Raw genomic sequence first — 54,815 nt, forward strand, 5'->3', positions numbered from 1 at the left:
CCGGACAGCCCGATCTCGCGGGGTCGGCTCTGTCCGAAGGGTTCGGCGAGCAAGAGCCTGGTGACCAGTCCGCTGCGGCAGACCACTGTCCGCTACCGCCGGCCGTACTCGACGCAGTGGGAGGATCTGGAGCTCGACACCGCGCTCGACATGATCGCCGATCGGATCCTGGCCGCCCGCGAGCAGACCTGGGAGGACGTCGACACGCAGGGCCGGCCGCTCAACCGGACGATGGGTATCTCCAGTCTGGGTGGGGCGACGCTGGACAACGAGGAGAACTACCTCATCAAGAAGTTGTTCACCGCGATGGGGGCGCTCCAGATCGAGAACCAGGCCCGTATTTGACACTCCGCCACCGTCCCCGGTCTGGGGGCCAGCTTCGGTCGTGGCGGTGCGACGGATTTCCAGCAGGACATCGCCAACGCTGACGTGATCGTCATTCAGGGTTCGAACATGGCCGAGGCACACCCGGTGGGTTTCCAGTGGGTGATGGAGGCCAAGCGTCGGGGAGCGAAGATCTTCCACGTCGACCCTCGGTTCACGCGGACGAGTGCGGTCGCGGACGAGTACCTGCCGATCCGGGCGGGCACCGACATCGCGCTGCTCGGTGGGGTGGTGCGCTACATCCTGGACAACGAGTTGGACTTCCGGGAGTACGTCGTCGCCTACACCAACGCGGCGACGATCGTCAGCGAGGAGTTCAGCGACACCGAGGACGGCGACGGCTTCTTCTCCGGCTTCGACCCGGAGACCGGCACCTATGTGCAGGACAGCTGGCAGTACGAGGGGCACGAGGGTTCCTCGGGCAGTGGGCACACCGCCCAGGAGCGGGACAGCGCCGCGGGGTTGACGCACGAGTCGCACGGCGCGCCGGTGGGCGGGCAGACCCGGCGCGATGAGACGTTGCAGCACCCGCGGTGCGTCTACCAGATCCTCAAGCGGCACTTCGCCCGTTACACCCCGGAGATGGTGGAGCGGGTCTGCGGGATTTCGCAGGCGCAGTTCCTGGAGTTGGCGCGGGCGTGGACGGCGAACTCGGGTCGGGACCGCACCGGCATGTTGATCTACTCGGTCGGGTGGACGCAGCACAGTGTGGGTGTGCAGTACATCCGCACCGGCGCGATCATCCAGCTGTTGCTGGGCAACATGGGTCGCCCAGGTGGCGGGGTGATGGCGCTTCGTGGCCACGCCAGCATCCAGGGCTCGACCGACATCCCGACGCTGTTCAACCTGTTGCCCGGTTATCTGCCGATGCCGCACCACGCCGAGCACCCGAGCTTCGACGAGTGGGTGGACAGCATCCGCCACCCGGGGCAGAAAGGGTTCTGGGGCAACGCGGGGTCGTTCGCCGCCAGCCTGCTCAAGGCGTACTGGGGTGACGCGGCGACGCCGGAGAACGACTTCTGCTACGGCTACCTGCCTCGGCTGACCGGTGATCACGGCACGTACCAGCAGGTGCTCAACATGATCGATGGGAAGATCAAGGGGTACTTCCTGCTGGGGCAGAACCCGGCGGTCGGTTCGGCGCACGGTCGGGCGCAGCGGCTCGGCATGGCCAACCTCGACTGGTTGGTGGTCCGGGACCTGTTCATGATCGAGAGCGCGACGTTCTGGCAGAACGGCCCCGAGGTCGCCACCGGGGAGATCGTGCCGGAGGAGTGCCGAACGGAGGTGTTCTTCCTACCCGCCGCGTCGCATGTGGAGAAGGAGGGCACGTTCACCCAGACGCAGCGGTTGTTGCAGTGGCGGGAGAAGGCCGTCGAGCCGCCGGGCGACGCCCGCTCCGAGCTGTGGTTCTTCTATCACCTGGGCCGCAGACTGCGGGAGAAGCTGGCCGACTCGCCGCTGCCGCGCGACCGGGCGCTGCTCGACCTCACCTGGGACTATCCCACGCACGGTCCGCACGCGGAGCCGAGCGCCGAGGCGGTGCTGCGCGAAATCAACGGGTACGACGTGGCGACCGGCCGCCCGCTGTCCGGTTTCGCCGAGGCCCGCGCGGACGGCTCCACCGCGATCGGTTGTTGGATCTACAGCGGCGTGTACGCGGACGGGGTGAACCAGGCGGCCCGGCGCAAGTCCCGGCACGAGCAGGACTGGGTGGCCGCCGAGTGGGGTTGGGCGTGGCCGGCGAACCGGCGCATCCTCTACAACCGTGCCTCCGCCGACCCGGACGGCAACCCGTGGAGTGAGCGCAAGCGTTACGTGTGGTGGGACGCGGAGAAGGCCGAGTGGACCGGTTACGACGTGCCGGACTTCGAGAAGACCAAACCACCGTCGTACCGGCCGCCAGCCGGCGCGTCCGGGCCGGAGGGCATCGCGGGCGACGACCCGTTCGTCATGCAGGGCGACGGGAAGGGCTGGCTGTACGCGCCCAGCGGTGTCCTGGACGGGCCGCTGCCGACGCACTACGAGCCGGTGGAGTCGCCGGTGCGTAACCCGCTCTACGGTCAGCAGGCCAACCCGACCCGCAAGATGTACGCACACCCGGTGAACTCGGTGAACCCGAGCCCGCCGCAGGAGCACGCCCAGGTGTTCCCGTACGTGTTCACTGTCAGCCGGCTCACCGAGCACCACACCGCCGGCGCGATGAGCCGGACCGTGTCACCGCTGGCGGAGCTGCAACCGGAGATGTTCGTCGAGGTGTCCCCGGCCCTGGCCGGCGAGGTCGGGCTGACGCACCTGGGCTGGGCACACCTGGTCAGCGGCCGCGCGGTGATCGAGGCGAAGGTGCTGGTGACCGACCGGCTCACCCCGTTGCGGGTGGACGGTCGGATCATCCATCAGGTGTGGTTGCCGTACCACTTCGGTTTCGAGGGTCTTGTCACCGGTGACTCGGCCAACGACCTGTTCGGCATCAGCCTGGACCCGAACGTGCTGATCCAGGAGAGCAAGGTCGGCACCTGCGACGTGCGGCCGGGCCGCCGTCCCACCGGCCCGGCGTTGCTCGACCTGGTGGCCGACTACCAGCGGCGCGCAGGGATCATCCCGGGCCAGCACGCCCCGGCCGTCACCACAGACAATGAGGGGAAGGAGCACGGTGCTTCCTGACCCGAACAGCCTGTACGGTCCGCTGGACCCGGCACCCGACGCCGGCTACGAGAACGCGCCACCCCGGATGGGGTTCTTCACCGACACCAGCGTCTGCATCGGCTGCAAGGCCTGTGAGGTGGCCTGCAAGGAGTGGAACGGCGTCCCGGAGAGCGGCCTGGACCTGCTCGGCATGTCGTACGACAACACCGGCGCGTTGACAGCGAACTCGTGGCGGCACGTCGCGTTCATCGAGCAGCCCCGCCCGAGCGGGCATGGTGCCGCACTGGCCGACGTCCTCGGCGCGCCGGTCGACGCCAACCCGGTCCGGCCGGTCGACGCGGGGCCGCAGTTCCTGGGGATGCCGGGGGCCCGGCCACCGGGCCGGGGCACGGGTGTCGAGGAGCGCACGGATTTCCGGTGGCTGATGATGTCGGACGTCTGCAAGCACTGCACCCATGCGGCCTGCCTGGACGTCTGCCCGACGGGTTCGTTGTTCCGCACCGAGTTCGGCACGGTGGTGGTGCAGGAGGACATCTGCAACGGGTGTGGGGTACTGCATCTCGGCGTGTCCGTACGGCGTGATCGATCAGCGCAAGGACGACGGCCGGGCGTGGAAGTGCACGCTGTGCTACGACCGGTTGGGTGCGGGGATGACTCCGGCGTGTGCGCAGGCGTGTCCGACCGAGTCGATCCAGTACGGGCCCCTCGACGAGTTGCGGGAGCGCGCCGCCGCCCGGGTGGCGACGCTGCACGACCGGGGGGTCCCCGAGGCCCGCCTGTACGGGCACGACCCGAACGACGGCGTGGGCGGTGACGGGGCGTTCTTCCTGCTTTTGGACGAGCCCGAGGTGTACGGGCTGCCACCCGACCCGGTCGTGACCACTCGTGACCTGCCGAAGATGTGGAAGCGCGCCGGCCTCGCCGCTCTCGCCATGGCGGCGGCGACCGTCGCCGCGTTCGTCGGAGGTTCCTCATGACCCCACCGGGCCCCGTGGGCGACCGGTTCCGTCGCTTCCGGGAGCGGCTCGCCGCCGAGGGCGGCGACCAGTCCCAGGTGAGCGACGAGCGGCCCAGTGCCGCGAGTGGTGCAGAGGCCACGAGCGGCGCGGAGGTCGCACGCGGTGGCGACCTCGCGACTGGAAGGGGTACCGGCAGCGGCAGCAGCCGCCGGGGCGACACGGCGGAGCGGCGGAGCGCCGGAGCCGCCGGCCGGCGGGGCAGGCGGCGCGGCGGCGGCGGCGAGGAACTGCGGGTGCCGGAGGCCGAGTTCACGTCCTACTACGGTCGGCCCGTTCTGAAGGGGCCGGTCTGGAAGTGGGACATCGCCGCGTACCTGTTCACCGGCGGGTTGGCCGCCGGCTCGTCGCTGCTCGCCGCGGGCGGGCAGCTCACCGGGCGGCCCGCGCTACGGCGTGCCGGTCGGGTCGCCGCGTTGGCCGCCGTCAGCGCCAGCGCCGTCTTCCTGGTGAAGGACCTGGGCCGGCCGGCGCGGTTCCACCACATGCTGCGGGTGGCCAAGCCGACCTCGCCGATGTCGATGGGCACCTGGATCCTCACCGCGTACGGGCCGGCGGCGGGCATCGCCGCGATCGCCGAGGCGGCCGGTGTGCTGCCCCGGCACGGTCTGCTCGGGCTGGCCGGCCGGGCGTTGCCGCCGATCGGGCACGCCGCGGGGCTGCTCGCCGCCGGCACCGCGCCGGCGCTGGCCACGTACACCGGGGTGTTGCTGGCCGACACGGCGGTGCCGTCGTGGCACGAGGCGTACCCCGAGCTGCCGGTGATCTTCGCGGGCAGCGCGCTGGCCAGCGGCGCCGGCGTGGGTCTGCTCGCCGCGCCGCCGGCCCAGACCGGACCGGCCCGCCGGATGGCGGTGGCCGGCGCGGCCCTGGAGCTGTACGGCGCGCACCGGGTGGAGACCCGCCTCGGCCTGCTCAGCGAGCCCTACCGGTTGGGCCGGCCGGGTCGGTTGCTGCGCGCCGGGCGACTGCTGACCATCGGCGGGGTGGCGGGTGCGCTGCTGGGCCGGCGCAGCCGGGTCCTCGGGGCGCTCTCGGGGACCGCGCTGCTGGCCGCGTCGGTGCTGACCCGGTTCGGCATCTTCTACGGCGGCGTCGCCTCGGCCCGCGACCCCCGCTACACCGTGGTGCCGCAGCGCGAACGGGTCGAGGCGCGGCGAACCGCCATGGATCTTCCATCTGATCGGGCGGTCCCGCCCGCGGTGTGATCGAATGTCCGGTGGAGGCGTTCAGGCGGCTGGTGCCCCTCCCGGTCTTCAAAACCGGAGTGGTCCGGGACCCGGGCCAGGCGGGTTCGATTCCCGTCCGTCTCCGCCACACCGCTTGCAGGAGATGACGTGATGGGCGACGGCCCGGTGGACCCGCGACGTCGGGTGCCCCGTACGGACACGCTGCTCGCCGACCCGGTGCTGGCCGCCGCCACCGCGAGCCTCGGCCGGGAGCAGGTCAAGGCGATCGTCTCCCACGCGCAGGGCCGCGCCCGCCGCGGTGAGCTCAACCCCGACGAGGTACGCGACGCGGCGGTCGCCGCGCTGCCCACCGCCGGCCCCCGGGTCGTCCTCAACGCCACCGGTGTCGTGCTGCACACCAACCTGGGTCGGGCGCCGTTGTCGTCCGCCGCCGTCGCCGCTGTGGTGGCCGCCGCCGGGCACACCGACGTCGAGTTGGACCTGGCCACCGGCCGGCGGGCCCGACGCGGCCGGGGCGCGCTCGACGCGCTGACCGCCGCCGTGCCCGACGCGGACGCCGTGCACGTGGTCAACAACGGGGCCGCCGCGCTGGTGCTGGCCGCCACCGCGTTGGCCGCCGGCCGGGAGATCGTGGTCAGCCGGGGCGAACTCGTCGAGATCGGCGACGGTTTCCGCCTGCCCGACCTGCTGGAGAGCACCGGCGCGCGGCTGCGCGAGGTAGGCACCACCAACCGCACCACAGTCGCTGACTACGCCGCCGCGCTCGGCCCGCAGACCGGCTTCGTGCTCAAGGTGCACCCGTCGAACTTCCGGGTCACCGGTTTCACCTCCGCCGTCGGCGTACGGCAACTGGCCACGCTCGGGGTGCCGGTGGTCGCGGACATCGGCTCCGGGCTGCTCGGCGCGGACCCGTTGCTGCCCGACGAACCGGACGCGGCCAGCACCCTGCGCGCCGGGGCCGCGTTGGTCACCGCCAGCGGCGACAAGCTGCTCGGTGGGCCGCAGGCGGGGCTGCTGCTGGGTGACGTCGAAGTGATCGACCGGTTGCGTCGCCACCCGCTGGCCCGGGCGCTGCGGGTGGACAAGCTGACCCTGGCCGCGCTGGCCGCCACCCTGCACCAACCGGACACCCCGACCCGGACGGCGCTGCACGCCGACCCGGGTGCCCTGCGCGAACGGGTGGAGCGGCTGCGCGACCGCCTCGGCGTGGACGGCCGCAAGGCGGAGGTGGTGCCGGCCGTCGCTGTGGTCGGCGGGGGCGGCGCCCCCGGGGTGGAGCTGGGCTCGTGGGCGTTGAGCCTGCCCGAGCGGTACGCGGCGCCGCTGCGCGTCGGAGACCCGCCGGTCCTGGGCCGGGTGGTGCGCGGGCGGCTCCTGCTCGACCTGCGCTGTGTGCCCGCCGACGCCGACGAGGCCGTCCGCGCGGCTGTGCTGCGCGTACCCGGGGACGACTGAGCGTGTTCGTCGTCGCGACCGCCGGGCACGTCGACCACGGCAAGTCGACACTGGTCCGGGCGTTGACCGGAATGGAGCCTGACCGGTGGGCCGAGGAACGCCGCCGGGGGATGACCATCGACCTGGGTTTCGCGTGGACGACGTTGCCGTCCGGCGGCACCGTCGCCTTCGTCGACGTACCCGGGCACGAGCGGTTCGTGCCGAACATGCTCGCCGGCGTCGGCCCGGTTCCGGCGGCGCTGATCGTGGTGGCCGCCGACGAGGGCTGGATGCCGCATTCCGCCGAGCACCTGGCCGCGCTCGACGCGCTCGGTGTCGCGTACGGCCTGCTGGCGGTGACCCGCGCGGACCTGGCCGACCCGGGGCCGGCGACGGCCCGTGCCCGCGCCGAGATCGCCGCGACCAGCCTCGGCGCGGTGCCGGCGGTGGCGGTCAGTGGCCTGACCGGCGCCGGCCTGCCCCAGTTGCGGGCGGCCCTGGACCGGCTCGCCGCCCACCTGCCCGCGCCGGTGCTGGACGACCCGGTCCGGCTGTGGGTGGACCGCAGCTTCACCGTGCGGGGCAGTGGCACCGTCGTCACGGGCACTCTCGGCGCCGGGCGGCTGCGGGTGGGCGACGAACTGGAGCTGGCCGGCGCCGACGAACCGGTCCGGGTCCGTGGGCTGCACTGTCTGGGCGAGGCCCGCCCGGAGGCGGCGGCTGTCGCCCGGGTGGCGGTCAACCTGCGCGGTACGCCCCGCGACCGGCTCGGCCGGGGCGACGCGTTGCTCACTCCGGGCCGTTTTCACCACACCGACCTGGTCGACGTCCGGCTCGCCGGCGACCCGGCCGCCGACCTGCCGGCCACCCTCACCCTGCACGTCGGGTCGGCGGCGGTGCCGGTACGGGTGCGCCCGCTCGGCCCGGACACCGTCCGGCTGCGGCTGGCCCGCCCGCTGCCGTTGCTGGTGGGTGACCGGGCGCTGCTGCGGGACCCGGGCCGCCACCACGTCAGCGGCGGGGTGCGGGTGTTGGACGTCGCACCCCCACCGCTGGGCCGACGGGGTGCGGCCGCCGCCCGCGCCCAGGTCCTCGACGAGTTGGACGGTCGACCCGACCTGGCGGGGGAGCTGCGCCGTCGCCGGCTCATCCGGGCCGGCGCGTTGATCCGGATGGGTGTGCCGGTGCACGCCGAGCCGGTGGCGGGTGACTGGCTGGCCGACCCCGCGCACTGGCGGCGGCTCGGTGAGCGGCTGACCGAGGAGGTCGCCCGGCACGCGCGGGAGCACCCGTTGGAGCCCGGGATGCCGGTGGACGCGTTGCGTCAGCGCCTCGACCTGCCCGACCGGGTGCTGGTCGAGGCGCTGGTCCGGCCGCCGCTGCGGATCCACGCCGGTCGCGTCGGGGCGGCGAGCGCCAACGCGCTGCCCGAACCGGTGGCCCGGGCCGTGCAGCGGGTCCGCGCCGAGTACGGCGACCGGCCGTTCCGAGCACCCGAGGCGGACCATCTCGTCGACCTCGGCCTGGGTCCCCGGGAGATCGGCGCCGCGGTGCGGGCCGGCGCTCTGCTGCGGCTGGCCGACAACGTGGTGTTGCTGCCCGACGCGCTCGACGACGCGGTCCGCGTGTTGGCCGGGTTGCCGCAGCCGTTCACCCTCTCCGCGGCCCGGCAGGCGTTGGACACCACCCGCCGGGTGGCGGTGCCCCTGCTGGAGCTGCTGGACCGGCGGGGCGCGACCCGTCGGCTGCCCGACGACGCCCGCATCGTCGTCACCTGAGCGCACGCCAGTGCGGGGCTGACAGGGTTGCGCTGAGGTGCGACCGTGGCGGGATGCTCGAGGTGTCCCCGTCCCCGTCGCGTCGTCTCGGTGGTGGGTGGCGTGCTGTCGTCCCGGTGGTGCTGCGCTGGGCGCTGCCGGTGCTGTGGGTGCTGTGGGCGCCTCTGGCGTGGTGGGTCGAGCCGCGCGAGTCGACGGAGGCCCAGCTCGACCGGGATCTCGCGGCCGGCCGGGTGGTGACCTTCCAACGGGCGCAGGGCTGGGCCGACGACGACGCGTACTGGGGCAGTCGAGCGGATCTGCGGTACGCGGCCGACGGCGCGATCCTGGCGTGGACCGTGCCGAACGGCCAGACCCGGTACGCCTTCGTCGACCCGCCCGCGTCGGCCTCGTACCCGGGTGAGCCGGACCTGTCGACAAACGCCGGGCAGGACGCGCGGCTCGCTGCCGTGGCCGACCCGTGGCAGGCCGGCGGCGCCCTCGCGCACCGGATCATGGGCACCGCCGGTCTGCTCGCCGGTGTGCTGACCCTGCTCTGGCTGGGCCGGTTGATCGGTGGCGCGCCGCCGCTGGCGGGCACCCGGTGGTTCTGGTTCTGGGTCGGGCTGATCCCGTTCGGGGTGGGTGTGCTGGCCTGGACCTACCGGGAGCTGTGGAGGCCGCCGTTCCCGCCGGTGCTCGACCGTGCCTCCGGGTGGCGTGGCGTCGGCTGGCTGGTGCTCGCCGGGTTCGGGATCGCCCTGCTGGTGTCGGTGGCTCGTGGCGTGCTCGGAACGACTGTGGTGCCGGGCTGAGCCGGTGGTGCCCGGCCAACCGGCCCCGAGCTCGGCGACGGTCACCTACGGTGACGCCATGGACCCTTCGGCGGTCTGGCGGGACCGGCAGCACCGGTGGCGGATCGAGGCGTACCGCGCGCCGGACCTGCGCTTCGCCATCTACGCCACCAACGGCCCCACCGAGTCGGTGCCGCTGTGGCTGTTCGGGATGTCGGCGCTGGCCCGTTGGCTGATGACCCACGCCATCTCGCTGGACGACCTGGAGGTCGACTGAGCGGGGGCGCGGTCGCAAACCGGGCCCGCGGCGCGCCCCGCTGCGGTTGAGTGACCTCAGGCGGCGGACGGGGGTGCGCGATGGGCGGTCAGCTCGGGCAGTTGGCGTTGGTGGCCGTGCTGGTGCTGGTCAACGCCGCGCTCTCCGGCAGCGAGATGGCTCTGGTGACCCTGCGGGAGGGGCAGTTGCGGCGGCTGGGCCGGCGCAGCCGCGCCGGCGACCGGTTGGTGCAGCTGTCCCGCGACCCGAACCGCTACCTGGCCACGATCCAGCTCGGCATCACCCTGGCGGGGTTCCTGGCCTCGGCGGCGGCGGCGGTGTCGCTGGCCGGTCCGCTGGTCGGGCCGTTGGGTTTCCTCGGCGGGGCGGCGCGTCCCGCCGCGGTGCTGCTGGTGACCGTGCTGCTGACGTTCGTCACGCTGGTGCTCGGGGAGTTGGCCCCGAAGCGGCTGGCCATGCAGCGGGCCGAGCGTTGGGCGCTGCTGAGCGCCGGCCCGTTGGATCTGCTCGCCCGGGTGTCGCGGCCGGCGGTGTGGCTGCTCAGCCGGGCCACCGACGCGGTCGTGCGGCTCGCCGGTGGTGACCCGCGCGCCAACCGGGAGGAGATGACCGAGGAGGAGTTGCGGGAGATGCTGGCCAGCCAGCGCGGCCTGTCGGCCCAGCAGCGGGAGATCCTGACCGGCGCGTTCGACATCGCCGGCCGGACGCTGCGGGAGATCCTGGTGGCCCGGCGGGAGGTGACCACGCTGCCGGCCGGCCTGGCCGCCGACGAGGGGGTACGGCGGCTCGCCGCCGCCGGGCGGTCCCGCGCTCCCGTCACCGGCACCGGCGGCCTGGACGAGGTGCTCGGGGTGGTGCACATCCGCGACCTGGTGCGGGCCGGCACCGCCCCGGTGGGCGAGCGGGTCCGGGTGCCGCTGCTGCTGCCGGTGACCCTGCCGGTCGCCGACGCCATGCGTCAGCTGCGCCAGGAGCATCAGCAACTGGCCCTGGTCGTCGACGAGCACGGGGGCATCGACGGCATGGTCACCATGGAGGATCTGCTGGCCGAGGTGGTCGGCGAGTTGTACGACGAGACCGACCGCGACGTGCGCGGGGTCATCCGGGAATCGGACGGGTCGCTGCTGGTGCCCGGTGACTTTCCGCTGCACGACCTGCCCGACCTGGGAGTGCGGCTGAGCTTCCCGTTGTCCCGGGACTACACGACGGTGGCTGGTCTGGTGCTGGCCCGACTGCGGCACCTGCCGGACTCCCCGGGTGAGACGGTGCGGCTGCCCGGGCTGACCCTGGAGGTGGTGGAGGTCGCCGACCGGGCGGTGCGCCGGGTGCGGCTGTGCGGGTTCGTCACCGAGCGCTGACCGTTCACCCAGAAGGCTGACAAAAGGTCCAAATCGACAGAGCGGGGAACGCGGCCCGCCTACCGTGCCAGACGTGAAGGACCGAGGGTTGCGTACGTTCGTCACGGTGCTGGCCGGCCTCGCGGTGATCTACTTCGGCAGCGCCGGCCGCAGCCCCGAGGAGGGCCGTGGCATCTCCGGCGGAGTGGTGGTCCTGGCCCTGTTGGCCGCGCTGCTGGTGTGGCACCTGACCCGCCCCGGGGACAAGACGGTCAAGTGAGCGCCTCAGCGGGCGGCGACGCGGGTGACCTCACCGGCGGACTCCTCACCCAGCGCCACCCGTACCAGCGCTGACGCGAGCCGGCCGAAGTCCGGTTCGTCGACGAGACCGGCGAGCCGCTCCGGGGACCCCGGCAGGCCCAGCCGCTTCGCCCCGGCCAGGGCCCGACGGTCGGCGTACGGGCGCACGTCCGACCAGACCGTCTGCGCCTCACGCAGGTAGATGTCCGCGCCGGTGGGGCCGATGCCGGGGAACTCGGTGAGCCGCCGCCGCAGCCCGGCCGGGTCGCCCTGGGCCTCCCGGTGCAGGCGTCGCAGGTCACCGTGCCAGCGGTCCAGGCACAGCCGGGCGCCGGTGCCGAGCATGGTGGCGGTCCGCTCGTCGTAGCGGCGGTAGTGGCCCCGGCCCAGCGCGTCGACGCGCTCCTGCCAGCTGGCCGCCTCCATGGCCTGGGGTGTGCGGTAGCCGGCGGCGAACAGCTCCCGCGCGGCGTCCACCGCCACGCACGCGCGGATCCGGGTGCTCAGCAGGGTGGTCAGCACCAACAGCTGATACAGCGGCCCCGGCCGGTCGGACAGCCGGATGCCGGCCTCCTCCGCATACGTGCGGCCACGCCGGTCCAGCAGCACCCGCACCACACTTCGGTCATTGCCCACCCCGTCGGGTTACCCACTTGGCGACCCGCTAGCCGTCGCACCGCTGACCGTGGCCGGAATGCCACCGGGGCGGGCGGGTATGCGAGCGGTGGAGGCGGTCGATGCCGCCTGCCGTACCCGGAGGGGAGACACCCGTGGTCAATCCGCAGCAGGAAGAGCTCCGGCGTAACGCCAAGGGAGCCACCAGCCAGGACAGCAAGGGGCCCAAGCCGACCGGGCACCCGCTCAACCGTGGCTCGTCGCGCGGGGACGCCGGTCGACCGGTGCCCAAGGGGCAGGTGTCGCCGTACGGCCCGACCGGTGAGCCGGTGGCCGAGGACGACAGCGACACCCGCTGACCGGTGAGCTAGCGACCGCGGACTGGCGGCCGCCGCAACCTGTTCCAGGTGGCGGCGGCTGCCAGTCCGTACGCGAGGTGCGGGATGATGTCGGAGATCCAGTCGGAGCGCCGCCACGTACGCGGGTCGCTGATCCCGAGCACGGTGATCGACCCGTCGGTCATGGTCATCACGCCCGCGCCGAGCAGACCGGTGGCCACCGGCAACGGTTGACGTCGACCACCGGCGTAGAGCGCGAACCCGACGCCCGCGGCGACGCCCAGCCCGTAGCCGATCAGCGGGCCGAGGCCCGAGCGGCGGTTGGCCGCCCGGGCCCCGTTCCCCAGGTCCACGTGCGCGATCCCGGCCAGCCGGTCGACGGTCTCCTGGGGGACGTCGCTCTCCGGTCGTCCCCGCAGCGCCATGTCGAGGTAACTGACCACGTTCAGCGCGGTGCTGCCGACGGCGCCCGCGATCGCGCCGTCGGCCACGTCGACAGTCCTCACTTCGGGTCGCCCGGTTCGCGCTCGCTCTTCGGGCCGTACGTCCGCTCACCGCGCACCACGCCTCGTTGACCGCGATCCTCCTGGAGGATCCGGTTCGCGACCTGGTTGGCCTTGCCGTCGGGTACTCGGCGCCCGGAGTCGTCGATCGCGTTACGCAACCGCGCGCGCTGCTTGTCGTACGCGTTACTGCCCGGCCGTGGTCCTGGCATCTGTGCCTCCTTCGTCGGTCTGGGCACCTGGTGCTGCCCACCGTCCGCTCGGCGTACCGCGGCCGTCTACCCGTCTGGCGGCGGGCCAACCCCGGCGCGCTACCGGGGCGCGCGGACCACGACGACCGGGCACTGCGCGTGGTGCAGCATCGACTGGCTCACCGACCCCAGCAGCAACCCGGTCACCTCGCCGCGCCCGCGCCCACCGACGACCGCCAGTTGGGCGGAGCGGGACGCCTCGGCGAGCACACTGCCGGGTCGGCCATGTGCCACCTGGCAGGTCAACCGCAGACCCCGGTGGTCCTCGGTGAGCCCGGTCAGCCACCCGGCGAGCATCCGCTCCTGCTCGCCGCGAAGCTTCGCCTCGTCGTACACCAGGGGTTGCATGTCGCCCGGGCCGCTGCTGCCGGGGTGTCGGTAGGCGTGCACCGCCACCAGCGGCACGCCGAGCGACACGGCCGTCTCGGCGGCGAAGTCCGCCGCCCGCCGGGAGGCGTCCGAGCCGTCCACAGCGACCAGCACCGGCTCGTCGGGTCGTTGCGTGCCGCGCGCGACCAGCACCGGGCAGTCGGCGTACGCGGCGACCTGCACCGCGACCGAGCCGACCAGCAGCGCGGAGAACCCACCCAGCCCGCGGTCGCCGAGCACGATGAGCGCGGCGGTGGGGGACTCGCCCACCAGCACCGCGGCGGCCTCACCGTCGATGATCTCGCCGGAGATCGACAAGCCGGGCACTGTCGCCTCGGCCTCGCGCACCGCGGCCTCGACGAGTTCCTCGGCCCGGTGGCGCAGCCCACCGCCGGGCGGCGCGTCCGGGGCGGGGGAGACCGGCACGTGCAGCAGCGGCCAGATGAAGCCGTGCACGACCCGCAGCGGTCGGTGCCGGCGCGCCGCCTCGGTCGCGGCGAGACGCACGGCGCGCAGCGCCGACTCCGAGCCGTCGACGCCGACCACCACCGCCGCGTTGTTCGCCGAGTTCACCGCCCACCTCCGCTCGCGGCCAGTATCGCGGGCCCGGACGCCCTCGCGCCGCGATACCGCTGAGCCCTCCCCGGTCGGTACGCTGGCAACGACCGGGGAGGGAGCGCCGCCGATGGGTGAACCAGACCAGCCGAGCACCGCTCGCATGATCGATTTCTGGCTCGGCGGGCAGCACCACTTCCCCGTGGACGTGGCCGCCGCCACCGCGTTCGAGCAGGCGTACGGGCCGTGCGCGCCGGTGTTCCGTGAGTTGCGGGCGTTCCTGGGCCGGGCGGTGCGGGCGATGGCCGAGCAGGGCGTGGACGGGTTCCTGGTGTTCGGCGCCGGGGTGCCGACGATGGGCAACGTGCACGAGGTCGCCACCGACGCGACAGTGCTCTACACCGACGTCGACCCGGTCACCATCCGACTGGGACAGAGCATCCTCGCCGGCAGCGACCGGGCCGGCTACGGCTTCGGCGACGCGACCGACATCGGCACTGTCGACCCGGCTCAGCTGCACCGTTTCGTGCCGGGCTGGGGTCGGCGGCCGGTCGGGGTGGTCTTCCTCGGCCTGGCCGCGTTCCTCGACGACGCCACGCTGACCCGCACCCTCGACGAGCTGTACGCTGCCGCGGCGCCGGGCAGCCTGCTCGCTGTGGACTTCGACACCGAGGAACTGGCCAGCCACCCGCAGGCGCTGGCCATGATGGGACCGCAGTTCCGAATGCGTCCACCGGCGGCGTTCGCGCCCCTGCTCGGTCGGTGGGCGCCGACGGCGGACGGGATCGTCCCGATCGCCGAGTGGCGGCCGGACGGCCCGCCGGCGCGGGTGCCCGACGCGTTTCACGGTGTGCTCGCGACCCGCGCGGGTGACTGACCGCGCCGATCGTCGGTCCGGGAGCGTCCGTATGATGCTTGCCCTATAGCAAGCTTCTGGGGAGGACGACGATGGTAGACGCGCCGGACGTGGTGTCGCGCGCGTTGCGCGAGGCCCCGCCCGACCAGTTGGCGGAGGCGGCGGACCGGGCGATCCGGTCGGCGATGGGAGCGCTGCGCACCGACGTCTTCGTCGCCGACTACCGGATCAGCGGCCTCTGGCCGGTGCTGGACCCGGACCTGCCGGCGGGCGGGTTCCTGGCCTGCCACTCCATGGCGCAGCGCTGCTTCAGCAGCCAGCAGCCGGTACGCGACGGCGAGGGCCCCTGCCGGCTCTACCTGCCGTTGACGGTGTGGGGGGAGCGGCTGGGCGTGCTGCTGATCGAGCTTCCGACCGTGCCGAACGCTGCGGTCACCGGTCGGGCGACGGACATTGCCGGCGCCCTGGCGGTGGCGATGCGCGCGGCGGACCGGGAGACCGACCGTTACCGGCGGGCCCGCCGTCGGGAGCGACTGACGATGGCCGCCGAGATGCAGTGGGATCTGCTGCCCGGTCGTGGTGTGTCCCACCACGCGTTCGATCTGGCCGGTCAGCTCGAACCGGCGTACACGGTGGGCGGCGACCACTTCGACTGGTCGTTGGACGGCGACCGTCTCACGGTGACGGTGCTCAACGGCGAGGGCACCGGGCTGGCGGCGTCGCTGTTGACCGCCGTCACTGTCAACGCGATGCGCAACGCGCGTCGATCCGGTGGCGGCCTGGTGGAACAGGCCGAGCTGGCCTCGGACACTGTCTTCTACCAACACCGGGGCGCCCGGCACGTGGCCACCCTGCTGTTGGAGGTGGACACTCGCCTCGGCCGGGTGCGGGCGGTCGACGCGGGCTCCCCCCATCTGTTGCGGATGCGCGGGTCCACGGTCGAGCCGATGAAGCTGGATCAGCAGCTGCCCCTGGGCATGTTCGCCGAGACCCGTTACGAGCTTCAGGAGGTGCAACTCACCCCCGGTGACCGGCTCTTCGTGGTCAGCGACGGGGTGTGGGCCGCCGAGCCGCCGGGTCAGGAGCCGTACGGGCAGCGGGTGATGGCTCGGTCCCTGCGCGCCACGCGGCTGCAGCCACCGGCCGAGGCGGTTGGTACGGTGATGCGCGAACTGCACGCCTATCACGCGGATTCCGATCTGCGCGACGACGCCGTCGTGGTCTGTCTGGACTGGCACGGTCCGCGCGAACGGGGCACGGGGTGAGATTCGCCGCCGCGTTGCCGGGCGGGCACCAGCGCGACGACGGCAGGGGACATCAGGTGGAGCGACCTGCAGATCTCGCCGCGGCGATCGACGCGGCTGCCCAGACGCTGATCGCCGTACTCGACTCGGCCGCGTCGCGGCACCAGCTGCCGCCCACCCAGCTGAGGGTGCTCACGTTGATCAGCGGTCGACCGGAGACCAACGTCAACGGGTTGGCGGAGCTGCTGGACGTGGTGCCCTCGTCGGCGAGCCGTCTGTGTGACCGGCTGGAGGCGACCGGGCTGTTGCGCCGGATGCCCGACCCGCGTGACCGGCGGGAGGTGCGACTGGTGCCGACCGCCGCGGCGCTGACCCTGTTGGGGGAGCTGGCCGAGCGGCGGCAGCGCGCGGTGCAGGCGGTTCTGGACCGGATGCCGGCGCGGATGCAGCACGAGTTGTTGCTGGCGCTGGCCGGGTTCGCGCGGGCGGCGACCTCGGTGCCCGAGCAGCAGGCCGATCCCGCCGTGCAGACGGCCTGAGCGTCGTCCCCCTTCTTCCACTAGTATCCTAGGACGCTCTACGCGTGGTGATCCACGCCACAGTGCGGCGCAGCCGCACCAACGGCCCGGCGGCGGCACCCGGCCAGCGAGAGGAAGCCCGATATAGTGGCAGCGCACCTACCCGGCCCGCGATCATCAAGATCGCGGGCCGCATCAGGGGAAGGGGCCCCGCCCGGGGCCGCAGGGGAGAGCCGGCACTGGTCGGCCCGACAGCGCGTACGACCCTCAGCCGCGCCCGCCGTCGGCCGGGGGCCCGCGTGCCGTACAGGAGGATCGGTGTCGCGTCGGCCAGCTCGGGCAGAGCAACCGCGGGACACCGGTGACGAGACTCCCGGCAACCAGGTGCTCACCCTGCCCAACCTGATCAGCTTCGGGCGGCTGCTGGGCGTGCCGCTCTTCCTCTACCTGTTCCTGGTGGCGCGTGCCGACGTGGCGGCGTTCGTGGTGCTGGCCATCGGCGGCACCACCGACTGGGTCGACGGCTGGATAGCCCGCCGCCTGCACCAGGTGAGCCGCCTGGGCGAGCTGCTCGACCCGCTCGCCGACCGGCTCTACATCCTCGCCACCCTGGTCGCCTTCACCGCGCGGGAGGTGGTGCCGTGGCAGTTCACCGCGGCGCTGCTGGCCCGTGAGGTGCTCCTGCTCGCCTCGCTGGCGGTGCTACGTCGCCACGGGTACGGGCCGCCGCCGGTGCACTACGTGGGCAAGACCGCCACGTTCCTGCTGCTCGCTGCGTTCCCGGTATTGCTGCTGGCCAGCGCGGCGACCGACGTGGCGACGGCGGCGAGCGCCATCGGTTGGGCGTTGGCCTGGTGGGGGCTGGTGCTCTACTGGGTGGCCGGCGGGATGTACGTCGTGCAGGCGGCCCGGCTGGTGCGCGCGGCGCGCGGCCCGGGAGCGGCGGCGTGAGCGCGCCGCGGCCGGGAAAACCCGGCCAGGACCGGGTGTACGCGCCGGACTTCCTCACCGAGCTGTTCCGCAATCCGCTGGATCCGGGGTACGCGGACGCGGCCGCCGCCCGTCGGCGCTCGGCGGAGTCCGCTCCGGCGCGCGGGTGGCGGGCCTTGCCGGCGCGGTCGGTGAGCCTGGTCGTGGTGGTGATGCTCGGTTTCCTGTTCGCGGTCGCGTACCGGCAGACGATGGCGGACGAGCCGGGCCGGAGCCAGGCCCGCTCGGGTCTGGTGGCGCAGATCAAGGAGCGGGAGAGCCAGACCGACCGGTTGTCCACGCGGGCGGATCAGCTGCGCGAGGAGGTCAGTCGGCAGCGGGACGCGGCGTTGAGCGGGTCGGCCGCCGCCCGGCTGCGCAACCTGGAGGCGAGCACCGGGTTGGGTCGGGTGCGCGGTGATGGTGTGGTGGTGCGGTTGGCCGACGCGCCGGACAAGGCGGACGCGGTCACCGGCGCCGGCGCTGGGCCGCCGCGAGTGCTCTACAGCGACCTGCAGGGGGTGGCGAACGCGTTGTGGAGTGCTGGCGCGGAGGCGATCGCCATCAACGGGCAGCGGTTGACGTCGACGTCGACGATCCGGTCGGCGGGTGAGGCGATGCTCGTGGATTTCCGGCCGGTGACCGGGCCGTACGAGGTGTCGGCGATTGGGCCGGGTTCGATGCGGCGCAATTTCGAGGACAGCCGGAACGCGGCGCTGATGCGGAAGGTCGCGCAGGGGACGGGGTTGTCGTTCGGTGTGCGGGAGGCGGATGACCTCACTCTGCCGGCGGCGCCGGAGCCGCAGCTACGCTACGCCAAGCCGTCGGTCAGTCCGAGCCCTTCCGCGTCGGGTGTCCGGTCCGGCAGTCCCGGGTCGTCCGGTCCGACGACCACTGTTAGCCCCTCCGGAGGTGGCCGATGATCGCGGTGTTGGCGTTGCTCGCCGGTGTGGTGCTGGGCGTGTGGCTTGATCCCACGGTGCCGGCGGCATTGCAGCCGTACCTGCCGATCGCGGTGGTGGCCGCGTTGGACGCGGTGTTCGGTGGGGTGCGGGCCCGGTTGGACCGCATCTTCGACGACAAGCAGTTCGTGGTGTCGTTCATTTCGAACGTGCTGGTCGCTGGTCTGATCGTGTATCTGGGTGACCAGTTGGGGGTGGGTGGGCAGTTGTCCACCGGTGTGGTCGTTGTGCTGGGTGTGCGTATCTTCGGCAACGTGGCGGCAATCCGTCGGCACCTGTTCCGGGCGTAGGTTGGGTTGCGATGAGTGACGAGCAGACCGACACGGGGACCGGGTGGCCGCAGCCGGCGGGTCCGGTGCGGCCGGGTGGGCCGGCGGGTGAGCCGGATCCGCGGCCTGATGCGCCGGATCCGGATGAGTTGAGTCCGTTGGCGCCGCAGGGGCCCGCGCAGCCGTCGGATGACGAGCCTGCTGTGGAGCCGGGTGTGGAGCCGGTCGACGATGGTGCGACTGTGGACCTGAGCGCGGTGTCGCGGTCGGGGGAGCCGGTCGCGGGTTCCGACGGGTTGGCGGAGCCGGTGGGGGAGTCGGCGGCGCCGGTGGTGGCTGGTCGGTCCCGGTGGAGTACGGCCGGGGTGATGATCGCCGCGTTGTTGGCGTTGCTGGGGTTCACGTTGGTCGTGCAGTTGAAGACGACGTCGACGGACCCGACGCTGGGGGCCACCCGGCAGGAGGACCTGGTCCGGATCCTGTCGGACCTGGATGCGCGGGAGAATCGTCTCCAGCAGGACATCCGGGCTCTGGAGGACAGTCAGCGGCAGTTGCGCTCGGGTGAGCAGGGTCGTCAGGCGGCGTTGGACGAGGCGACGCGGCGGGCGGACGAGTTGGGCATCCTGGCGGGGACGTTGCCGGCGGTGGGCCCGGGGTTGACTGTGCAGTTCGATGCCGGGGTGAAGCCGATCTCGGCGAACCGGGTGTTGGACGCGGTGCAGGAGCTGCGTGGTGCGGGCGCTGAGGCGATGCAGATCTCGGGTGGGGATCGGGCGACGGTGCGGATCATCGCGTCGACGTACTTCCTCGACGGGGACAACGGGTCGTTGATGGTGGAGGGGCGTCGGTTGTCGGGGCCGTACACGATCACGGTGATCGGTGATCCGGCGACGATGCGTACGGCGTTGAACATTCCTGGTGGGGTGGTGGCGTCGGTCCGGGGTGACGGCGGTAACGTGACGTTTGGGGAGCGTGAGGTTGCCGAGGTTTCGGCGCTGCACGTGCCGATCAAGTTGGAACACGCCCGTCCGGTCTCCTGACCGGCGCGGCCGCGCCGGACCCGGGCGGTCCGGGGCACCGATGGATGAAGGACGCGTCTGGTGATTCCCGAGGATCTGCGATACACCGCCGAGCATGAGTGGGTGGCGGGTGACGGCACGGCTTCGGTCCGGGTCGGCATCACCCACTTCGCGCAGGACGCGCTCGGTGACATCGTGTACGTGCAGTTGCCCGAGGCGGGTGCGGTGGTCGCGGCCGGTGACTCGTTGGGTGAGATCGAGTCGACCAAGAGCGTGTCGGAGATCTACGCGCCGGTGGCCGGTACGGTGGCGGCGCGTAACGACGCGTTGGCTGACACGCCTGAGCTGATCAACACTGATCCGTACGGTGAGGGTTGGTTGGTGGAGATCACGCCGAATGATCCGACTGCGACGGATGGGTTGCTGACGGCGGCCGCGTATCAGAAGATCACCGAAGGCTGAGTGTGCTTGATCCGGTGCGTGGGATGTCTGCGCGCGTCCGGTTGCCCTGCATTTCGGCGCTGGCTAGGCTCGCCCAGTCGACCGAGAACCCAATAGTTGAGCGTTGCGGAACTGCCTTCCCGGGCACGGGGAGCCAGCCGCCGGGTGTTTACGTGCCCGGCGGCCAGACCCGCCATTACCCGACGCCGACCGAACAGATCCGTGAGGTGGTCCCATGACGCGGCCAGACGACGAGTTCCCCCCACTCGACGTCACTTCGACGCTCAATCTCGGTTCGCTCGACGAAGTGCTGGAGGGGCCGGATACCGATGTGGTGCCGAGCCGGATGTCCGGTTCGTTGCCGCCGGGTATGGCGCTGCTGGTGGTTCGTCGAGGCCCGAATGCGGGTGCCCGGTTCCTGTTGGACCACGATGTGACGACCAGTGGCCGGCACCCGGACAGTGACATCTTCCTGGATGACGTGACGGTGTCGCGTCGGCACGCGGAGTTCCACCGTGATGGTGGGACGTTCACGGTGCGGGACGTGGGCAGCCTGAATGGCACGTACGTCAATCGTGAGCGGGTTGAGGCGGCCACGTTGAGCAATGGTGACGAGGTCCAGATCGGTAAGTTCCGGGTGGTGTTCATCGCCGGTCCGCGCCCGGAGGAGGAGGCCGGCCGGGGGTGAACGAGCCTGCGGCCTCCATGTCACCCGGGGCGGCTCGGTCTGAGCCGCTGATGAGCATCGGTGAGGTGCTTGGGCAGTTGCGGGTGGATTTTCCGGATACCACGATTTCGAAGCTGCGGTTTCTTGAGGCCGAGGGTCTGGTCGAGCCGCAGCGGACGGCGGCGGGTTACCGGAAGTACAGCTGGGACGATGTGGCGCGGTTGCGGTTCGTGTTGACCGCGCAGCGGGACAAGTACCTGCCGTTGCGGGTGATCCGGGAGCAGTTGGCCCAGTGGGATTCGTCCGGTGAGCAGCCGGGGCGCTCGCGACCGGCGTTGGTGGCGGTTGGTCCCGATGGTGCGGTGCCGGGTCGTGAGTTGGCGGAGCCGGCCGAGTCGTCGCAGGTGCGGCTCGGCCGGGCGGATCTGGTGGCGCGCAGTGGCGTCGACGAGTCGACGTTGGTGGAGTTGGAGCGGCTCGGTGTGCTGGTGTCGGATCCGCCGGGGTGGTATGACGCGGATGCGTTGATCATCGCGTCGGCGGTGGCGGGGTTGGCGGCGTACGGGTTGGAGCCGCGGCACCTGCGGGGTTATCGGACGGCTGCGGACCGGGAGGTCGGTTTGTTCGCGCAGTTGGTGGCGCCGTTGGCGCGGCAGAGTGATCCGGCGGCGCGGGCGCGGGCGGCGGAGACGGCGCGGGAGTTGGTGGCGTTGTCGGAGCAGTTGCACGCGGCGTTGGTGCGGGTGGGTCTGCGGTCGACGTTGGGTCGGTGAGGGTGCCCGGTGGGTGGCGGCTGAGCGGAAAGATCTCTTCCGGGAAGCGTGCCGTAGGCTTGCCGGGGTAACCCCTTTTCGGCGCGGGCGTGGTGCTGTAGCGCATGGGACGGCCGTGTTGCGGTCCGTGTACCGTGCAGGGAAGGGCGCGGTGCGGCGTAGGTGACAACGACACGGAGGCGGCGGTGCGCGAGCTGAGCGTGGTCGGAGTTCGGGTGGAGCTGCCCAGCAACCAGCCGATCGTCCTGCTCAGGGAGGTCGAGGGGGACCGCTATCTGCCGATCTGGATCGGCGCGGTCGAGGCCACGGCTATCGCTTATGAGCAGCAGGGGGTCAAGCCGGCCCGGCCGTTGACGCATGATCTTCTGCGGGACGTGTTGACGGCGTTGAAGGCACCCTTGCAGGCGGTGGAGATCACCGAGTTGAAGGACAACGTCTTCTACGCGGATCTGTTGATCGGCGACGGGGTGCGGGTGTCGGCGCGGCCGAGCGATTCGATCGCGTTGGCGTTGCGGGTCGGTGCGCCGATTCGTTGTGCGGAGCAGGTCCTCAGCGAGGCGGGGATCGTTATCCCTGACGAGCAGGAGGACGAGGTGGAGAAGTTCCGCGAGTTCCTGGAGCAGGTGCGTCCGGAGGATTTCGCGGGCTGAGGTGTGCCCGGGCTCGGTTGGTGATCTTTCTCGGTGGCTGCGCGGCGTGTCGCGTCGGTTCCTCCGTGGTAACCCCTGACGGTGGCGATAGGGTTTCCATGTCGAGGGGTGCGCGTCCCGGAAACGATGCGTCGCCACACTGACGGGGAGGTTGTCCGGATGCACGAGCCGCGGGATTCCGATCCGGGTGCAGGGTTCGACGAGTCGGGTGCCTCGTCGCCAGGTGTGGCAACTGAGGGTGACGGTTCGGTTGGCTACCGGGGTGTGACGGCCTGTCACGCGGTGGGCATCAGTTACCGGCAGTTGGATTATTGGGCGCGGACGACGCTGGTGGTGCCGAGCGTTCGGGACGCCTCGGGTTCGGGGACGCAGCGGTTGTATTCGTTCCGGGACCTGGTGGTGTTGAAGGTCGTGAAGCGGTTGTTGGATGCGGGGGTGTCCCTGCAGAACATCCGTAAGGCGATCGAGGCGTTGCGGTCGCGTGGTGTGGAGGATCTGGCGGGGATCACGCTGATCTCTGATGGGACGACGGTGTACGAGTGCCGGTCTCCGGAGGAGGTGGTCGACCTGTTGCAGGGTGGCCAGGGGGTCTTCGGCATCGCGATCGGTGGGGCTTTCAAGGAGATCCAGGGGTCGTTGTCGCATCTGCCGGCGGAGCCGGCGATGAGCGGCCCGGCGGAGCCGGCGGTGGCGTCGGGGCCAGACCCGGTGGGTGACGAGTTGGCGGCGCGGCGGGCGCGGCGGCGCGCCGGCTGACCGTTGGGCCTTTCGGATTTTTTTCCGGTTGTTTTCTCGCGACCGTCGGTGACGGTGGTAGGGCTTTCTCGGCCGTGTCGGTCCACTGTGGATACCGTGGGTGTCGTGTCGGTGGCCCATTGTGGAGATACCCATCGGTAGTGGTGACGCACGGTGGCGGCGTGTTGTCGGGAATCCGATACGGGGGCGCTGACCGGGGGCGGTTGACACGCTATGGTCCCTCACGGTTCTGGACCCTTCACCCCCGGAAGGAACGACCGTGACGGTTACGGAAGAGACTGCTCCCGCCTCGCATTACGACCGTATTGGCGGTGCCAGTTCGGTCAAGGCGGCGGTCGAGCTGTTCTACGACAAGGTGCTCGCGGACCCGGAGTTGGCGGACTATTTCGCTGACGTGGACATGGCCGGCCAGCGGCGGCATCTGGCGTTGATGTTGACAGTGGTGCTGGGTGGCCCGAACGAGTACACGGGTCGCGGGTTGGCCGAGGCGCACCAGCCGTTGAACATCACGGTGGGGCACTACGCGAAGGTGGGCGAGCACCTGACGGCGACGCTGACCGAGTTAGGGGTGCCGGCGGACGTCCTCGCCGATGTGCAGGCAGTGCTGGGGCAGGTGCAGGGCCAGGTGGTGGCTGCCGGGAACAGGTCGGGCGCCTGAGCGTGGACGCGGCTCGCCTCAAGCAGAGCTGGTCGGTGGTCGCCGGTCACGGCGACCAGGTGCCGCTCTACTTCTACTCGACGTTGTTCCTCGCCCATCCCGAGACGCGGCAGATGTTCCCCACGAACATGGCCGGTCAGCGGGACCGCCTCGTTACCGCGTTGGGTCACATCGTGTCCAACGTGGACCAGGTGGATCGGCTGGTGGGTTTCCTGCAGGATCTCGGCGCGGATCACCGCAAGTTCGCGGTACGTGCGGAGCACTACCCGGCGGTCGGTGAGGCGCTGGTGGCGACGTTGCAGCATTTCCTCGCCGAGCAGTGGACCGACGAGTTGGCAGCGGACTGGACGGCCGCGTACGGGTTGGTCGCCCAGGTGATGATGGAGGCCGCGCAGGCCGCTGAGTCGGTCAATCCGCCGTGGTGGGTGGCGGAGATCGTGGCGCATGAGCGGCGGGCGTTCGACGTGGCGGTGTTGACGGTGCGTCCGCAGTATCTGTTGCCGTTCACGCCGGGTCAGTCGATCGGGGTGTCGCACCCGTCGGTGCGGTCGTGGCGGTACTACTCGCCGGCGAACGCGCCGCGCGCGGACGGCACGTTGGAGTTGCATGTGCGGGCCGCGCCGGGTGGCGCGGTGTCGTCGCGGCTGGTGTACGGGTCGGCGGTGGGGGATCGGGTCCACCTGGCGGCGCCGGTGGGGGACCGGCTGGGGTTGTGGTCGGCGGGCTCCAGTGACCTGTTGCTGTTGGTCGCGGGTACCGGTTGGGCGCCGGTGAAGGCGTTGGTGGAGCAGGTGGCCGCGGAGGGTTCCCGCCGACGGGTGGACCTGTACGTGGGTGCGCGGTCCCGTAGCGAGTTCTACGACAGCGACGCGATCGACAAGTTGGCGTCGTCGCATCCGTGGTTGACGGTGACGTACGTGGTGGGTGCCGACGTGCACCGGCCGGGAGAGTTCGTGCAGGCGGTGGACCGGGCGTTGGCCGACGGTGACTGGCGGTCCCGGCACGTGTTCGTGTGTGGGTCGGACGAGATGGTGTCGCACGCGGTGCGGACGTTGGTCCAGGCGGGTTTCCACGCGGGTCAGGTGCATCACGAGGGCCTGGGTGCGCAGTGGTACGGCCCGGCGTGGCGGACGGCGGTGCAGCAGCCGGCTGCGGGTGACACTTCGGGAGGTGGGCACAGGTGAGCGAGAGCAGTGAGCGTGCGAGCTCCGCAGTCGCGAACGGAGGTCTGCACAGGTGAGCGCGACGCCGATCAGTCGGTATGACGGGGTGCAGGTTTCCGGCGGTGTGCAGGTGCGGATGACCGCCGATCGGGTGCGGCGGTGGGAGTTCGGTGCGGCGTCGTTCGCTCGGCGTGGTTACGACAACGCTGACGTGGACCGGTTCCGGGTGCAGGTCGCTGACGAGTTGGACCTGTTGGCGACGCAGATCGCGACGTTGCGGGCGGAGAACGAGCGGCTGACCGACCGGGTGGAGTTGCACCGGCACGGGGTGATTCCGAGTACGGGGGCGGCGGCGAAGGTCCCGGCGGCGCGGGAGGTGAATCTGCTGTCGGCGGCGCAGCGGGAGGCCGAGCAGATCATCGCGCAGGCGCATGACTACGCGCGTCGGGTCGCCGAGTACGCCCGGGTGCAGTACGAGAGTTACCTGCACGCCGCGGAGGCGGAGGCGAAGCAGGAGGCGGAGCGGGCGGTGGCGGAGTACCGCAGCGCGGCGGGGTCGAGCTTCGACGACACGGTGGCGACCCGGGAGGCGTTGCGGATCTTCGGCGAGATGATGGTGTCGCACATGCAGGCGGCGGCGCGGCATCTCGACGACGGCAGTGAGCAGTTGGCGCGCACGATGGACCGGATCGCGGCGGAGACGCCGGGGGCGCCGTTCGTGGGTGGTGTGGTGGGCCAGTCGGCGTTGCCGCGGCACCAGCAGCGCTGAGCGGTCGCCGGGGTGGGGTTCGCTGACGTGGACCCCACCCGGCGCGCTGGCGGCGGTGGCATAGTCGGAGGGGTCAGGCGGGGCTGATCGGTGGCCCGCCCCTGGGAGAGGCGCCGTCGTGTCCGTATCACCGTCCCCGTCCGGCGGGTCTGCGGACCCCCTCGCGGCGTTGGAGGCGTCGGCGTGGGCGCTGGCGGCCGCGGTCGGCACCATGAGTGACGCCCTGTCGGCCCCGCTGGCCGAGGTCCTCGCGGCGTCGCCGCACCGCAGCGCGGTGCTGGAGGCCGCCGGTCTGCTGTCCTGGGACGGTGGGGCGCCGGTCGCGCACCCGTCGTTGGTGCCTGCCGACGGGCCGACCGGGCGCAGCGCGGTGCAGGCGCGGTTGAGTTCGCTGCGGCAGGCGGTCGCCGCGGCGGCGCAGGAGCCTTCCGGCGGGGGTGGGGCCGGCTGGGCGCAGGTGGACGACGAGGTGTTGCTGCACCAGGGTCGGGCGTCGGCGGCGACCGGCCGGGCGTTGGCGGCGCGGGTGGTTCCGGAGTTGCCGGGGCTGGCGGAGCGGTTGGACTCGGCGGACGCCCGGGTGTTGGACGTGGGCACCGGTGTCGCGGCGTTGGCTGTCGCCCTGGCCCGCGCGTTGCCCCGGGTGTCGGTGGTGGGTATCGACGTGCTGCAACGGGCGTTGGATCTGGCCCGCGGGGAGTTGGCGGAGGCGGGCGATGTCGCGGATCGGATCAGTCTGCGCCGTCAGGACGTCGCTGAGGTGGCCGAGCCGGGCGGGTACGACCTGGTCTGGGTGCCGGCGCCGTTTCTTCCCCAGCAGACGTTGGCCCTCGCGCTGCCCCGGCTGGTGCAGGCGCTGCGAGGCGGTGGCTGGCTGGTGGCGGGCACCAATCCGCCGGCGGGGGACCCGTTGCGGGCGGCCGTCGACCGGTGGAACGCCGTGCGCAACGGCGGCAACGCCTTCGACGCGGACCGGATGGCGCAGGTCCTGGCGGGGGCGGGGTTGGATGATGTCCGGCGTTTCCCGACAGTTCCCGGCGGGCCGGTGCTGGTCGCCGCGCACCGCTCGGGCGGCTGAGGGCGACCGTCGGCGGGGCAGGTGAGTTGCGGGTCCGTGGGGTCTCCTCGGCGCGGCGGGTCGGTCAGCTGGCGGCGGCGCGGAGGGCCTCGGCGATCGGGGTGGGCCCGTCGACGAGTTCGAGGGTCGCGCCGGTGGTGCGCGGTTCGTCGAGCAGGGCGGCGAGGACGTGGGCGACGTCGGTGCGGCTGATCGCGCCAGGGCCGGCGTGTGGGGTGAGGGTGACCCGCCCGGTGGGTGGGTCGTCGGTGAGCCGGCCGGGTCGCAGCACCGTCCAGGCCAGGTCGCGCCCGCGCAGGTCGTCCTCGGCGGCGCGTTTGGCGCGCAGGTACGCCGCCCACACGTCGTCGGTGCCGGGGGCGGGTGGTGTGTCCACGCCCATGGAGGAGACGAGCAGGTAGCGGTGGACGCCGGCGCGGGTGGCGGCGTCGGCGAGCAGCGCGGCGGCGGCCCGGTCGACGGTGTCCTTGCGGGCGGCGCCGCTGCCGGGGCCGGCGCCCGCGGCGAACACCACCGCGTCGGCGCCGTCGAGGTGGTCGGCCAGCTGCGCGAGCGGGGTGTGTTCCAGGTCGCAGACGACGGGGGTGGCGCCGGCGGCGCGTAGCGTCGCGGCCTGTTCGGGGTTGCGAATGAGGCCGACGGCGGTGTCGCCGCGCCCGACGAGGTGGCGTTGCAACAGTAGGGCGATCTTGCCGTGGCCTCCGGCGATGACGACGCGCATGCGCCCAACCTACCGGCGCTGCGGGTGCGGGCGGGACCACCGGCTTGACCTTGACCTTCGGGTAACCCTGAGCCTGGTGGGTGCCGGTCGCCGTGACCGGCGCGTGGAGGATGGTGACGTGGGGCTGATGACCATCGGGGCGTTCGCCCGGGCGGCGAGGCTGACGCCGAAGGCGTTGCGCCTGTACGACCAGGTGGGGCTGCTGGTGCCGGCCGCTGTCGATCCGGAGTCCGGTTACCGCCTGTATGACCCGGCTCAGGTGCCGGTGGCTCGGCTGGTCGCCCAGTTGCGGCGGCTCGGCATGCCGCTGGCGACGATCCGGGTGGTGTGTGGCCTGGAGCCCGCGGCGGCGGCTGAGGCGGTCACCGCGTACTGGCGGCAGGTCAGCGCCGACACCGCGGCCCGTGCGCGGCTCGCCGCCCTCCTCGTGGACCACCTGTCTGAAGGGGGCGCCACCATGTCTGACCCGAATCCCAGTGTTGCCGTTCGCTGCGCCGCCGGTGGTGACACCGGGCTGGTGCGCGACAGCAACGAGGACACCGCGTATGCCAGCGAACGGTTGTGGGCGGTGGCCGATGGTATGCGGGGGCCCGGCGGCGCGGCCGCCAGCGCCGCCGCCGTCGACGCCCTGAAGCCGTTGGCGCTCACCGACGTGCCGGCCGCCGACCTGCTGACGATGCTGGCCGGCGCGGTGAGTGACGCCGACCGCGCCGTGCACGGCTTGGCCACCGACACCGACCAGCCGGTCACCACGCTGACCGCGCTGCTGCTCAGCGGTTCCCGGCTGGCGCTGGTGCACGTCGGTGACACCCGGGCCTACCTGCTGCGCGGCGGTGAGCTGTCGCTGCTCACGCAGGATCACACCTGGGTGCAGGCCCAGGTCGATCAGGGCCGGCTCGACCCGGACCAGGCCGCGACGCATCCGCAGCGGGCGGTGCTGGTGCGTGCCCTCGGCGGCGGCCGGCAGGTCGAGGCGGATCTGGCGCTGCGGACCGCGCTGCCCGGTGACCGGTATCTGTTGTGCTCCGACGGGCTGTCCGCTGTCGTCGACCGGGCCGAGGTGGGGGTGGCGTTGGCGGCGACGGACGATCCCGAGGACACGGTGCGGGAGCTGATCGACCTGGCGCGGGCGCAGGGGGCGCCGGACAACATCGCCTGCGTCGTCGCCGACGTCGTCGCGGTGTAGCCGCCGACGCCATCCGCGCCGGGTGGGGCCGCCCACCCGGCGCGGGGCTCGGCATCAGCGGATTGGTTGAGGCAGCATGGAGAGGTGATGGAGAGCTTCGACGCGTTGACCTCACTGGTGGCCGGTGGTGGGGTGGTGGTGCTCAGCGGCGCCGGCCTGTCCACCGAGTCGGGAATTCCGGACTACCGAGGGCCCAGCGGGGTGGCGCGGCGGCACACGCCGATGACCTACCAGGCGTTCACCCGCGATCCCCTGGCCCGGCGACGTTACTGGGCGCGCAGCCACCTGGGCTGGCGGTTGATCGCGGGCGCGGCGCCCAACGCCGGGCACCGGGCGGTGGCCGGGCTGCAACACGCCGGTCTGGTCGACACGGTGATCACTCAGAATGTCGACGGTCTGCACGGTGCGGCTGGCAGCCCGTCGGTGATCGAACTGCACGGCCGCCTCGACGAGGTGACCTGCCTGGACTGCGGCAACCTGACCTCCCGGGAGGAGCTTCACCGGCGGCTGCGCGAGACCAACCCGGACTTCGTGGCCCACGTCGCCGAGGTCAACCCGGACGGTGATGTTGATCTCCCCGATGAGCAGGTGGCGGCGTTCCGGCCGGTGGACTGCGGGATCTGCGGCACCGGGATGCTGAAACCGGACGTGGTGTTCTTCGGTGAGACGGTGCCGCCGCAGCGGGTGACGCGGTGTTTCGCGGCCGTGGAGCAGGCCCGGTCGTTGCTGGTGCTCGGGTCGTCGTTGACGGTGATGTCCGGGCGCCGATTCGTGATTCGGGCCGCGAAACGGGGCATCCCGGTCGCGATCGTCAACCAGGGGCCGACCCGGGGTGACGGCCACGCCACCGTGTGCGTCGACGCGCCGTTGGGCGTGGTGCTGCCGCAGGTGGCCGCCCGGGTCGCTCCTGGAGCCCCGCTCACTGTGTGACGGCAGGGCGCTGGAGGCCCGGGGGGTAGGACATCCGCTGGGAAACACCAACGCTGGTAGCGTTGAGCACGCCGGTAACACCCACGTGGGAGAGACCGCCCGACAGCATTCGAGGGCGGCGCCGAAGGGGCAAATCCTCCCCGGAACCTCTCAGGCAAAAGGACCTCGTGGGCAGGCACTGTGGAGTGCCCCTGTGGGTGCGACAGAGGGGGAGGCCGACACGTCGACCTCGCCCCGGGAGTGCCCCTATGACCGTAGAGCAGTTCGCCACCCGTCACATCGGTCCCGGCCCCGACGATGAGCGTCGGATGTTGGAGGTCGTCGGGCACGACTCGATCGCCGAGCTGATGGACGCCGCGATTCCCGAGGTGATCCGCTGGCACGGCACCCTCGACCTGCCCGACCCGGCCGCCGAGGCCGAGACGATCGCCGAGCTGCGGGCCCTCGCGGCGCGTAACACCGTCGCCGTCTCCATGATCGGGTTGGGGTACCACGGCACGCACACCCCGGCGGTGATCCGCCGCAATGTGCTGGAGGACCCGGCCTGGTACACGGCGTACACGCCGTACCAGCCGGAGATCAGCCAGGGCCGGCTGGAGGCGCTGCTGAACTTCCAGACCATGGTCACCGACCTGACCGGCCTGGCCACCGCGAACGCCTCGATGCTCGACGAGGGCACCGCGGCGGCGGAGGCGATGACCCTGGCGCGGCGAGCCTCCAAGAGCAAGAGCGGCGTGTACGTCGTCGACGCCGACGCCCTGCCGCAGACCATCGCGGTGATCATCAGCCGGGCCGAGCCGCTCGGCATCGACGTGCGGGTCCTCGACGTGCAGCGCGACGAGTTGCCGGCGGAGTTCTTCGGTCTGCACCTTCAGTATCCGGGGGCGTCCGGGGCGGTACGCGACCACGCGAGCCTCGTGGAGGCGGCGCACGCCGTCGGCGCCCTGGTCACCGTCGCGGCGGACCTGCTGGCGTTGACGCTGCTGCGCGCACCGGGGGAGATCGGCGCGGACATCGCCGCCGGCACCACCCAGCGTTTCGGCGTACCGATGGGCTTCGGTGGGCCGCACGCCGGTTACCTGGCGGTGCGCTCGGGCCTGGAGCGGATGCTGCCCGGGCGTCTGGTCGGGGTGTCCCGCGACGCGGACGGCAACCCGGCCTACCGGTTGGCGTTGCAGACCCGTGAGCAGCACATCCGGCGGGAGAAGGCGACCAGCAACATCTGCACCGCGCAGGTGCTGCTCGCGGTGATGGCCGGCATGTACGCCGTCTACCACGGCCCGGACGGGCTGCGGGACATCGCGACGCGTACCCATGCGATGGCGGCGCGGCTCGCGGCCGGGTTGCGCGCCGGTTCGGTGGACGTCGCGGACGTCGCGTTCTTCGACACCGTGACCGCGACCGTGCCGGGCGCGGCTGCCGAGGTGGTGGCCGCCGCCGCGGACCGTGGTGTCAACCTGCGGCTGGTCGACGCCGACCGGGTGGGGGTGTCCTGCGACGAGACCACTACCGACGCGCACCTGGCGCGGGTGTGGGAGGCGTTCGGGGTGCCCGCGTTCGACGGCCCTGTGGACGCGGCCCTGCCGGTCGACCTGGCGCGCGGCAGCGACTTCCTCACCCACCCGGTGTTCCGCAGCCACCACTCGGAGACGGCGATGCTGCGCTACCTGCGGCGGCTGTCGGACTTCGACTACGCCCTGGACCGGGGCATGATCCCGCTCGGGTCGTGCACGATGAAGCTGAACGCGACCACCGAGATGGAGCCGGTCAGCTGGGCGGAGTTCGCGAACATCCACCCGTTCGCGCCGGACGCGCAGACCGTCGGGTACCGGGAGATGATCGGTCAGCTGGAGTCGTGGCTGGCCGAGGTGACCGGCTACGACGCGGTGAGCGTGCAGCCCAACGCCGGTTCGCAGGGGGAGCTGGCCGGGTTGCTGGCGATCCGCTCGTACCACGCGTCGCGCGGTGAGACGCACCGCGACGTGTGCCTGATCCCGTCGTCGGCGCACGGCACGAACGCGGCGTCGGCGGTGATGGCCGGCATGCGGGTCGTGGTGGTGGCCTGCGACGACGACGGCAACGTCGACCTCGTCGACCTGGACGCGAAGATCGGCAAGCACCGTGACGCGCTCGCCGCGATCATGGTGACGTACCCGTCGACGCACGGTGTGTACGAGACGGGTATCGCGTCGCTGTGCGCGAAGGTCCACGACGCCGGCGGGCAGGTGTACGTCGACGGGGCGAACCTCAACGCCCTGGTCGGGTTCGCCAAGCCCGGCAAGTTCGGCGCGGACGTGTCGCACCTGAACCTGCACAAGACGTTCTGCATCCCGCACGGCGGCGGTGGCCCCGGGGTGGGCCCGGTGGCGGTCCGCGCGCACCTGGCGCCGTTCCTGCCCGGCGACCCGCTGGGCGCGCACGTGGACGCCTCGCCGGCGATCTCGGCGGCGAAGTACGGGTCGGCGGGGATCCTGCCCATCCCGTGGGCGTACCTGCGGATGATGGGCGCCGAGGGGCTGACCCGGGCCACCGGTGTGGCGGTGCTCGCGGCGAACTACGTGGCGGCGCGGCTGCGGGGGCACTTCGGAGTGCTGTACGCCGGCAACAAGGGCCTGGTGGCGCACGAGTGCATCCTCGACCTGCGGCCGTTGACGAAGGCGACCGGCGTGACGGTGGACGACGTGGCGAAGCGGCTGGTCGACTACGGCTTCCACGCGCCCACCATGTCGTTCCCGGTGGCGGGGACGCTGATGGTGGAGCCGACCGAGAGCGAGGACCTGGCCGAGCTGGACCGGTTCTGCGACGCGATGATCGCGATCCGCGCGGAGATCGAGCAGGTGGGTTCCGGGGCGTGGCCGGCGGGGGACAACCCCCTGGCCAACGCGCCGCACACCGCGGCGATGGTCAGCGGCGACGAGTGGTCGCACGCGTACCCGCGTTCGGTGGGCGCGTACCCGGCAGGGGTGGACCGGGCCGGGAAGTACTGGCCGCCGGTGCGGCGCATCGACGGCGCGTACGGCGACCGGAACCTGGTCTGCTCGTGCCCGTCGCCGGAGGCGTTCGAGGACTGACAACGCCGCAGCCGGTCGAGAATGGCGACGGCGCGCCGGGGCGGGCGGTACGGCCTGCCCCGGCAGCCGCTGCGACCTGGGCGGAGACGTCCCTTACCGGGGGACTAGCCTGGGTCGACGGCGGCTAAACGGTGACGCTGAGTGGTCGGTCAGGCCACGAGGGCGTGGCGGGCGGGGCCGCGGTGCGGTGCGATGCTGCTGCCGTCGGGGAGCAGCTCGCCGGTGTCCTCGAAGACGATGACGCCGTTGCAGAGCAGGCTCCAGCCCTGCTCACGGAAGCAGGCGAGGACTCGTGCGGCTTCCCGGTCGGTGGCTTCAGCGGAGGGGCAGGTCGGTTGGTGCTGGCACATCGGGTTCTCCGGACTGTGGGGGCACTGTGTCATGGTTCACATGACCAGTGACGCACAGTACCAAGCGAAAGTGTCCAGCATCGAGCAGGTGCCCGCCTGGTGCACGGGAAATCCACTGAACGGATGAGGAAGGTTGGACCGTACGGCGTGGAAACGCTCCCAACGGTGTGCGCCGCGGACAGCGGCCTGGCCGCACTGGTCGATGTGCCCGGCGCGCCGGCCGCGTGCCGGGGTGCGCTGACCGAACGCGCCCGCCTGCACTGGTCTCGCGGCGACGGCGGTGACCCCGCGGCCCTCGCCGAGGAGTTCCTCGCCGCGCACGGCCTGCCCCTGCGCGACCTGACCCGACCCGCCACCCCCGGGCACGGCACCGGGGTCTGCGGCGCGGCGCTGTACCTGTCCGCCGGCGCCGGGGCGCTGCTGGCCGGCGCCCCCACCGGGGCGCCCGAACCCGCGCCGGTCCTGCCCGACCTCGCCGTCGTCGTCTACCAGCACGGCCCCACCCGGGTCACCCGGCCCGACGCAGGGCCGCCGTGGTGGCTCGGCGAGTGGGTCGAAAGCTGGACCCCCGGCCAGCACGCCGCCGCCGTCGACGCGGTCCGCGCCGCCATCGGCCGCGGCGACGTCTACCAGGCCAGCATCGTCGGCCACGCCGCCGCCCCCTACACCGGCGACCCGTTGCCCGCCCTGAGCCGCCTCGGCGCGCTCCCCGGCGCCCGCTACGGCGGCGTCCTCACCGGCGACGGCTGGGCCATCGGCTGCGCCTCCCCGGAAACCCTCGTCGAGGTCACCGACGGTCAGGTGATCACCCGACCGATCAAGGGCACCCGCCCGGCCACCGCCACCGGCCGCGCCGAGCTGCTCGCCAGCGCGAAGGAACGCGCCGAACACATCATGATCGTCGACCTGGAACGCAACGACCTCGCCCGCATCGCCCGCACCGGCACCGTCACCGTCGACGAGCTATTCGCCGTGCGCCGCTGGTGCGACCTGTGGCAGGCCGAGTCGACAGTGCGCGCCGCTGCCGCCGACGGCCTCGGCCTCGCCGACCTGCTGCGCGCCACCTGCCCCGGCGGCTCGGTCACCGGCGCCCCGAAACTCGCCGCCCTGACCCAGATCAGCGCCCTCGAACCGGTCGGGCGGGGCGCCAGCATGGGAGCGCTGGGCTGGGTCGCCCCCGGCCACGTCGACCTGGGCCTGACCATCCGCACCGCCGCCGCCGACGGCCAGCGGCTGCACACCTGGGCCGGCGGCGGCATCACCTGGGACAGCGACGCACGCGCCGAGGTCGCCGAGGCCGCCGCGAAGACCACCCCGATCCGCGCCACCCTGGCCGGGCGCTGAGGGCAGCACCGGACGGCGATACGCTGAACCTCATGACCATGCGGCCCATCCGGATCATCGGCGACCCTGTCCTGCGCACCGGATGCGAACCGGTCACCACCTTCGACGCCGAGCTGCGCGCCCTCGTCACCGACCTGATGGACACCCTGCTCGGCGCCCCCGGGCGCGCCGGCGTCGCCGCACCGCAGATCGGCGTCAGCGCCCAGGTGTTCGTCTACGACGCCGACGGGCACCGCGGCCACCTCATCAACCCCACCCTGGAGCTGTCCGACGAGCTCCAGGACGACGAGGAGGGCTGCCTGTCCATCCCCGGGCTGTACTTCCCGACCGTGCGGGCCCTGCACGCCACCGCCCACGGCGTCGACCAGCACGGCGAGCCGTTGACGATCGCCGGCAGCGGGTTCCTGGCCCGGGCCCTGCAACACGAGACCGACCACCTGGGCGGGCGGCTCTACGTCGACACCCTGCGCGGCGACACCCGCCGCCGGGCGCTGCGCGAGATCCGCGCCGGGCGCTTCGACTCACCCAGCCGCCGCGGCTAGCTCACCCACTGGTCGTGGCCCAGCTTCGCGACCAACGCCACCACCACCACCAGCAACACCACCCGCACGAACCCGGAGCCGCGGCGCAACGCCATCCGCGCCCCCAGCACCGCGCCGGCGATGTTGCACACCGCCATGCCCGCGCCCAGCAGCCACCACACGTGCCCGGTCACCCCGAACACCACCAGCGCGCCCAGGTTCGTCCCCGCGTTGACGACCTTCGCCATCGCCGAGCCGTGTACGAAGTCCGCGCCCACCAGGGCGGTGAACGCCAACACCAGGAACGTGCCGGTGCCCGGGCCGATCAACCCGTCGTACAGCGCGATCCCCACCCCGGCCACCGCGATCACCGCCGCCACCCGCACCGGAGTGCGCTTCGCCGGCGCCGCCACCACCCCCATCCGCGGACGCAGCAGCACGAACACCGCCACGGACACCAGCACCACCAGCACGACCGGCCGGTACGCCGACGCCGGCACCGCCCCGGCCAGCGCCGCGCCGACGCCCGCGCTGAGCACCGCGAACCCCGCCGCCGGGCCCGCCACCCGCCAGTCGACAGTCGTCCTGCGGGCGTACGTCGCCGCCGCCGTGGCCGTACCGAAGATCGCGGCCAACTTGTTCGTGCCCAGCGCGGTGGCCACCGGCAACCCCGGGGCAGCCACCAGCAACGCCGGCAGCAGCAACAACCCGCCACCACCGACCACGGCATCGACCCACCCGGCCATCGCGGCGGCGGCCAGCAGGGTACTCAGCGTCACGGCGTCCACGGGCGGCAATTCTCCCCACCCGACGCGCCGCAGCGGCACCCGAGTGGCCAGCCTCACCCGGTCAGCGACCCCGCGTACGCCGCAACCACACCCCCAACGCGCCGACCGCCACGAACACCAGCATCGAACACAGCAAGACCTTCACCACCCGGCAACCATGCCACGGGCACGTAAGGTGCAGGAGTGCGCCTGGCCACCTTCAACATGCTGCACGGACGGTCCCTCACCGACGGGCTCGTCGACTCCGACCGACTCACCGCCGCCATCGGCGCCCTCGACGCCGACGTGCTCGCCCTACAGGAGGTCGACCGCGACCAACGCCGCAGCGGCAACCTGGACCTCACCGCCATCGCCGCCCGCGCCCTCGACGCACCGCACCACCGCTTCGCCGCAGCCGTCGTCGGCACCCCCGGCGAACAGTTCCGCCCCCTGCGCCACGACGACGACGGCCACGGCGAACCCTGCTACGGCATCGGTCTGATCAGCCGATACCCCGTCCGCAGCTGGCAGGTCACCCGACTCAAGCCGGCGCCGGTGCGCTCCCCGGTCTACGTACCCGGCCCCCGCGGCGGTCTCATCCTGCTGCACGACGAACCCCGCGTGGTCCTCGCCGCCGTCCTGGACACCCCGCACGGCCCGCTCACCGTCGCCGCGACCCACCTGTCCTTCGTGCCCGGCTGGAACGCCCGCCAACTACGGCAGACCGTCCGCGCCCTGCGCGCGCTACCGGGCCCCCGCGTCCTGCTCGGCGACCTCAACCTGCCCGCCGGCGCGGCCCGGCTCATCTCCGGCTGGCACCCCCTGGGCCGACGCCCCACCTACCCGTCCGGGCAGCCCCGCGTCCAACTCGACCACATCCTCGCCGACCGGCACGCCCTCGACCACCTCCCACAGGTACGCGCCGTCACCGCGCCGGCGTCCACCATCTCCGACCACCGCCCCCTGCTGGTCGACCTCGGCTGACGACCGTCAGTCGGGATAAGCCGCCATCGCGGGTCGCGAATGTCTAAGGTGGGGCTTCACCGACACCACCGCCGTTGCGCCATCGCCACCCCCGACAACACGGAGCTGACCATGAGCGACACGCCGGACACGATCGTCCTCATCCACGGATTCTGGGTCACCCCCCGCAGCTGGGAACACTGGGTCACCCACTACCAGGACAAGGGCTTCCGAGTGCTCACCCCCACCTACCCCGGGCTGGAGGGCGAGGTCGAGGCGATCAACGCGGACCCCAGCCCTCTGGAGACGCTGACCGCGCCGCAGGTCATCGAGCACCTCACCGAAGTGGTCGCCGCGCTACCCAGGCCGCCGATCATCATGGGCCACTCCGCCGGTGGGGCGTTCACCCAGGTCCTGCTCGACCGGGGGTACGGCGCCAGCGCCGTCGCCCTCAACTCGGCGCCCACCGAAGGCGTCAAGAACATCCCGTTCTCGCAGCTGCGCTCCACCTTCCCGGTGCTGCGCAACCCCGCGAACCGGCACCGCGCCGTCGGCTTCACCTTCGAGCAGTGGAACTACGCGTTCACCAACACCTTCGACGAGCAGACCGCCCGCGCCCTGTACGAGCGCTACGCCATCCCCGCCGCCGGCGGCATCCTCTGGGACAGCGTCCTGGCCAACCTGCTGCCCGGCCCCCAGGACATCGCCGTCAACTACCACAACGACAAGCGCGCGCCGCTGCTGTTCATCTCCGGCTCGGAGGACCACATCATGCCGCCCAGCGTGCAGCGCTCCAACGCCGCGCACTACAAGGGCGACACCATCACCGAGGTCGAGCTCTTCGAGGGGTACGCGCACCTGCTGCCCGCCCAGCAGGGCTGGCAGCGCATCGCCGACGTCGCCCTCGACTGGGCCCTGCGCCACGCCCGCTGACCGCGCCGCCTGACGCCGCCTCCAAGGTCGACTCGGCTTCCTGAAAGCCGGGGCCTCACCGTGTCCCGGAGACCGCGCCGTTTTGAAAACCGAGTCGATCAAGGGTCGGCGGGGGAGCGGACCACCGAGTCGCAAGATTCCCTCAAGATCATTGCATCGACGGACTTCGACGATCATGCTGGTCGACACGCGCCACGATCACCTCGTCGGAGGCCACATGAGACGCCAGCGACCCACCCTCATCGCCGTGTCCACCCTCATCGCCATCACCCTCACCACCGCAGCACCAACCCCCGCCAACGCCGCACCACCCGACCAGGTCACCGCCCTCACCGCCCACCAGGCCGACGGATACACCACCCTCGCCTGGCAACCCGTCGACGGCGCCACCGACTACCAGATCGAACGCACTCCCGTCGACGCCGACAACACCCCCACCGGCGCACCCACCATCGTCGGCATCTGGCGACCCAACCGCCAGATCAACCAACACGCGCCCACCTTCGCCGACTCCGGCTACAACCCCGGCGACACCTTCCAATGGCGCGTACGCGCCCGCACCGGCACCACCGAACAGCCCTACTCCGACCCGGTCACCGCCACCACCACAGCACCCTGGGGCAACCCCACGACCCTCGGCGAGCAACTGCGCACCGGCTGGGAGACCACCCACGCCGCGCAGTACACCAGCGACACCGACGAGTACGCCTACACCGCCGCCATCGACGCCCTCAGCGACCGCGTCCGCGTCGTCGAACTCGGCCGCACCGTCCAGAACCGACCCATCAACATGATGGTCATCGGTCACCCCATCCCGGCGGCCACTCCGGAAGCCGTCGCCGCCACCTCACCCGTGGCCATCAACTGCAACGTGCACGGCAACGAACCGGGCGACCGCGAAGCCTGCCTCATCATGGTCCGCCAACTCGCCTTCAGCACCGACCCCCGCATCACCGACCTGCTCAACCACACCACCGTCCTGATCGTCCCCACCATCAACGGAGACGGCCGCGCCAACAACACCCGCGGCAACTCCACCGGCCAGGACCTCAACCGCGACTACTCACTGATCCGCCAGCCGGAGACCACCGCGTACATCACAATGGTCCGCGACTACCGACCCGTCGCCGGCTACGACGGCCACGAGTTCGGCAACTCCCGCGCCGGCGACCTACCGATGCTGCCACCCCGACACCAGAACGTCGCCCAACCCATCTTCGACCAGTCCCAGGACATGATCGAAGGCCACATGTACGCCAAGGGCGCCGAAGCCGGCTGGTGGGCCTGCCCCTACGGCTGCGAAGGCGGCGGCAACGTCGGCCTCAGCGAGGAAACCATCCTGCGCAACACCCTCGGACTCAAGAACGTCACCAACTCCCTGCTGGAACTGCGCAGCTCCGGCGGCCAGACCCGCCCCGACGAGGGCAACACCGCCAACAACCGACGCCGCAAGACCTACTCCGCCCTGTGGACGTTCCACCAGTTCCTCGACTACCACCGCGCCGACCGCGCCGACATCCTCGCCTCGCGCGCCGAGGCCATCGAAACCCAGGCCGCCAACACCGGCCGGCTGGTGTTCCGCGGCTCCCGCCCCATCCCCGCCCACCCGGCACCGCACCCCGGCGACAGCCCACCACCAATCGACGCGCCCCCCGCCGACCTGATCCTCGACAACGCTCCCTGCGCCTACAAACTCACCGACGCGCAGTACAACGGTGCCCGCACCGACGGACCCGGTGGCGTCGGCACCACCGTCGCCCAGCGCATCGCCGCCCACGGCTGGAAGGTCATCACGATCGGCGACGACCACTACGTCCCCCTCAACCAACCCGAACGCGGCCTCATCCCCCTGCTCCTCGACACCAAGGGCGTGGAGAGGCTGACCGACGGCGAACGCATCTATCCCACCCTCACCGGCCGCCGCAACGGACCCCTGACCGTCACCGGCTTCACCTGCGCCGACGACGCCACCATCAACGGCCCCGTCACCGTCCGGGCCGGCGCGGCGCTCGTCACCACCGCAACGACCATCAGCGGCCCCCTCACCGCCACCGGCGCCGCCGGCATCCTCCTCGCCGACAGCACCATCAACGGCCCCGTCCGCATCACCACCACCACCGACGCGATCTCCATCATCGACGCCACCATCGCCGGCCCCGTCGACCTGTCCGGCAACACCACCGGCACCGACGCACCCGTGCTGGCCGGCACCACCATCCGCGGCCCCCTCAGGTGCACCGGCAACAACCCCACCCCGCACAACCTCGGCATCGCCAACACCGTCCACGGCCCCCGCACCACCCAGTGCGCGGCACTGTGACCGACAACTAGCGAGCCGTCACGCCGGCGGCGCGGGCCGACACCCGCGCCGCCGGGTCACCAGTCACCCCCGCACTCGTGGAGGACGCCGTGTCGCACCCCGCCACCCCACCGCGACACCCCCGACGATTCCGCGGACCGCACGCCGCTCGGCGCGTCCGACGGACGCTCGGCCTACTCCTGCCAACCCTGCTGCTGGCCGCCTGCACCGCCAGCCCCGCAACTCCCCACACCGATGCCGCACCCCAGGTCACCGGGCCACTCTGCGCCGCCCTGCCCACCGGCACCGAACCCGGCAACCCGAGCTTCCTCGCCGGCCAACCCGTCGAGGCGGCGCTGCGCTGGATCCCCACCCTCACCACGTTCGAAGCGGCAGTGCGCACCAGCGGCGTCCTCACCGACCTGCCCGCCGGCAACGGCGTCACCCTCCTGGCGCCCTCCGACGACGCCTTCGCCGCCACGTTCTCCGAGGACAACTGGGACGACCTCATGACCCACCACACCGACCAGCTCCGCACCCTGCTGAAAGCACACCTCATCACCGGAGCCCACCCGATCGCCGACCTCACCACCGCCGGCACCGCCACCACACTCGACGGCGTCACCATCACCGCCACCCGCACCGGCCCCACCGCCCGCCTCGACGACCGCGCCGACACGGTCTGCGCCGACTACCAGGCCACCAACGCCCGCATCCACATCATCAACGCCGTCCTCGGCCCCCTGCCCGTCACCGCCGACAGCACCGGCCACCGCGCACACTGACCACACTCATCCGGGCGGTACCAGACCCGCCAGCGCGCGGTTGGTCCGGTTGGCGCGGACCGCGTCACGCTGCTGCCCGGCCGTCACCTCGATGTACGTCTGCGACGACGCCAACGACGCGTGCCCCAACAACCGCATGATCTCCGCCGCGCTCGCACCGTCCTCCGCCAACCGGGTCGCGAAGGTGTGCCGCAGCGCGTGCAGCCGCGCACCACGCGGCACCCGGTCGCCGATGCCCGCCCGCCGGTAACACGACTCGACGAGATACTGCAGGCCACCACGGCGCAACGGCTCACCGCGCCGATCCACCAGAAACGGCGAGTCGGCGCGTACCGACCGCGAACCGAAGCGCCGCACCCGACTGTCCAGGTAGTCCCGCAGCACCCGGTCCAGATCCGCCTCGATCGGCACCACCCGAGGCCGCCCGCCCTTGCCCGTCACCTCGACCCGCCGCTCGCCGGGCCGGCCGCCGAGCGAGTCGACGCGCAACGCCAGCAGCTCCGACAGGCGCAGCCCGGCGCAGAGCGCCACCGCCAACACCGCCACGTCCCGCTCCGGCCACGGGTCACGTTGCCGCCCGTCGTCGCGCGCTGCGGACGCGAGCAGCACCTCGGGGGTGTCCGCGCCGCGCAGCGGCTTCGGCTGGGGGAGTAGCGCCCGGGGCCGCCCGACCGCCGGCATCGGGTTGCCCGCCACGAACCCGTCAGCGACCAGGAACGTGAAGAAACTGTTCCAGGTGGACCAGGCCCGATGCACCGACGCGGGCGCCCGGGGGGCGGCGAACCGGGCGAAGGCCGCACGCATCACCCGGGGGGAGAGGGCGGTGATCGACAGCGCGTCCAGGGGCAGGGGAGGGGTGGCATCGTCCGCGACCAGGCTGGCCACCGTGCGCAGATCCCTGCGGTACGCGGCCAGGGTGTGCGGGGAGGGCTTGCGGGTGGCCCGCGCGGTCAGGAACTCCTCGATCAGCACCGCGAGCGATTCGTCCTGTTTGTCATGCATAAGGGATATTATGCAGCATTTTCGGGTTTCCGGGAAGGGGGCCGAAAGAGGGGGGAGAAGATGCCAGAACCCCGGCGATACGTCCTCACCGGAGCACCCGGCACCGGCAGGACAACCATGATCGAGGCGCTCCACCGAGGGGGACACGCCACCGACCGAGAGGCCGCCACCGACCTCATCTCCGAGAGGCAGGCACAGGGGTACGCCGAGCCGTGGCACCAGCCGGACCGGTGCGGACACGGGTGGCCCTGATCGAGAAACACGTATCGTGCGCGACATGACGTCGCCCGTTGCCACCTGCCCCGAGTGTGGTCAACCCGGCACACCCACCGTGTACCGAGATCCGAACGATCCCATGGCCTGGGTCTGTCCCGAGGGGCACCGGTGGCGGGCGACCGACCGACCCGGGTGGTCTCCATGGGCATCGCCCACCGCCGTCGCCGCACCCCACGACGCCATCAACACCACCACCCGGACCGACCCCGCCCAGGTCGACAAGGACGGGCGGCACTGGCGAATCGGCACGGCCGGCGACGTTGCCTGGCTCGCCGGACGCACCACGCAGGGCTTCTCGGTCACCACGGCGATCCCGCCGGTGTTCGAGGCGTACGGCACCTTCCACCCGCCCGCCGGGGTCGGCTTCGACGCCCACGAACGCGCGGTGATCGACGAGTTGGTGTCGTGCACGCCGGACCAGCCCTGGTGGCTGGGCTTTCTCGACACCGGCGCCCACGACGTCGTCTTCCCGTACGCCCCGAGGGTGTCCCTCTACGGGGACTGGCCCTACGTGTTGGTCGAGGCCGGGCCCGAACAGGCTCTCACCTGGCGCGTCGGTCACATGCGCGGCGACGGGGCGTTGCCCGACCTGTTCTTTCCGGCGGATCGATCCTGGCTCGTCTCGGCCCTGTGGGACGACACCTGGACCGACATCGGCGCCGACGTTGCCGTACTGACGGCCCTGCGACGCAACCCGCTGGTCAACGCGCGCCTCGTCGGGCCGGACGAGGACGCGTGTCCGCCCGGCCTGACGCGCGAATAACCCCTGTCGGGAGGCCGTGAGGGGACCCCCGGAACACGTTACTTTACATAATGCGCATTATCGAATCGCACTCGTTGTGCTGGCGGGAGGGGTGCGGGTGCCTGCGCGCGGTTTAGTCTCGCGTGCGGCGCAGCCAGTCCTGTGTGAGCGATCGCAGCAGCGCGGGTTGTTCGTACGGCAGGTAGTGTCCGGCCGCGTCGATCACCGTGTAGGTGCCTCGGGGGAAGCGGCGCAGGGCGCGGAACTGGTCGGCGTACCCGACGATCCGGTCCTGCCGGCCGGTGATCACGCTGACCGGGCCGTCGAAGACGAAATCGGCGTTCTCGTCGGGTAGGGCGAAGTCGCTGCCGGTCTGCAGCTTCTGTTGAAAGGTCTCGTCGCCGGGGCCGCCGGAGTTCAGTGCCGCGAGCACCGTCGCGACGACGGCCGCTCGGCGGTGGCCCAGGGCCGCGTCGAGGTGTGCGTGCAGGGCCGCGGGGGCGTCGTCGAGCCAGCCCGTGGGCGCGTCGAGCGGTGGGTCGGCGGGCAGGTCGCGGCTGTCGCGGGCGATGGTGACCCCGGGGCAGACGAGCAGCAGGCCGCGGACGAGGTCGGGTCGTTGACGGGCGATGCCGGTGGCCAGGTACGCGCCGTAGGAGCCGCCGGCGAGCAGGACTGGGGCGTCGAGGTGCTGGCCGAGCCATGCGCAGACGGTGTCCAGAACCGCCTGGGATGTGGGTGGGCAGTTCGCGGGGGTGTCTCCGTGGCCGGGCAGGTCCAGGTAGATCTCTCGCAGGCCGGTGCCGGCGAGGGCGGGGCTGAAGGCGGCGGCCATGGCGGCGCGGGTCATGCCGAACATCGGTAGGCACACCACAGGTGGTCCGGTCTCCGCGGATTGGTCGGCTGCCAGGTTCATGGTCGAGATGTTAGTGAGAGTGTTGGGTGTGGTCACCATCGTCAGCGCCTGCCTTCGGGGCGGGCGTGGGGGCAGTCCGACCTCGGTCGTCGACGAGTCCCTCTCCCCCGCGTCGGACGCCGGTCACGTGTGGAGCGACGCTGAACGCAGCCGGTTGCCGGCCCGGATGGGCACGTCGCATGCCGTGTTCGTGGGGCCAGTCGTGGGCGACGAGCCGGTGGACCTGCGGTTCTTCGCGGCGGAGGGTGAACTGCCCGCGTGTGGGCACGCGACGGTGGCGGCGGTGGCATACCTGGCCGGGCGTCGTGGTGGTGGTGGTGGCGAGCACGAGTTCAGGCTGCGGGTGTCGGGGCGTACGTTCGTCGGTCGCGCGGCCCGCGACGGTGACCAGATTCGTGCCGCGTTCGATCCGGGTCCGGTGGCGGTGCGGGACGCGACGTCGGTCGAGAGCGGCCTCGTCGTCGATGCTCTCGGTGTCGCTGCGGGCACCGTGCTCTCCGGGGCGTGTGTGGCCTCGGTGGGGCGGGCGCGGATGCTGGTGCCGATCACCACGCCTGCTGCCGTCGTGGCCGTCGACCCTGACCTCGACCGGCTCCGCGCGGTGTGCGACCAGTTGGGGTTGCTGGGCTGCTACGTCTATTCGGCGCCGACGCGTTCTGGTGCTGTGGTGGCCCGGATGTTCGCGCCGTCGATCGGGGTTCCCGAGGACATCGCCAATGTGAACAGCACCGCCTGCCTGGCCGCTCGCCTGGTCGGTGGCGGCGTCACCGGGTTGACCGTGGACATGGGTGACGTGCTGGGTGAACCGGCGACGATCATCGCCTCTGCCCGTCCGAGTTCCACCGGGCCGCGGGTCTTGGTGGGGGCCGCCGCGGCGGTGGTCCGTACGGTGTCGTATCCGCCTCTCGCCGGCTGACGGGGCGCAGTGCTCGGTGGAAACCCTGCGGTCGCTGACCGTTGTGGGCACCGGCCGGGTCGGCCGGTGCCCACGAACAGCGGGTGAGGTGGGTACGGGTCAGATCCAGGGCACCTGCGGGGATGGGTAGAAGTTGACCTGTTGCAGTCGCCAGCGGGGTGCCTGCTCCCCCAGTCGGTTTCGGAACGATTCCCAGTCGTGGCTGGCGGAGGTGGACCAGCCGAGTTCGGCGATCGCGGGTAGGCGGGGGAAGGCCATGTATTCGATGTCGTCCAGGGTGCGCAGCGTTTCGGACCACAGTGGGGCCTCGACGCCGAGGATGGCGTTCTCGCCGACGCCGGTGACGCGGGTGGCGGGGTCCCAGCCGTAGGCGTCGGACACCTCGATCAGGCCGGCCCAGCGCAGGCCGAGGCGGGTGTTGGCGTCGTACTTCATGTCCAGGTAGGACTTGTTCCCTGGCGACATGATGATCTTGTTGCCGCGGGCGGCGGCTGCGGCAAGGCTGGCGTTGGTGGTGCCGGTGCCCCAGAACTGGGCGACGACGTCGGTGGACAGGTCGGCCTGGGTGATCTCGTTCCATCCGGAGGCGCGCTTGCCGTACTTCGCGACCAGGGGCAGGACCCGGTTCATGAAGGTGCGGTAGTCCTCGTCGGTGGTCGCGTGGGCTTCGTCGCCGCCGATGTGCAGGAACGGTCCGGGGGTGATGGCGGCGAGTTCGCGGATGACGTCCTCGACGAATCGGTAGGTGAGTTCGTCGTTGATGCAGAGGGAGCTTTGACGCCCTCTCCGCCCTGAAGGGGTGGAGATTCCGGTCTGCTACGCCCCCGAAGGGGCAAGCTCCCGGCGGGTTACCGCTTCCCTGCGCGGTGCCGGCACGGGTGCCGGTCTTACCTGCGCTCCGCGGTCGTTGAGGTCCGCCCGTGCGGCGGCCCTGATGTTCCTGGCGGCGTTCACGTCTCGGTCGTGCAGGCCGCCGCATGGGCAGCCCCACGTCCGGACGTTGAGCGCCATCTTGTCGTTGATCCGGCCGCAGTCCGAGCACATACGGGTCGACGGGAAGAACCTGTCCACCCGGGCGAAGGTGCGCCCGTACCGGGCGGCCTTGTACTCCAGCATGGCCGTAAACTGCGACCACCCAGCGTCGTGCACCGACTTCGCCAACCGTGTCCGGGCGAGACCGGTCACGCACAGGTCCTCGTCATGATCGACGTTCGTCGATTAGAGTCGCAGGTTACCGGCGTTCCGCCTGTACTGTAAACCTTTCTTAACATAAGGGCTCGTCGAGACAGTGTTGTCGCCGACCTCACGTACGCCGCACGCTGGGGAATTCCTGGAGTGGGTCGTGCCGTTGTCCGTTCGGAAGATCAGGTTCGGATGATCGAATGGGAAGTGCCATGCACATGCGCTCAGACGCGGTAGTGCTGTTCGGCGTCACGGGAGACCTCGTCTCGAAGAAGCTCTTTCCGGCGCTGTACGAGTTGACCCGGCGCGAGCGCCTCGACGTTCCGGTGATCGGCGTGGCCCGCTCCCCCTGGGATGATGAGCAGCTGGTCACCATGGCCCGCAAGTCGGTCACCGAGGCCGATGACGAGATCGACGACGAGACCTTCGATCGGCTCGCGGACAACCTTTCGATGATCTCTGGCAACTACGCGGACCCGACGACGTACCAGCGGCTGGCTGAGCGGCTGCGCGACGCCGAGCGGCCGGTGTTCTACCTGGCGATCCCTCCGGCGGTGTTCGGTTCCGTCGTCGAGGGCCTGGCGGCCGTGGGTCTGGCCGACCGGGGTCGGGTGATCGTGGAGAAGCCGTTCGGGCGTGACCTGGAGTCCTCCCGCGAGCTGGATCGCACACTGGGCGTGGCCTTCGCGCCGGAGCGGGTGTTCCGCATCGACCACTACCTCGGCAAGGAAGCCGTCGAGGGTCTCTACGCCTTCCGGTTCGCCAACCGGCTGTTCGAGCCGCTGTGGAACAACGAGCACATCGACAACATCCAGGTGACCCTCGCCGAGGGTTTCGGCACGCAGGGCCGGGCCGGCTTCTACGACACGGTGGGCGCGACCCGGGACGTGCTGCAGAACCACATCCTCCAGGTCGTCGCGTTCATCGCGATGGAGGCGCCCGCCAGCGACGACACCGCGGCGTTCCGGGAGGCGGAGGCCGCGGTGCTGCGGCAGGTCGCGCCGCTGTCGCCGGACTCCACGGTCCGGGGGCAGTACGCCGGCTACCGCGACGAGCCGGGCGTGGCGGCGGCGTCGAACACGGAGACGTTCGTGGCGACCCGGTTGACGGTCGACTCCCCCCGCTGGGTGGGCGTGCCGTTCTACCTGCGCACCGGTAAGTCGCTGCCGGGGACGGCGACGGAGGTCGTGGTCGAGTTCAAGCAGCCGCAGCGCTCGCTGATCCCCGCCGAGCGGGGCACGGCGGGGGCCGCGAATCTGCTGCGTTTCCGCCTCGGCCGCGGTGACGGCATCACGATGTCGATCCAGGCGAAGAGCCCGGGTGCTGAGGTGGCGAGCCGCCCGGTGGACCTGTCCGTCGACTTCGGCTCGGCCCTCGGTCGCCGGCAGGAGGCGTACGAGCGGCTGCTCGACGACGCGATGGACGGGCAGCACCTGCGCTTCGCGCGTGCCGAGACGATCGAGCAGGAGTGGCGCATCGTCGAGCCGATCCTGGATCTGCCGACGGCGGTGCAGTCGTACGAGAAGGGCAGCTGGGGTCCGGCGGACGCCGACGCGCTGGCCGGCGGCTGGCACCTGCCGGTCCTGCGGTAGCGGCGGGCCGAGACCGGGCCGCAACAGGGCTCTCACCTGGCGGTGCGGGTGGGATCACCCGGTGGTGCGGGTCGCCGGGCGGATGCCGCGGATGCCGGCGACGGCGAACTCGATGCCCAGGTCGTAGTAGCCCTCCCGGTCGCCGCAGAGCGTGAGCGCGTCGGCGGCGGCGAGGACGTGCGGAAAACGCTGCGGTGCCAACGCCTGCAGCGCCGCCCGCTTGGCGCGGACGGCGTCGTCGCGGATGTCCGGGTCGCTGCTCCCCATGGCGCCAGGTTCGGTGGCGACGAGGGTCACCAGGGAGCAGAGGGCCTGGCTGCCGATCTCGGTGGCCTGCTCCGGGGGGTAGCCCGCCCCGTGGAGCAGGGCGAGGATGCGCTCCACCAGGATCAGGCCCGGCTCGGACAGCAGGATGCGCGTGGGGACGAGCCCGGCGACGGTGGGGTGTGGGCGTAGCGCGGCGAGGCAGGCGGCCAGGATGGCGCGGACCTGCTCGTCCCAGGGCTCGGTGGTCGGCTCGGGCAGGCGGATGTCGGCGAGCATTCGCGCGGCGAGCGCGTCGAGCAGGTCGCCCTTGTCCCGGAAGTGCCGGTAGAGCGCCATCGGGGTGACGCCGTGTTCCTGGGCCAGCCGGCGGATGGTGATCGCGGACAGGCCCTCAGCGTCGGCGATGCGCAGTGCGCTCGCGACGATCGCGGTGGGGTCGAGACGCTGCGGGGTGTCCTTGCTCATACTGACCACCAGGCCAGTGTACTACGTACACACGTCGGTATACGTTGTAGATGTACGGCGTATACCGCGTCGTGCGACGTCCTCTCTCCGATGGGGTAGGCATGCGACGTAGTCCCTGGGCAACTCTGGCGGTGCTGTCGGTGGCGCAGTTCATCGTCATCCTCGACGTGACGATCGTGAACGTGGCGCTGCCCAACATCCAGAGCGACCTGAGCTTCACCGCTGACGACCTGCAATGGGTGATCAGCGCGTACACCCTGCTCTTCGGTGGTTTCCTGCTGCTCGGCGGTCGCGCCGCCGACCTGCTCGGCGCCCGCCGGATCTTCATCGTCGGTCTGGTGCTGTTCGGGGCGATGTCCCTGCTCGCCGGACTCGCGACCTCGCCCGGCCTGCTGATCGCCGCGCGCGCCGTGCAGGGCCTGGGCGGCGCGTTGCTCTCCCCCGCGGCGTTGGCCATCCTCACCGTCACGTTCGCGCACGGACGGGAACGCAACATCGCCATGGGCATCTGGGGTGCCCTCGCCGGGCTCGGCGGCACCCTGGGCGTGGTGGCCGGCGGCCTGCTCGTCGACGCGCTGAGCTGGCGGTGGGTCTTCTTCGTCAACGTACCCATCGTCATCGCGCTCGTGGCGATCGTGCCGACCTTCGTGGCGGCCGTGCGGCACTCCCAGCCCGGCCCCCGGACCTTCGACGCGCTCGGCGCGGTTCTCGGCACCACCGGTCTGCTCGCCGTGGTGTTCGGCGTGGTCAGGGCGGAGTCGGCCGGCTGGGGCTCGGCGCAGGTGCTCGCCACCCTCATCGGTGGGGTCGCGCTGCTGGCTGTCTTCGTCGGCGTGGAGGCGCGCTCGGCCGCGCCACTGGTGCCGCTGCGGCTGTTCCGCTCCCGGGCGCTGAGTGTCTCCAGTGGGGCGTTGGCGCTCAACGGCGCCGCGTTCCTGTCGATGTTCTTCCTCACCGCGATCTACCTGCAGCAGGTACGCGGCGCCTCGCCGCTGACCGCCGGCCTGCAGTTCCTGCCGATGGGTGCGACGGCCATCGCCGGCGCCGCCCTCGCCACCCAACTGGTGCACCGGCTCGGCACCCGCACCCTGCAGATCATCGGCGCGCTGCTCAGCGTGATCGGCCTGCTGCTGCTCAGCGGGGCGAGCGCCACGGGCTCCTACACGAGCGAGCTGCTGCCCGGTTTGCTGCTGTTCGGTCTGGGCATCACCACGTTGGGCGTACCCGCCCAGATCTCCGCGATCTCCGACGTCGAGCACCATGAGGCCGGCGCCGCGTCCGGTGTGGTGACCGCGGTGTACCAGGTCGGCGGCGCGCTGGGGTTGGCCATCGTCACCACGCTGTCGGTCACCCACGTCACCGACGCGCTCGGTCGCGGCGCCGGTCAGCAGCAGGCGCTGGTCGACGGGTTCCACCGTGGGCTGTTGATCGCCGCCGTCTTCGCGATCGTCAACCTGGCCATCTCGCTCGCCACGCCGCAACTGCGCCCCGACGCCGAGCGGGTCGCCGAGGCGGCGGTCGCGGCCTGAGCCGGCGCGCCCTCGGAGGCCGGTCCGCCGGGCCTCCGAACGGCAGGGTGATCGACTCGGTTTTCAAAGTCGGGGTGTCGCGGAGGGCCTGATACCGCGACACCCCGGAAAGCCGAGTCGATCACGCGGCACGGGGACGCGCGCCGCGCGGACGCTGACTGACCGCTCAGCTCAGCGGAACGACCGTCCGGCGACGGTGAGGTTTGCCGCTTGCGAGTGGTGTGGGCACGTTGGGTGCGACGTTTCTCGTCCTCGTCGGAGAGGAAGCAGCTCATGCTTTCCGCACTCGATCGTCGGCACACCGTCGCGCCGCCCGGCTACAGCCGGTGGCTCATCCCCCCGGCGGCGTTGGCCATCCACCTCTGCATCGGTCAGGTCTACGCGACCAGCGTCTACAAGAACTCCCTGATCGCCCACTTCGACACCAGCCAGACGGCGATCGGGGTGATCTTCAGCATCGCGATCGTGATGCTCGGGTTGTCCGCCGCGGTCGCCGGGACCTGGGTGGAGGCGAACGGGCCGCGGAAGGCCATGTTCGTCTCGGCCTGTTTCTGGGCGGCGGGTTTCCTGGTGGGCTCGCTGGGCATCGCCACGAAGCAGTTGTGGCTGCTGTATCTGGGCTACGGGCTGCTCGGCGGCATCGGGCTGGGCATCGGCTACATCTCCCCCGTCTCCACCCTGATCAAGTGGTTCCCGGACCGGCCGGGCCTGGCCACCGGACTGGCGATCATGGGATTCGGTGGTGGGGCGATGGTCGCCTCTCCCCTGTCGCGGCAACTGCTGTCGTTCTTCGACGCCGGCTACGACCCGACCAACGCGGGGTCGACGGCGTCGGGCAGCGCCCTGGTGTGGCTGTTCGTGACGCTCGGCCTGGGCTACTTCGTCATCATGATGTTCGGGGTGGCGAACGTGCGGGTGCCGGCGCGGGACTGGCGGCCGGCCGGCTTCGACCCGGGCAGCGTGGCGGCGAAGCCGCTGGTCACCACGGCGAATGTGTCGGCGGCGAACGCGGTGAAGACCCGCTCGTTCTGGCTGCTGTGGGTGGTGCTGTTCTGCAACGTGACCGCCGGCATCGGCATCCTGGAACAGGCCAGCCCGATGATCCAGGACTTCTTCCGCGACAACGGCACCTCGGCGGTGACCGTCGCGGCGGCCGGCGGGTTCGTGGGTCTGCTGTCGCTGTTCAACATGGCCGGCCGGTTCGTGTGGTCGTCCACCTCGGACATGATCGGCCGCAAACCGATCTACCTGGTGTACCTGGGTGTCGGCATGGTGCTCTACGCGCTGCTGGCGCTCGTCGGGCAGACCTCGACGGCCCTGTTCGTGCTGTTGGCCTGCGTGATCCTGTCGTTCTACGGCGGTGGTTTCGCGACGGTGCCGGCGTACCTGCGGGACCTGTTCGGCACCTTCCAGGTCGGTGCGATCCACGGTCGGCTGCTGACCGCCTGGTCGGCGGCGGGGATCGCCGGTCCGCTGATCGTCAACGGGTTCCTCGACGCGCAGGGCGAGCCGGGCTCACTGACCGCCGCGGCGTACCGTCCGGCGCTGTTCACGATGGTGGCTGTGCTGGCCGTGGGCTTCGTGGCGAACCTGCTGGTACGGCCGGTGCCGCAGCGCTACCACGAACCGTCGACGGAGCCGACCACGCATCAGGATCAGAACGTGGACGAGGACACCACGGCGCAGAGGAGTGGTACGCGATGAGCGAGGACAGCCGACCCGGGCAGCAGGCCCGGTTGTGGATCTCCTGGTTGGTGGTGGCGGCGCTGCTCGGCTACGGGGTCGCCCAGACCGTCATCACGGCGGCGAAGCTGTTCACCCACTGAGGTGCGCGCGGGGTGCCGTCGGGCGGCACCCCGCAGCACCAGTCAGAGACCGCCGGAGACGCGCAGCACGGTCCCGGTGGCGTACGAGGCGTCCAGGCCGAGCAGCCAGGCGATGGCGGCGGCGATCTCGTCGGGTTCGCCGGCGCGGCCCAGCGGGATGCGACCGGCGGCGGAGTCGGCGCGGTCGGGCACCCCGGAGTCGGCGTGGATGTCGGTGCGCACGATGCCGGGGGCCACGGCGTTGACCCGGATGCCCTTCGGGGCGAGTTCCTTGGCCAGGCCGACGGTGAGGGTGTCGGTGGCGGCCTTCACCGCGGCGTAATGCACGTACTCCCCCGGGCTGCCGAGGGTCGCGGCCGCCGACGAGACGTTGACGATCGCCCCGCCGTCGGTGAGCCGTCGGGCGGCCTGCTGGGCGCAGAGGACGTAGCCGATGAGGTTGACGTCGACGACCCGGCGCAGGTCGTCGACGCGCAGCTCGGTGAAGGGCCCGATCAGGCTGGTGACGCCGGCGTTGTTGACCAGGCCGGTGAGCGGGCCGAGTTGGGCGGCCGCGTCGAACAGGGCGTGCACCTGCTCGGGGTCGGTGGTGTCGGCGCGTACCGCTAGGGCCTGGGCGCCGGCGGCCCGCAGGTCGGCCAGGACGGCGGTGGCGGCGGCCTCGTCGCGGCGGTAGCACAGGGCGACGTGGTGACCGGCGGTGGCGAGCCGACGCGCGGTGGCGGCGCCGATGCCCCGGCCGCCGCCGGTGATGACGGTGACGGGTGCCACGGTGCCTCCCGGGGAGTCTCGACGGCTGCGCGATGGTCGTGCCGACGCTACCGTGACCGGCGCGGGTCGGTCGTCGAGAGGAGAGTCACATGCGGCGGGCGTTGGTGCTCGGTGGTGGCGGGGTGACCGGGGTGGCCTGGGAGTTGGGGCTGCTGGCCGGGTTGGTCGAGCGGGGTGTGCCGGTCACCGAGGCGGACCTGGTGGTGGGTACGTCGGCGGGTTCGGTGGTCGGCGCCCAGGTGTGCTCCGGGTTGTCCGTCGAGCGTTTCTACGCCGAGCAGTTGGCGCCGCCGTCGAGTGAGCTGGCGGCACGGTTGGGCTTCGCGGCGCTGGCGCGGCTGATCTGGGCCGGTGGTCGGACCCGCGACGCGGTGCGCTCGCGGGCGCGGATCGGGGCGATGGCGGTGGCGGCGCGCACCCCGTCGGAGGCGTCGCGACGCGCGGTGATCGAGGCCCGTCTGCCGGACCGGGAGTGGCCGCGGCGGCGGCTGCTGGTCACGGCGGTGGACGCGTCGTCCGGTGAGTTCGTGGTGTTCGACAGCGACAGCGGGGTGTCCCTGGTGGACGCGGTGGGCGCGAGTTGCGCGGTGCCCGGGGTGTGGCCGCCGGTGACGATCGGCGCGCGCCGCTTCGTCGACGGCGGGATGCGCTCGACGGTGAACGCGGACCTGGCGGCGGACGCGCGCAGGGTGCTGGTGCTCGCGCCGACGTCGGCGGCGTTCGGGCCGATGCCACGGCTGTCGGCGCAGGTGGACGCGTTGCGAGCGGCCGGGTCGCGGGTGGTGGTGCTGACGCCGGACGCGGCGGCGCGCACGGCGATCGGCCGCAACGTGCTGGACCCGGCGCGCCGCGCGGGCGCGGCGCGGGCCGGGCGGACCCAGGCCGACGTGGTGGCCGACGAGGTGGCAGCGCTCTGGGCGTGATCGCTTACGCTCACCGCGCGGCCGATCCGACAACGGTCGATCGGACAATGGAGGTGCGCGGTGGCGGGTGTGGGTGTCGGCGACGTGGTGCGGGATTTCGAGCTGCCGGATGAGACGGGCACGCCGCGGCGGCTGTCGCAGTTCCTGGCGGCCGGGCCGGTGGTGCTGTTCTTCTACCCGGCGGCGATGACCCGGGGGTGCACGGCAGAGAGCTGCCACTTCCGCGACCTCGCGGCGGAGTTCACGGCGCTGGGCGCGACGCGGGTGGGCATCAGCCGCGACCCGGTGGCGAAGCAGGCCGAGTTCTCGAAGCTGCACGGCTTCGACTATCCCCTGCTGTCGGACGCCGACGGCGCGGTGGCGCAGCAGTTCGGCGTCAAGCGGCGGGTGCCGTTGGGGCCGCTGAGCATGAAGCGGATGACCTTCGTCATCGGCACTGACCAGCGGGTCATCGAGGTGATCCACAGCGAGGTCAGCATGAACGAGCACGCGGACCGGGCGCTGCGGGCACTGGGCGGCTGAGCGGGGCGTGAGCCCCGTGCGGCGGGTGTCGCAGTCGGCTGGTATCAAGACAGCAATCAAACAGGTGTACGGAAGAGGGTTGTGATGGATGCCGGCCAGGGTTTGTCCACTAGCGAGGTGCAGAGCATCCGGGAGGCGTTGGCGGCCGGGCGTAAACCGCGGGTGGTGTTCACCGCGGCGGCGGGGCAGATCGCCGGTCAGGTCGGTCAGGTGATCGAGCTGACCGACCCGGAGGTGTCCGACGAGTTCGTGGTGGTGCGCTTCGGCCGCGACGAGTTGCCGTTCTCCCCCGCCGACCTGGCCGTGGCGCCCAAGGGCGTCACTCGCCGGGTGGCGGAGCCGAAGCCGGAGCCCGAGGCGCCCGCGGTGGCCGCGCCGGAGTTCGTGTTGGACACGCCGCGGGTGCCCGCGCAGCGACAGGAGGAGCCGAAGGTGGAGCCGACGGAGAAGCCGCCGGCGCGGCGGGCGGTCAAGGCCGTCAAGCCGAAGGGGCCCGCGGGTCTCACCGTGACCCTGGCGTACGCCGACGGTGAGTGGACCGTCGCCGCGCAGCAGGGCAGCAAGGCCCTGGCGAAGCCGTACGTGGTGAAGCCGGCGGAGGCGTTGAAGATGGTGGCCCTGGTCGACGTGCCGGGGGTGCAGGAGGCGGTGGAGCAGATCCTCGGCACCGAGCGGGCCGAGGCGGAGCAGCAGGCCGGGAAGCTGCGCGCCGAGCTGGCTGAGATCGAGGCCCGGCTGGCGGAGCTGCGCGAGGCCCGCTGAGGCGGGTCAGCGCCGGCTGTGGTGGTGCAGCAGTCGGGTGAGCAGTCGGGTCAGCTGCTCGCGCTCGGTGGCGGACAGCGGGGCGAGCAGGTCAACTTGGACGCGATCGAGGGTCGCACCCATCGCGCGGGCCTCGTCGGCGCCGGCGTCGGTGGCGCTGATGACGTTGCGGCGGCGATCGGCCGGGTCGGGGGCACGCACCACGAGCCCTCGGCCGGCCAGGTCGTTGATGGCGGCCACCACGTCGCTGCGGTCGATGCCGCAGCGCCGGCCGAGGTCGGCCTGGCTCGCGGGCCCCTTTCCGGCCAGGGTGGCGAGCAGCCGGTAGTGGTAGCCGCGCAGGTCGTGCGCGGCGAAGCCCTCGCTGAGCAGGCGGGCGGCGTGAGCGGCGGTCTGGTTGAGAAGCCAGCTCGCTGTGGTGCTGAGCCCGGCGGGTGACTGCGGGGCCGCGTTGTCCATGCGGCGCAGCCTACCAGTAATCGTTGGCGCGACCCACGATCGGGTGTTACGTTGGCTCGACCAACGTTGGTTCAGCCAACGTATTGAAGGAGGCGTCATGTCCACCGTCCCCACCCTCAACGGCCAGGTCATCGGCCATGCCCACTACGCCACCCGGGCCCTGCTCGAACGGGCCACCGCTCCCCTCGGCGTCGAGTTCAACCAGTTGCTCGCCCTCAACGTCCTCGCCAACGGCCC

At 71.9% G+C, this 54,815-nt stretch carries 59 protein-coding genes, 1 tRNA gene, 1 pseudogene and 1 riboswitch (1 of these 62 running past the window's edge); of the genes and pseudogenes, 47 read left to right on the top strand and 14 right to left on the bottom strand.

Going from position 1 to position 54,815, the window contains the following annotated elements:
* From fdh to ABZS40_RS08005, 10 genes and pseudogenes are all read left to right on the top strand, one after another.
* The coding region (gene fdh / locus ABZS40_RS07960) for a formate dehydrogenase (protein WP_354942596.1) at positions 1-3,048 on the top strand (3,048 nt) is incomplete at its 5' end.
* Positions 3,020-4,007, top strand: a pseudogene (locus tag ABZS40_RS07965) (4Fe-4S dicluster domain-containing protein). The gene fdh and the pseudogene ABZS40_RS07965, both read left to right, overlap by 29 nt.
* Entirely contained in the window at positions 4,004-5,254 is a 1,251-nt protein-coding gene (gene nrfD / locus ABZS40_RS07970; RefSeq protein ID WP_354942597.1) for an NrfD/PsrC family molybdoenzyme membrane anchor subunit, read from the top strand. Before ABZS40_RS07965 ends, nrfD begins: the two are co-directional and overlap by 4 nt.
* Positions 5,255-5,267: 13 nt before the next feature.
* Positions 5,268-5,363: transfer RNA gene (locus ABZS40_RS07975), tRNA-Sec, on the top strand.
* A 23-nt stretch (positions 5,364-5,386) separates the two neighbouring features.
* Positions 5,387-6,691, top strand: a complete 1,305-nt coding sequence (selA, locus tag ABZS40_RS07980; RefSeq protein ID WP_354942598.1) for an L-seryl-tRNA(Sec) selenium transferase — start codon at positions 5,387-5,389, stop codon at positions 6,689-6,691.
* 2 nt (positions 6,692-6,693) lie between these two features.
* On the top strand, positions 6,694-8,448 hold the full coding sequence (gene selB, locus ABZS40_RS07985) for a selenocysteine-specific translation elongation factor (RefSeq protein WP_354942599.1): 1,755 nt from the start codon (positions 6,694-6,696) through the stop codon (positions 8,446-8,448).
* Between the two features lie 53 nt (positions 8,449-8,501).
* Positions 8,502-9,242: a hypothetical protein gene (locus ABZS40_RS07990; RefSeq protein WP_354942600.1), complete on the top strand. Its 741-nt coding sequence runs from the start codon at positions 8,502-8,504 to the stop codon at positions 9,240-9,242.
* Between the two features lie 58 nt (positions 9,243-9,300).
* A complete protein-coding gene (locus ABZS40_RS07995; RefSeq protein ID WP_030327722.1) occupies positions 9,301-9,498 on the top strand; it encodes a hypothetical protein in 198 nt (65 codons plus the stop codon).
* A gap of 80 nt (positions 9,499-9,578) precedes the next feature.
* Complete coding sequence (locus ABZS40_RS08000; RefSeq protein ID WP_354942601.1) at positions 9,579-10,856, top strand: hemolysin family protein; 1,278 nt, start codon at positions 9,579-9,581, stop codon at positions 10,854-10,856.
* Positions 10,857-10,929: 73 nt separating this feature from the next.
* On the top strand, positions 10,930-11,115 hold the full coding sequence (locus ABZS40_RS08005) for a hypothetical protein (protein WP_036410487.1): 186 nt from the start codon (positions 10,930-10,932) through the stop codon (positions 11,113-11,115).
* A gap of 5 nt (positions 11,116-11,120) precedes the next feature.
* On the opposite strand, the gene ABZS40_RS08010 is transcribed toward ABZS40_RS08005, so the two are convergent.
* Positions 11,121-11,771 (bottom strand): hypothetical protein, encoded by a 651-nt coding sequence (locus tag ABZS40_RS08010; RefSeq protein ID WP_354942602.1) that lies wholly within the window; start codon positions 11,769-11,771, stop codon positions 11,121-11,123.
* A gap of 134 nt (positions 11,772-11,905) precedes the next feature.
* On the opposite strand from ABZS40_RS08010, the gene ABZS40_RS08015 reads away from it, so the two are divergent.
* On the top strand, positions 11,906-12,109 hold the full coding sequence (locus ABZS40_RS08015) for a hypothetical protein (protein WP_354942603.1): 204 nt from the start codon (positions 11,906-11,908) through the stop codon (positions 12,107-12,109).
* 8 nt (positions 12,110-12,117) lie between these two features.
* Here the strand turns inward: ABZS40_RS08015 and ABZS40_RS08020 are convergent, their stop codons facing one another.
* The 3 genes from ABZS40_RS08020 to ABZS40_RS08030 all read right to left on the bottom strand — a co-directional run bounded on the left by ABZS40_RS08020 (position 12,118) and on the right by ABZS40_RS08030 (position 13,784).
* Complete coding sequence (locus tag ABZS40_RS08020) at positions 12,118-12,594, bottom strand: hypothetical protein (protein ID WP_354942604.1); 477 nt, start codon at positions 12,592-12,594, stop codon at positions 12,118-12,120.
* Entirely contained in the window at positions 12,591-12,803 is a 213-nt protein-coding gene (locus tag ABZS40_RS08025) for a phosphatidylethanolamine-binding protein (RefSeq protein WP_088948250.1), read from the bottom strand. Before ABZS40_RS08025 ends, ABZS40_RS08020 begins: the two co-directional genes overlap by 4 nt.
* 99 nt (positions 12,804-12,902) lie before the next feature.
* Positions 12,903-13,784, bottom strand: coding sequence for a universal stress protein (locus tag ABZS40_RS08030; protein WP_354942605.1), 882 nt, complete (start codon positions 13,782-13,784; stop codon positions 12,903-12,905).
* A gap of 112 nt (positions 13,785-13,896) precedes the next feature.
* Between ABZS40_RS08030 and ABZS40_RS08035 the strand changes: the two genes are divergently transcribed.
* The 16 genes from ABZS40_RS08035 (at position 13,897) to ABZS40_RS08110 (ending at position 26,558) form a co-directional block, all read left to right on the top strand.
* Complete coding sequence (locus ABZS40_RS08035; RefSeq protein WP_354942606.1) at positions 13,897-14,643, top strand: SAM-dependent methyltransferase; 747 nt, start codon at positions 13,897-13,899, stop codon at positions 14,641-14,643.
* A gap of 71 nt (positions 14,644-14,714) precedes the next feature.
* Entirely contained in the window at positions 14,715-15,887 is a 1,173-nt protein-coding gene (locus ABZS40_RS08040) for a PP2C family protein-serine/threonine phosphatase (protein ID WP_354942607.1), read from the top strand.
* A gap of 56 nt (positions 15,888-15,943) precedes the next feature.
* Positions 15,944-16,405, top strand: coding sequence for a MarR family transcriptional regulator (locus ABZS40_RS08045; protein ID WP_354942608.1), 462 nt, complete (start codon positions 15,944-15,946; stop codon positions 16,403-16,405).
* A 297-nt stretch (positions 16,406-16,702) separates the two neighbouring features.
* A complete protein-coding gene (locus ABZS40_RS08050; protein WP_354942609.1) occupies positions 16,703-17,335 on the top strand; it encodes a CDP-alcohol phosphatidyltransferase family protein in 633 nt (210 codons plus the stop codon).
* Positions 17,332-18,276, top strand: coding sequence for a DUF881 domain-containing protein (locus tag ABZS40_RS08055; RefSeq protein ID WP_354942610.1), 945 nt, complete (start codon positions 17,332-17,334; stop codon positions 18,274-18,276). Before ABZS40_RS08050 ends, ABZS40_RS08055 begins: the two co-directional genes overlap by 4 nt.
* Positions 18,273-18,605 (top strand): small basic family protein, encoded by a 333-nt coding sequence (locus tag ABZS40_RS08060; RefSeq protein ID WP_030327710.1) that lies wholly within the window; start codon positions 18,273-18,275, stop codon positions 18,603-18,605. The genes ABZS40_RS08055 and ABZS40_RS08060 overlap by 4 nt, the downstream gene beginning before the upstream one ends.
* A gap of 11 nt (positions 18,606-18,616) precedes the next feature.
* The gene (locus ABZS40_RS08065; RefSeq protein ID WP_354942611.1) at positions 18,617-19,624 is read left to right on the top strand and encodes a DUF881 domain-containing protein; all 1,008 of its coding nucleotides are present in this window, start codon (positions 18,617-18,619) and stop codon (positions 19,622-19,624) included.
* Positions 19,625-19,684: 60 nt separating this feature from the next.
* Positions 19,685-20,065, top strand: a complete 381-nt coding sequence (gene gcvH / locus ABZS40_RS08070) for a glycine cleavage system protein GcvH (RefSeq protein WP_091397961.1) — start codon at positions 19,685-19,687, stop codon at positions 20,063-20,065.
* Positions 20,066-20,279: 214 nt separating this feature from the next.
* The gene (locus tag ABZS40_RS08075) at positions 20,280-20,732 is read left to right on the top strand and encodes an FHA domain-containing protein (RefSeq protein WP_007071101.1); all 453 of its coding nucleotides are present in this window, start codon (positions 20,280-20,282) and stop codon (positions 20,730-20,732) included.
* A gap of 50 nt (positions 20,733-20,782) precedes the next feature.
* Positions 20,783-21,484: a MerR family transcriptional regulator gene (locus ABZS40_RS08080; RefSeq protein ID WP_203121165.1), complete on the top strand. Its 702-nt coding sequence runs from the start codon at positions 20,783-20,785 to the stop codon at positions 21,482-21,484.
* A 185-nt stretch (positions 21,485-21,669) separates the two neighbouring features.
* Positions 21,670-22,134 (top strand): bifunctional nuclease family protein, encoded by a 465-nt coding sequence (locus ABZS40_RS08085; protein WP_354942612.1) that lies wholly within the window; start codon positions 21,670-21,672, stop codon positions 22,132-22,134.
* A gap of 159 nt (positions 22,135-22,293) precedes the next feature.
* Positions 22,294-22,890, top strand: a complete 597-nt coding sequence (locus ABZS40_RS08090; RefSeq protein WP_354942613.1) for a MerR family transcriptional regulator — start codon at positions 22,294-22,296, stop codon at positions 22,888-22,890.
* 259 nt (positions 22,891-23,149) lie between these two features.
* Positions 23,150-23,548 (top strand): group 1 truncated hemoglobin, encoded by a 399-nt coding sequence (locus ABZS40_RS08095; RefSeq protein WP_354942614.1) that lies wholly within the window; start codon positions 23,150-23,152, stop codon positions 23,546-23,548.
* A 2-nt stretch (positions 23,549-23,550) separates the two neighbouring features.
* On the top strand, positions 23,551-24,732 hold the full coding sequence (locus tag ABZS40_RS08100; RefSeq protein WP_354942615.1) for a globin domain-containing protein: 1,182 nt from the start codon (positions 23,551-23,553) through the stop codon (positions 24,730-24,732).
* A gap of 52 nt (positions 24,733-24,784) precedes the next feature.
* Positions 24,785-25,480: a cell division protein DivIVA gene (locus tag ABZS40_RS08105; protein WP_112587029.1), complete on the top strand. Its 696-nt coding sequence runs from the start codon at positions 24,785-24,787 to the stop codon at positions 25,478-25,480.
* Between the two features lie 118 nt (positions 25,481-25,598).
* Complete coding sequence (locus ABZS40_RS08110; protein WP_354942616.1) at positions 25,599-26,558, top strand: class I SAM-dependent methyltransferase; 960 nt, start codon at positions 25,599-25,601, stop codon at positions 26,556-26,558.
* A gap of 64 nt (positions 26,559-26,622) precedes the next feature.
* On the opposite strand, the gene ABZS40_RS08115 is transcribed toward ABZS40_RS08110, so the two are convergent.
* Positions 26,623-27,279, bottom strand: a complete 657-nt coding sequence (locus ABZS40_RS08115; RefSeq protein WP_354942617.1) for an NAD(P)H-binding protein — start codon at positions 27,277-27,279, stop codon at positions 26,623-26,625.
* A 118-nt stretch (positions 27,280-27,397) separates the two neighbouring features.
* Here ABZS40_RS08115 and ABZS40_RS08120 point away from each other — a divergent pair, with 118 nt between their 5' ends.
* The 3 genes from ABZS40_RS08120 (at position 27,398) to gcvP (ending at position 32,466) form a co-directional block, all read left to right on the top strand.
* Positions 27,398-28,465 carry a MerR family transcriptional regulator gene (locus ABZS40_RS08120; RefSeq protein WP_354942618.1) on the top strand — a complete coding sequence of 356 codons (1,068 nt, stop codon included), beginning with the start codon at positions 27,398-27,400 and terminating at the stop codon, positions 28,463-28,465.
* Positions 28,466-28,552: 87 nt separating this feature from the next.
* The gene (locus tag ABZS40_RS08125; protein WP_354942619.1) at positions 28,553-29,395 is read left to right on the top strand and encodes an NAD-dependent protein deacetylase; all 843 of its coding nucleotides are present in this window, start codon (positions 28,553-28,555) and stop codon (positions 29,393-29,395) included.
* Positions 29,396-29,471: 76 nt separating this feature from the next.
* Positions 29,472-29,571: riboswitch (glycine riboswitch) on the top strand.
* A 72-nt stretch (positions 29,572-29,643) separates the two neighbouring features.
* Positions 29,644-32,466, top strand: a complete 2,823-nt coding sequence (gene gcvP, locus ABZS40_RS08130) for an aminomethyl-transferring glycine dehydrogenase (RefSeq protein ID WP_354942620.1) — start codon at positions 29,644-29,646, stop codon at positions 32,464-32,466.
* Positions 32,467-32,615: 149 nt separating this feature from the next.
* On the opposite strand, the gene ABZS40_RS08135 is transcribed toward gcvP, so the two are convergent.
* The gene (locus ABZS40_RS08135) at positions 32,616-32,816 is read right to left on the bottom strand and encodes a DUF5999 family protein (RefSeq protein ID WP_007460326.1); all 201 of its coding nucleotides are present in this window, start codon (positions 32,814-32,816) and stop codon (positions 32,616-32,618) included.
* 96 nt (positions 32,817-32,912) lie between these two features.
* On the opposite strand from ABZS40_RS08135, the gene ABZS40_RS08140 reads away from it, so the two are divergent.
* Positions 32,913-34,160, top strand: a complete 1,248-nt coding sequence (locus ABZS40_RS08140; protein ID WP_354942823.1) for a chorismate-binding protein — start codon at positions 32,913-32,915, stop codon at positions 34,158-34,160.
* A gap of 32 nt (positions 34,161-34,192) precedes the next feature.
* On the top strand, positions 34,193-34,702 hold the full coding sequence (def, locus tag ABZS40_RS08145; RefSeq protein WP_210783845.1) for a peptide deformylase: 510 nt from the start codon (positions 34,193-34,195) through the stop codon (positions 34,700-34,702).
* Here def and ABZS40_RS08150 read toward each other — a convergent pair.
* A complete protein-coding gene (locus ABZS40_RS08150) occupies positions 34,699-35,469 on the bottom strand; it encodes a TSUP family transporter (protein WP_354942621.1) in 771 nt (256 codons plus the stop codon). The genes def and ABZS40_RS08150 overlap by 4 nt on opposite strands.
* Before the next feature lie 183 nt (positions 35,470-35,652).
* Between ABZS40_RS08150 and ABZS40_RS08155 the strand changes: the two genes are divergently transcribed.
* The 4 genes from ABZS40_RS08155 to ABZS40_RS08170 all read left to right on the top strand — a co-directional run bounded on the left by ABZS40_RS08155 (position 35,653) and on the right by ABZS40_RS08170 (position 40,428).
* A complete protein-coding gene (locus ABZS40_RS08155) occupies positions 35,653-36,432 on the top strand; it encodes an endonuclease/exonuclease/phosphatase family protein (RefSeq protein WP_354942622.1) in 780 nt (259 codons plus the stop codon).
* 111 nt (positions 36,433-36,543) lie between these two features.
* Complete coding sequence (locus ABZS40_RS08160) at positions 36,544-37,344, top strand: alpha/beta fold hydrolase (protein WP_354942623.1); 801 nt, start codon at positions 36,544-36,546, stop codon at positions 37,342-37,344.
* A gap of 217 nt (positions 37,345-37,561) precedes the next feature.
* Positions 37,562-39,664 (top strand): M14 family zinc carboxypeptidase, encoded by a 2,103-nt coding sequence (locus ABZS40_RS08165; RefSeq protein WP_354942624.1) that lies wholly within the window; start codon positions 37,562-37,564, stop codon positions 39,662-39,664.
* Between the two features lie 89 nt (positions 39,665-39,753).
* Entirely contained in the window at positions 39,754-40,428 is a 675-nt protein-coding gene (locus ABZS40_RS08170) for a fasciclin domain-containing protein (RefSeq protein ID WP_354942625.1), read from the top strand.
* 6 nt (positions 40,429-40,434) lie between these two features.
* Here ABZS40_RS08170 and ABZS40_RS08175 read toward each other — a convergent pair whose 3' ends face one another.
* On the bottom strand, positions 40,435-41,430 hold the full coding sequence (locus ABZS40_RS08175; protein WP_354942626.1) for a tyrosine-type recombinase/integrase: 996 nt from the start codon (positions 41,428-41,430) through the stop codon (positions 40,435-40,437).
* Positions 41,431-41,490: 60 nt separating this feature from the next.
* On the opposite strand from ABZS40_RS08175, the gene ABZS40_RS08180 reads away from it, so the two are divergent.
* Both ABZS40_RS08180 and ABZS40_RS08185 read left to right on the top strand, forming a co-directional pair.
* Positions 41,491-41,682: an AAA family ATPase gene (locus ABZS40_RS08180; protein ID WP_354942627.1), complete on the top strand. Its 192-nt coding sequence runs from the start codon at positions 41,491-41,493 to the stop codon at positions 41,680-41,682.
* A gap of 25 nt (positions 41,683-41,707) precedes the next feature.
* The gene (locus ABZS40_RS08185; RefSeq protein ID WP_354942628.1) at positions 41,708-42,469 is read left to right on the top strand and encodes a hypothetical protein; all 762 of its coding nucleotides are present in this window, start codon (positions 41,708-41,710) and stop codon (positions 42,467-42,469) included.
* 112 nt (positions 42,470-42,581) lie between these two features.
* On the opposite strand, the gene ABZS40_RS08190 is transcribed toward ABZS40_RS08185, so the two are convergent.
* Positions 42,582-43,364, bottom strand: coding sequence for an alpha/beta hydrolase (locus ABZS40_RS08190; RefSeq protein WP_354942629.1), 783 nt, complete (start codon positions 43,362-43,364; stop codon positions 42,582-42,584).
* Between the two features lie 7 nt (positions 43,365-43,371).
* Between ABZS40_RS08190 and ABZS40_RS08195 the strand changes: the two genes are divergently transcribed.
* Positions 43,372-44,280 carry a PhzF family phenazine biosynthesis protein gene (locus tag ABZS40_RS08195; protein WP_354942630.1) on the top strand — a complete coding sequence of 303 codons (909 nt, stop codon included), beginning with the start codon at positions 43,372-43,374 and terminating at the stop codon, positions 44,278-44,280.
* 99 nt (positions 44,281-44,379) lie between these two features.
* Here ABZS40_RS08195 and ABZS40_RS08200 read toward each other — a convergent pair whose 3' ends face one another.
* Together ABZS40_RS08200 and ABZS40_RS08205 are read right to left on the bottom strand one after the other, a co-directional pair.
* Entirely contained in the window at positions 44,380-45,087 is a 708-nt protein-coding gene (locus tag ABZS40_RS08200; RefSeq protein WP_354942824.1) for a family 20 glycosylhydrolase, read from the bottom strand.
* Between the two features lie 9 nt (positions 45,088-45,096).
* Entirely contained in the window at positions 45,097-45,465 is a 369-nt protein-coding gene (locus ABZS40_RS08205; protein WP_354942631.1) for a transposase, read from the bottom strand.
* A gap of 209 nt (positions 45,466-45,674) precedes the next feature.
* On the opposite strand from ABZS40_RS08205, the gene zwf reads away from it, so the two are divergent.
* On the top strand, positions 45,675-47,054 hold the full coding sequence (gene zwf / locus ABZS40_RS08210; protein WP_354942632.1) for a glucose-6-phosphate dehydrogenase: 1,380 nt from the start codon (positions 45,675-45,677) through the stop codon (positions 47,052-47,054).
* 54 nt (positions 47,055-47,108) lie between these two features.
* Here zwf and ABZS40_RS08215 read toward each other — a convergent pair whose 3' ends face one another.
* Positions 47,109-47,786, bottom strand: coding sequence for a TetR/AcrR family transcriptional regulator (locus tag ABZS40_RS08215; RefSeq protein ID WP_354942825.1), 678 nt, complete (start codon positions 47,784-47,786; stop codon positions 47,109-47,111).
* A 101-nt stretch (positions 47,787-47,887) separates the two neighbouring features.
* Between ABZS40_RS08215 and ABZS40_RS08220 the strand changes: the two genes are divergently transcribed.
* The 3 genes from ABZS40_RS08220 to ABZS40_RS08230 all read left to right on the top strand — a co-directional run bounded on the left by ABZS40_RS08220 (position 47,888) and on the right by ABZS40_RS08230 (position 51,141).
* Positions 47,888-49,315 (top strand): DHA2 family efflux MFS transporter permease subunit, encoded by a 1,428-nt coding sequence (locus ABZS40_RS08220; RefSeq protein ID WP_354942633.1) that lies wholly within the window; start codon positions 47,888-47,890, stop codon positions 49,313-49,315.
* A 273-nt stretch (positions 49,316-49,588) separates the two neighbouring features.
* On the top strand, positions 49,589-51,019 hold the full coding sequence (locus ABZS40_RS08225; protein WP_354942634.1) for an OFA family MFS transporter: 1,431 nt from the start codon (positions 49,589-49,591) through the stop codon (positions 51,017-51,019).
* On the top strand, positions 51,016-51,141 hold the full coding sequence (locus ABZS40_RS08230) for a hypothetical protein (protein WP_256443348.1): 126 nt from the start codon (positions 51,016-51,018) through the stop codon (positions 51,139-51,141). Before ABZS40_RS08225 ends, ABZS40_RS08230 begins: the two co-directional genes overlap by 4 nt.
* A 42-nt stretch (positions 51,142-51,183) precedes the next feature.
* On the opposite strand, the gene ABZS40_RS08235 is transcribed toward ABZS40_RS08230, so the two are convergent.
* Complete coding sequence (locus tag ABZS40_RS08235; RefSeq protein WP_354942635.1) at positions 51,184-51,912, bottom strand: SDR family oxidoreductase; 729 nt, start codon at positions 51,910-51,912, stop codon at positions 51,184-51,186.
* 89 nt (positions 51,913-52,001) lie between these two features.
* Here ABZS40_RS08235 and ABZS40_RS08240 point away from each other — a divergent pair, with 89 nt between their 5' ends.
* The 3 genes from ABZS40_RS08240 to ABZS40_RS08250 all read left to right on the top strand — a co-directional run bounded on the left by ABZS40_RS08240 (position 52,002) and on the right by ABZS40_RS08250 (position 54,119).
* Positions 52,002-52,835 carry a patatin-like phospholipase family protein gene (locus ABZS40_RS08240; protein WP_354942636.1) on the top strand — a complete coding sequence of 278 codons (834 nt, stop codon included), beginning with the start codon at positions 52,002-52,004 and terminating at the stop codon, positions 52,833-52,835.
* A gap of 60 nt (positions 52,836-52,895) precedes the next feature.
* Positions 52,896-53,357, top strand: coding sequence for a peroxiredoxin (locus ABZS40_RS08245; protein ID WP_354942637.1), 462 nt, complete (start codon positions 52,896-52,898; stop codon positions 53,355-53,357).
* Between the two features lie 84 nt (positions 53,358-53,441).
* The gene (locus ABZS40_RS08250; protein ID WP_354942638.1) at positions 53,442-54,119 is read left to right on the top strand and encodes a hypothetical protein; all 678 of its coding nucleotides are present in this window, start codon (positions 53,442-53,444) and stop codon (positions 54,117-54,119) included.
* 6 nt (positions 54,120-54,125) lie between these two features.
* On the opposite strand, the gene ABZS40_RS08255 is transcribed toward ABZS40_RS08250, so the two are convergent.
* Positions 54,126-54,578 carry a MarR family winged helix-turn-helix transcriptional regulator gene (locus ABZS40_RS08255; protein ID WP_354942639.1) on the bottom strand — a complete coding sequence of 151 codons (453 nt, stop codon included), beginning with the start codon at positions 54,576-54,578 and terminating at the stop codon, positions 54,126-54,128.
* Between the two features lie 97 nt (positions 54,579-54,675).
* Between ABZS40_RS08255 and ABZS40_RS08260 the strand changes: the two genes are divergently transcribed.
* On the top strand, positions 54,676-54,815 hold the beginning of the coding sequence (locus tag ABZS40_RS08260; RefSeq protein WP_354942640.1) for a MarR family winged helix-turn-helix transcriptional regulator. Its footprint extends 301 nt past the window's final position; 140 of the gene's 441 nt are visible here — the first part of the coding sequence; the start codon lies at positions 54,676-54,678; its stop codon lies off the right edge, out of view.

The organism is Micromonospora sp. NPDC005324 (genome assembly GCF_040607155.1).
Taxonomy (GTDB): domain Bacteria; phylum Actinomycetota; class Actinomycetes; order Mycobacteriales; family Micromonosporaceae; genus Micromonospora; species Micromonospora trifolii.

Excerpts from the sequence above, each read along its gene's own strand:
- nrfD (WP_354942597.1), top strand. The coding sequence starts at position 4,004 with ATGACCCCACCGGGCCCCGTGGGCGACCGGTTCCGTCGCTTCCGGGAG.
- selA (WP_354942598.1), top strand. The coding sequence starts at position 5,387 with ATGGGCGACGGCCCGGTGGACCCGCGACGTCGGGTGCCCCGTACGGAC.
- ABZS40_RS07990 (WP_354942600.1), top strand. The coding sequence starts at position 8,502 with ATGCTCGAGGTGTCCCCGTCCCCGTCGCGTCGTCTCGGTGGTGGGTGG.
- ABZS40_RS07995 (WP_030327722.1), top strand. The coding sequence starts at position 9,301 with ATGGACCCTTCGGCGGTCTGGCGGGACCGGCAGCACCGGTGGCGGATC.
- ABZS40_RS08000 (WP_354942601.1), top strand. The coding sequence starts at position 9,579 with ATGGGCGGTCAGCTCGGGCAGTTGGCGTTGGTGGCCGTGCTGGTGCTG.
- ABZS40_RS08025 (WP_088948250.1), bottom strand. The coding sequence starts at position 12,803 with ATGCCAGGACCACGGCCGGGCAGTAACGCGTACGACAAGCAGCGCGCG.
- ABZS40_RS08035 (WP_354942606.1), top strand. The coding sequence starts at position 13,897 with ATGGGTGAACCAGACCAGCCGAGCACCGCTCGCATGATCGATTTCTGG.
- ABZS40_RS08040 (WP_354942607.1), top strand. The coding sequence starts at position 14,715 with ATGGTAGACGCGCCGGACGTGGTGTCGCGCGCGTTGCGCGAGGCCCCG.
- ABZS40_RS08060 (WP_030327710.1), top strand. The coding sequence starts at position 18,273 with ATGATCGCGGTGTTGGCGTTGCTCGCCGGTGTGGTGCTGGGCGTGTGG.
- ABZS40_RS08065 (WP_354942611.1), top strand. The coding sequence starts at position 18,617 with ATGAGTGACGAGCAGACCGACACGGGGACCGGGTGGCCGCAGCCGGCG.
- ABZS40_RS08075 (WP_007071101.1), top strand. The coding sequence starts at position 20,280 with ATGACGCGGCCAGACGACGAGTTCCCCCCACTCGACGTCACTTCGACG.
- ABZS40_RS08080 (WP_203121165.1), top strand. The coding sequence starts at position 20,783 with ATGAGCATCGGTGAGGTGCTTGGGCAGTTGCGGGTGGATTTTCCGGAT.
- ABZS40_RS08090 (WP_354942613.1), top strand. The coding sequence starts at position 22,294 with ATGCACGAGCCGCGGGATTCCGATCCGGGTGCAGGGTTCGACGAGTCG.
- ABZS40_RS08115 (WP_354942617.1), bottom strand. The coding sequence starts at position 27,279 with ATGCGCGTCGTCATCGCCGGAGGCCACGGCAAGATCGCCCTACTGTTG.
- ABZS40_RS08125 (WP_354942619.1), top strand. The coding sequence starts at position 28,553 with ATGGAGAGCTTCGACGCGTTGACCTCACTGGTGGCCGGTGGTGGGGTG.
- gcvP (WP_354942620.1), top strand. The coding sequence starts at position 29,644 with ATGACCGTAGAGCAGTTCGCCACCCGTCACATCGGTCCCGGCCCCGAC.
- ABZS40_RS08135 (WP_007460326.1), bottom strand. The coding sequence starts at position 32,816 with ATGTGCCAGCACCAACCGACCTGCCCCTCCGCTGAAGCCACCGACCGG.
- def (WP_210783845.1), top strand. The coding sequence starts at position 34,193 with ATGACCATGCGGCCCATCCGGATCATCGGCGACCCTGTCCTGCGCACC.
- ABZS40_RS08160 (WP_354942623.1), top strand. The coding sequence starts at position 36,544 with ATGAGCGACACGCCGGACACGATCGTCCTCATCCACGGATTCTGGGTC.
- ABZS40_RS08165 (WP_354942624.1), top strand. The coding sequence starts at position 37,562 with ATGAGACGCCAGCGACCCACCCTCATCGCCGTGTCCACCCTCATCGCC.
- ABZS40_RS08175 (WP_354942626.1), bottom strand. The coding sequence starts at position 41,430 with ATGCATGACAAACAGGACGAATCGCTCGCGGTGCTGATCGAGGAGTTC.
- ABZS40_RS08180 (WP_354942627.1), top strand. The coding sequence starts at position 41,491 with ATGCCAGAACCCCGGCGATACGTCCTCACCGGAGCACCCGGCACCGGC.
- ABZS40_RS08185 (WP_354942628.1), top strand. The coding sequence starts at position 41,708 with ATGACGTCGCCCGTTGCCACCTGCCCCGAGTGTGGTCAACCCGGCACA.
- ABZS40_RS08190 (WP_354942629.1), bottom strand. The coding sequence starts at position 43,364 with ATGAACCTGGCAGCCGACCAATCCGCGGAGACCGGACCACCTGTGGTG.
- ABZS40_RS08195 (WP_354942630.1), top strand. The coding sequence starts at position 43,372 with ATGTTAGTGAGAGTGTTGGGTGTGGTCACCATCGTCAGCGCCTGCCTT.
- zwf (WP_354942632.1), top strand. The coding sequence starts at position 45,675 with ATGCACATGCGCTCAGACGCGGTAGTGCTGTTCGGCGTCACGGGAGAC.
- ABZS40_RS08215 (WP_354942825.1), bottom strand. The coding sequence starts at position 47,786 with ATGAGCAAGGACACCCCGCAGCGTCTCGACCCCACCGCGATCGTCGCG.
- ABZS40_RS08220 (WP_354942633.1), top strand. The coding sequence starts at position 47,888 with ATGCGACGTAGTCCCTGGGCAACTCTGGCGGTGCTGTCGGTGGCGCAG.
- ABZS40_RS08225 (WP_354942634.1), top strand. The coding sequence starts at position 49,589 with ATGCTTTCCGCACTCGATCGTCGGCACACCGTCGCGCCGCCCGGCTAC.
- ABZS40_RS08230 (WP_256443348.1), top strand. The coding sequence starts at position 51,016 with ATGAGCGAGGACAGCCGACCCGGGCAGCAGGCCCGGTTGTGGATCTCC.
- ABZS40_RS08240 (WP_354942636.1), top strand. The coding sequence starts at position 52,002 with ATGCGGCGGGCGTTGGTGCTCGGTGGTGGCGGGGTGACCGGGGTGGCC.
- ABZS40_RS08250 (WP_354942638.1), top strand. The coding sequence starts at position 53,442 with ATGGATGCCGGCCAGGGTTTGTCCACTAGCGAGGTGCAGAGCATCCGG.
- ABZS40_RS08255 (WP_354942639.1), bottom strand. The coding sequence starts at position 54,578 with ATGGACAACGCGGCCCCGCAGTCACCCGCCGGGCTCAGCACCACAGCG.